Annotated in this window: 54 protein-coding genes, 1 tRNA gene and 1 other RNA gene (2 of these 56 only partly in view); 28 read left to right on the forward strand and 28 right to left on the reverse strand. The window is 43.5% G+C overall.

Translation table 11 applies throughout. The features are described 5' to 3' along the window. The 10 genes from MINF_RS04325 to MINF_RS04370 form a co-directional block, all read left to right on the forward strand. Positions 1 to 302: the 3' end of a carbon-nitrogen hydrolase gene (locus MINF_RS04325; RefSeq protein ID WP_012463300.1), read on the forward strand. The gene continues 568 nt to the left of window position 1, outside the view; only the last 302 of its 870 coding nucleotides appear in the window; the start codon falls outside the window, past its left edge; it ends in the stop codon at positions 300 to 302. A 4-nt stretch (positions 303 to 306) separates the two neighbouring features. Next, a complete protein-coding gene (locus MINF_RS04330) occupies positions 307 to 1383 on the forward strand; it encodes an agmatine deiminase family protein (RefSeq protein ID WP_012463301.1) in 1077 nt (358 codons plus the stop codon). A gap of 22 nt (positions 1384 to 1405) precedes the next feature. Beyond that, positions 1406 to 1957 (forward strand): hypothetical protein, encoded by a 552-nt coding sequence (locus MINF_RS04335; protein WP_012463302.1) that lies wholly within the window; start codon positions 1406 to 1408, stop codon positions 1955 to 1957. Between the two features lie 11 nt (positions 1958 to 1968). Continuing rightward, complete coding sequence (locus MINF_RS04340) at positions 1969 to 2934, forward strand: glycosyltransferase family 9 protein (RefSeq protein WP_012463303.1); 966 nt, start codon at positions 1969 to 1971, stop codon at positions 2932 to 2934. Next, entirely contained in the window at positions 2915 to 4063 is a 1149-nt protein-coding gene (locus MINF_RS04345) for a cysteine desulfurase family protein (protein ID WP_012463304.1), read from the forward strand. Before MINF_RS04340 ends, MINF_RS04345 begins: the two co-directional genes overlap by 20 nt. A gap of 182 nt (positions 4064 to 4245) precedes the next feature. Further along, positions 4246 to 5415 carry an aminotransferase class V-fold PLP-dependent enzyme gene (locus tag MINF_RS04350; protein WP_238523552.1) on the forward strand — a complete coding sequence of 390 codons (1170 nt, stop codon included), beginning with the start codon at positions 4246 to 4248 and terminating at the stop codon, positions 5413 to 5415. Between the two features lie 18 nt (positions 5416 to 5433). Beyond that, positions 5434 to 6225 (forward strand): histidinol-phosphatase HisJ family protein, encoded by a 792-nt coding sequence (locus MINF_RS04355; protein WP_012463307.1) that lies wholly within the window; start codon positions 5434 to 5436, stop codon positions 6223 to 6225. Between the two features lie 11 nt (positions 6226 to 6236). Continuing rightward, on the forward strand, positions 6237 to 6842 hold the full coding sequence (gene mobA / locus MINF_RS04360; RefSeq protein ID WP_238523553.1) for a molybdenum cofactor guanylyltransferase MobA: 606 nt from the start codon (positions 6237 to 6239) through the stop codon (positions 6840 to 6842). Continuing rightward, positions 6839 to 7357 (forward strand): molybdopterin-guanine dinucleotide biosynthesis protein B, encoded by a 519-nt coding sequence (mobB, locus tag MINF_RS04365; RefSeq protein ID WP_012463309.1) that lies wholly within the window; start codon positions 6839 to 6841, stop codon positions 7355 to 7357. Before mobA ends, mobB begins: the two co-directional genes overlap by 4 nt. Positions 7358 to 7370: 13 nt before the next feature. Continuing rightward, a complete protein-coding gene (locus tag MINF_RS04370; protein WP_148205135.1) occupies positions 7371 to 8594 on the forward strand; it encodes a molybdopterin molybdotransferase MoeA in 1224 nt (407 codons plus the stop codon). Between the two features lie 246 nt (positions 8595 to 8840). On the opposite strand, the gene MINF_RS04375 is transcribed toward MINF_RS04370, so the two are convergent. The 4 genes from MINF_RS04375 to MINF_RS04390 form a co-directional block, all read right to left on the reverse strand. Next, positions 8841 to 9749: an alpha/beta hydrolase gene (locus MINF_RS04375; RefSeq protein ID WP_238523554.1), complete on the reverse strand. Its 909-nt coding sequence runs from the start codon at positions 9747 to 9749 to the stop codon at positions 8841 to 8843. A 166-nt stretch (positions 9750 to 9915) separates the two neighbouring features. Beyond that, positions 9916 to 10560, reverse strand: a complete 645-nt coding sequence (locus MINF_RS04380) for a Tll0287-like domain-containing protein (protein WP_012463314.1) — start codon at positions 10558 to 10560, stop codon at positions 9916 to 9918. Continuing rightward, positions 10557 to 10985 (reverse strand): hypothetical protein, encoded by a 429-nt coding sequence (locus MINF_RS04385; RefSeq protein ID WP_238523555.1) that lies wholly within the window; start codon positions 10983 to 10985, stop codon positions 10557 to 10559. The genes MINF_RS04380 and MINF_RS04385 overlap by 4 nt, the downstream gene beginning before the upstream one ends. Positions 10986 to 11048: 63 nt before the next feature. Then, entirely contained in the window at positions 11049 to 11528 is a 480-nt protein-coding gene (locus tag MINF_RS04390; protein WP_012463316.1) for a peroxiredoxin, read from the reverse strand. Between the two features lie 117 nt (positions 11529 to 11645). Here MINF_RS04390 and MINF_RS04395 point away from each other — a divergent pair, with 117 nt between their 5' ends. Continuing rightward, entirely contained in the window at positions 11646 to 12050 is a 405-nt protein-coding gene (locus MINF_RS04395; RefSeq protein ID WP_012463318.1) for a hypothetical protein, read from the forward strand. A 22-nt stretch (positions 12051 to 12072) separates the two neighbouring features. Here the strand turns inward: MINF_RS04395 and MINF_RS11585 are convergent, their stop codons facing one another. After that, the gene (locus MINF_RS11585) at positions 12073 to 13623 is read right to left on the reverse strand and encodes a hypothetical protein (protein WP_148205136.1); all 1551 of its coding nucleotides are present in this window, start codon (positions 13621 to 13623) and stop codon (positions 12073 to 12075) included. A 346-nt stretch (positions 13624 to 13969) separates the two neighbouring features. Between MINF_RS11585 and MINF_RS04405 the strand changes: the two genes are divergently transcribed. The 3 genes from MINF_RS04405 (at position 13970) to MINF_RS11595 (ending at position 15813) form a co-directional block, all read left to right on the forward strand. Continuing rightward, entirely contained in the window at positions 13970 to 14602 is a 633-nt protein-coding gene (locus MINF_RS04405; protein ID WP_012463321.1) for an IS607 family transposase, read from the forward strand. Positions 14603 to 14606: 4 nt separating this feature from the next. Beyond that, positions 14607 to 14978, forward strand: a complete 372-nt coding sequence (locus MINF_RS11590; RefSeq protein WP_079200418.1) for a helix-turn-helix domain-containing protein — start codon at positions 14607 to 14609, stop codon at positions 14976 to 14978. A 154-nt stretch (positions 14979 to 15132) separates the two neighbouring features. After that, the gene (locus tag MINF_RS11595; RefSeq protein ID WP_238523575.1) at positions 15133 to 15813 is read left to right on the forward strand and encodes an RNA-guided endonuclease InsQ/TnpB family protein; all 681 of its coding nucleotides are present in this window, start codon (positions 15133 to 15135) and stop codon (positions 15811 to 15813) included. Positions 15814 to 15823: 10 nt separating this feature from the next. Here the strand turns inward: MINF_RS11595 and fdhD are convergent, their stop codons facing one another. Then, positions 15824 to 16669, reverse strand: a complete 846-nt coding sequence (gene fdhD, locus MINF_RS04415; protein ID WP_012463323.1) for a formate dehydrogenase accessory sulfurtransferase FdhD — start codon at positions 16667 to 16669, stop codon at positions 15824 to 15826. Between the two features lie 219 nt (positions 16670 to 16888). Here fdhD and modA point away from each other — a divergent pair, with 219 nt between their 5' ends. The 3 genes from modA to MINF_RS04430 are packed head-to-tail and all read left to right on the forward strand — an operon-like array spanning position 16889 to position 19498. Further along, a complete protein-coding gene (modA, locus tag MINF_RS04420) occupies positions 16889 to 17680 on the forward strand; it encodes a molybdate ABC transporter substrate-binding protein (protein WP_048810149.1) in 792 nt (263 codons plus the stop codon). Next, on the forward strand, positions 17664 to 18380 hold the full coding sequence (modB, locus tag MINF_RS04425; protein WP_012463325.1) for a molybdate ABC transporter permease subunit: 717 nt from the start codon (positions 17664 to 17666) through the stop codon (positions 18378 to 18380). The genes modA and modB overlap by 17 nt, the downstream gene beginning before the upstream one ends. Further along, the gene (locus MINF_RS04430; RefSeq protein WP_012463326.1) at positions 18347 to 19498 is read left to right on the forward strand and encodes an ATP-binding cassette domain-containing protein; all 1152 of its coding nucleotides are present in this window, start codon (positions 18347 to 18349) and stop codon (positions 19496 to 19498) included. Before modB ends, MINF_RS04430 begins: the two co-directional genes overlap by 34 nt. Positions 19499 to 19529: 31 nt before the next feature. Here MINF_RS04430 and rnpB read toward each other — a convergent pair. From rnpB to MINF_RS04445, 3 genes are all read right to left on the reverse strand, one after another. Next, positions 19530 to 19936, reverse strand: an RNA gene (gene rnpB / locus MINF_RS10865) — RNase P RNA component class A. Positions 19937 to 20084: 148 nt separating this feature from the next. Next, positions 20085 to 20702, reverse strand: a complete 618-nt coding sequence (locus tag MINF_RS04440) for an HAD-IA family hydrolase (protein ID WP_048810465.1) — start codon at positions 20700 to 20702, stop codon at positions 20085 to 20087. A gap of 81 nt (positions 20703 to 20783) precedes the next feature. Beyond that, positions 20784 to 21977: an MFS transporter gene (locus tag MINF_RS04445; RefSeq protein ID WP_012463328.1), complete on the reverse strand. Its 1194-nt coding sequence runs from the start codon at positions 21975 to 21977 to the stop codon at positions 20784 to 20786. A 182-nt stretch (positions 21978 to 22159) separates the two neighbouring features. Here MINF_RS04445 and MINF_RS04450 point away from each other — a divergent pair, with 182 nt between their 5' ends. The 4 genes from MINF_RS04450 to MINF_RS04470 all read left to right on the forward strand — a co-directional run bounded on the left by MINF_RS04450 (position 22160) and on the right by MINF_RS04470 (position 26556). Continuing rightward, entirely contained in the window at positions 22160 to 23995 is a 1836-nt protein-coding gene (locus MINF_RS04450) for a methanol/ethanol family PQQ-dependent dehydrogenase (RefSeq protein ID WP_012463329.1), read from the forward strand. A 266-nt stretch (positions 23996 to 24261) separates the two neighbouring features. Continuing rightward, positions 24262 to 25128 carry a substrate-binding domain-containing protein gene (locus tag MINF_RS04460; protein WP_238523556.1) on the forward strand — a complete coding sequence of 289 codons (867 nt, stop codon included), beginning with the start codon at positions 24262 to 24264 and terminating at the stop codon, positions 25126 to 25128. Positions 25129 to 25190: 62 nt separating this feature from the next. Next, on the forward strand, positions 25191 to 26069 hold the full coding sequence (locus tag MINF_RS04465; RefSeq protein ID WP_012463333.1) for a c-type cytochrome: 879 nt from the start codon (positions 25191 to 25193) through the stop codon (positions 26067 to 26069). A 115-nt stretch (positions 26070 to 26184) separates the two neighbouring features. Further along, positions 26185 to 26556 (forward strand): 4a-hydroxytetrahydrobiopterin dehydratase, encoded by a 372-nt coding sequence (locus tag MINF_RS04470; RefSeq protein ID WP_048810152.1) that lies wholly within the window; start codon positions 26185 to 26187, stop codon positions 26554 to 26556. A gap of 89 nt (positions 26557 to 26645) precedes the next feature. Here MINF_RS04470 and MINF_RS04475 read toward each other — a convergent pair whose 3' ends face one another. The 3 genes from MINF_RS04475 to MINF_RS04490 form a co-directional block, all read right to left on the reverse strand. Beyond that, complete coding sequence (locus tag MINF_RS04475) at positions 26646 to 27542, reverse strand: NAD(P)-dependent oxidoreductase (protein WP_048810153.1); 897 nt, start codon at positions 27540 to 27542, stop codon at positions 26646 to 26648. 364 nt (positions 27543 to 27906) lie between these two features. Beyond that, the gene (gene lpdA / locus MINF_RS04485; protein WP_012463339.1) at positions 27907 to 29292 is read right to left on the reverse strand and encodes a dihydrolipoyl dehydrogenase; all 1386 of its coding nucleotides are present in this window, start codon (positions 29290 to 29292) and stop codon (positions 27907 to 27909) included. An 11-nt stretch (positions 29293 to 29303) separates the two neighbouring features. After that, complete coding sequence (locus tag MINF_RS04490) at positions 29304 to 30545, reverse strand: pyruvate dehydrogenase complex dihydrolipoamide acetyltransferase (protein WP_012463340.1); 1242 nt, start codon at positions 30543 to 30545, stop codon at positions 29304 to 29306. A gap of 282 nt (positions 30546 to 30827) precedes the next feature. Here MINF_RS04490 and MINF_RS04495 point away from each other — a divergent pair, with 282 nt between their 5' ends. Then, positions 30828 to 32555 (forward strand): tetratricopeptide repeat protein, encoded by a 1728-nt coding sequence (locus MINF_RS04495; protein ID WP_148205137.1) that lies wholly within the window; start codon positions 30828 to 30830, stop codon positions 32553 to 32555. Between the two features lie 29 nt (positions 32556 to 32584). Here MINF_RS04495 and MINF_RS04500 read toward each other — a convergent pair whose 3' ends face one another. Further along, positions 32585 to 33562 carry an alpha-ketoacid dehydrogenase subunit beta gene (locus MINF_RS04500; protein ID WP_012463342.1) on the reverse strand — a complete coding sequence of 326 codons (978 nt, stop codon included), beginning with the start codon at positions 33560 to 33562 and terminating at the stop codon, positions 32585 to 32587. A 71-nt stretch (positions 33563 to 33633) separates the two neighbouring features. Further along, complete coding sequence (gene pdhA / locus MINF_RS04505; RefSeq protein WP_012463343.1) at positions 33634 to 34710, reverse strand: pyruvate dehydrogenase (acetyl-transferring) E1 component subunit alpha; 1077 nt, start codon at positions 34708 to 34710, stop codon at positions 33634 to 33636. Positions 34711 to 34829: 119 nt separating this feature from the next. Here pdhA and MINF_RS04510 point away from each other — a divergent pair, with 119 nt between their 5' ends. Continuing rightward, a complete protein-coding gene (locus tag MINF_RS04510) occupies positions 34830 to 36185 on the forward strand; it encodes an aspartate aminotransferase family protein (protein WP_012463344.1) in 1356 nt (451 codons plus the stop codon). On the opposite strand, the gene MINF_RS04515 is transcribed toward MINF_RS04510, so the two are convergent. Next, the gene (locus tag MINF_RS04515; protein WP_012463345.1) at positions 36182 to 36493 is read right to left on the reverse strand and encodes a Dabb family protein; all 312 of its coding nucleotides are present in this window, start codon (positions 36491 to 36493) and stop codon (positions 36182 to 36184) included. The genes MINF_RS04510 and MINF_RS04515 overlap by 4 nt on opposite strands. 236 nt (positions 36494 to 36729) lie before the next feature. On the opposite strand from MINF_RS04515, the gene MINF_RS04520 reads away from it, so the two are divergent. The 4 genes from MINF_RS04520 to MINF_RS11160 all read left to right on the forward strand — a co-directional run bounded on the left by MINF_RS04520 (position 36730) and on the right by MINF_RS11160 (position 38151). Beyond that, positions 36730 to 37173 (forward strand): bactofilin family protein, encoded by a 444-nt coding sequence (locus tag MINF_RS04520; protein ID WP_238523557.1) that lies wholly within the window; start codon positions 36730 to 36732, stop codon positions 37171 to 37173. A 193-nt stretch (positions 37174 to 37366) separates the two neighbouring features. After that, positions 37367 to 37564 (forward strand): hypothetical protein, encoded by a 198-nt coding sequence (locus tag MINF_RS11155; RefSeq protein WP_148205138.1) that lies wholly within the window; start codon positions 37367 to 37369, stop codon positions 37562 to 37564. 76 nt (positions 37565 to 37640) lie between these two features. Further along, a complete protein-coding gene (locus tag MINF_RS11405) occupies positions 37641 to 37787 on the forward strand; it encodes a hypothetical protein (RefSeq protein ID WP_187146974.1) in 147 nt (48 codons plus the stop codon). A gap of 160 nt (positions 37788 to 37947) precedes the next feature. Further along, the gene (locus tag MINF_RS11160; RefSeq protein ID WP_148205139.1) at positions 37948 to 38151 is read left to right on the forward strand and encodes a hypothetical protein; all 204 of its coding nucleotides are present in this window, start codon (positions 37948 to 37950) and stop codon (positions 38149 to 38151) included. A 142-nt stretch (positions 38152 to 38293) separates the two neighbouring features. Here MINF_RS11160 and MINF_RS04530 read toward each other — a convergent pair whose 3' ends face one another. The 6 genes from MINF_RS04530 to pgi all read right to left on the reverse strand — a co-directional run bounded on the left by MINF_RS04530 (position 38294) and on the right by pgi (position 42440). After that, a complete protein-coding gene (locus tag MINF_RS04530; protein ID WP_048810154.1) occupies positions 38294 to 39202 on the reverse strand; it encodes a Kdo hydroxylase family protein in 909 nt (302 codons plus the stop codon). Between the two features lie 21 nt (positions 39203 to 39223). Beyond that, the gene (locus MINF_RS04535; RefSeq protein ID WP_012463350.1) at positions 39224 to 39427 is read right to left on the reverse strand and encodes a hypothetical protein; all 204 of its coding nucleotides are present in this window, start codon (positions 39425 to 39427) and stop codon (positions 39224 to 39226) included. A 28-nt stretch (positions 39428 to 39455) separates the two neighbouring features. Then, a complete protein-coding gene (gene rpmB, locus MINF_RS04540; protein WP_012463351.1) occupies positions 39456 to 39719 on the reverse strand; it encodes a 50S ribosomal protein L28 in 264 nt (87 codons plus the stop codon). A 10-nt stretch (positions 39720 to 39729) separates the two neighbouring features. Then, positions 39730 to 39981: a 30S ribosomal protein S18 gene (gene rpsR / locus MINF_RS04545; RefSeq protein WP_012463352.1), complete on the reverse strand. Its 252-nt coding sequence runs from the start codon at positions 39979 to 39981 to the stop codon at positions 39730 to 39732. Between the two features lie 23 nt (positions 39982 to 40004). After that, a complete protein-coding gene (locus MINF_RS04550; protein ID WP_148205140.1) occupies positions 40005 to 40679 on the reverse strand; it encodes a TraR/DksA family transcriptional regulator in 675 nt (224 codons plus the stop codon). A 105-nt stretch (positions 40680 to 40784) separates the two neighbouring features. Further along, positions 40785 to 42440, reverse strand: a complete 1656-nt coding sequence (gene pgi, locus MINF_RS04555) for a glucose-6-phosphate isomerase (RefSeq protein ID WP_048810155.1) — start codon at positions 42438 to 42440, stop codon at positions 40785 to 40787. Between the two features lie 415 nt (positions 42441 to 42855). Here pgi and treY point away from each other — a divergent pair, with 415 nt between their 5' ends. Then, positions 42856 to 45660 carry a malto-oligosyltrehalose synthase gene (gene treY, locus MINF_RS04560; RefSeq protein WP_048810156.1) on the forward strand — a complete coding sequence of 935 codons (2805 nt, stop codon included), beginning with the start codon at positions 42856 to 42858 and terminating at the stop codon, positions 45658 to 45660. A 22-nt stretch (positions 45661 to 45682) separates the two neighbouring features. Here treY and treZ read toward each other — a convergent pair whose 3' ends face one another. The 7 genes from treZ to MINF_RS04595 form a co-directional block, all read right to left on the reverse strand. Then, positions 45683 to 47542 carry a malto-oligosyltrehalose trehalohydrolase gene (treZ, locus tag MINF_RS04565; protein ID WP_012463357.1) on the reverse strand — a complete coding sequence of 620 codons (1860 nt, stop codon included), beginning with the start codon at positions 47540 to 47542 and terminating at the stop codon, positions 45683 to 45685. Between the two features lie 136 nt (positions 47543 to 47678). Beyond that, a complete protein-coding gene (gene treS / locus MINF_RS04570; RefSeq protein WP_012463358.1) occupies positions 47679 to 51044 on the reverse strand; it encodes a maltose alpha-D-glucosyltransferase in 3366 nt (1121 codons plus the stop codon). Positions 51045 to 51120: 76 nt separating this feature from the next. Further along, positions 51121 to 51202 (reverse strand) — tRNA-Leu (locus tag MINF_RS04575). Positions 51203 to 51375: 173 nt separating this feature from the next. Then, positions 51376 to 52767, reverse strand: coding sequence for a sigma-54-dependent transcriptional regulator (locus MINF_RS04580; protein WP_012463359.1), 1392 nt, complete (start codon positions 52765 to 52767; stop codon positions 51376 to 51378). Between the two features lie 15 nt (positions 52768 to 52782). Beyond that, positions 52783 to 54231, reverse strand: a complete 1449-nt coding sequence (locus MINF_RS04585) for an ATP-binding protein (RefSeq protein ID WP_012463360.1) — start codon at positions 54229 to 54231, stop codon at positions 52783 to 52785. Further along, complete coding sequence (glgB, locus tag MINF_RS04590; RefSeq protein WP_012463361.1) at positions 54209 to 56236, reverse strand: 1,4-alpha-glucan branching protein GlgB; 2028 nt, start codon at positions 56234 to 56236, stop codon at positions 54209 to 54211. Before glgB ends, MINF_RS04585 begins: the two co-directional genes overlap by 23 nt. 11 nt (positions 56237 to 56247) lie before the next feature. Continuing rightward, on the reverse strand, positions 56248 to 56778 hold the final stretch of the coding sequence (locus MINF_RS04595) for an Nramp family divalent metal transporter (protein WP_012463362.1). 783 nt of this gene lie beyond the right edge of the window; the window shows 531 of its 1314 coding nt (coding positions 784-1314); its start codon lies beyond the right edge, outside the window — the gene reads right to left on this strand; its stop codon occupies positions 56248 to 56250.

Here is a 56778-nt window from a genome sequence, read left to right on the forward strand (position 1 = left end):
ATCAGTTGTCCGCTTGGCAGTCCATACAGCGCTCCCATGCTCTGGCTAATGGAATTTATGTAGCCTCTGTGAACCGTGTTGGTATCGAAGGAGACGAACGGAGCCGATGCATAGAATTCTGGGGGAGGAGTTTTTTTGCCGATCCTTTTGGAAGAATAATCAAAGAGGCGGGAGAAAAAGAAGAAATTCTCCTCGCGGAGATAGATTTTGCTCTTATAGAAAAAACAAGAATAAATTGGCCTTTTTTGCGTGACCGGCGCATTGATCTTTACCGGAAGATAACCGAAAGGTTCCTTTCTTAGTTCCATGAATAGAATACTGCCTGAGTGTAGAGTAAAAAACGGCTATTCCTACCCCAGCCCAGGATTTCGTCTACCTGCCGAATGGGAAAGGCATAGGGCAACCTGGCTTACATGGCCAAGAAAAGAAAGTATCAGTTTTCCTGGTATTTATGGAGAAATTGAAGAAACCTGGATAAAACTCGTTCGGACTATTTCAAGAGATGAACAGGTAAGGATAAACGTGTTTGACCAAAAACAATACGAAGAGGTTGAGCGGTTCATCAAAGAAAGAGGAGGGGAAATAAACCAGAAGATTTTTTTGTATGAAAACCCAGCTTATGAGCCTTGGTGCAGGGACCATGGACCTATTTTTATTAAAAATGAAAAAGAAATAGCGATAGTCGATTTTGGTTACAATGCATGGGGGGGAAAATATCCTCCCTATGAGCTTGACGACCGTGTCCCTCAACAAATAGGCAGGTATTTGGGGATGCGCGTTTTTTCTCCTGGAATTATAGTTGAAGGAGGGGCAATTGATTCTAACGGCCAGGGTATTCTTTTAGCTTCTTTAAAGAGCATAGCAAACCCCAATAGGAATCCGGGTATTTCTTTGAAAACAATAGAAGAAATATTCCATAAATTTCTCGGGACGGAAAAAGTGATCTGGCTTAAGGCGGAGGTTGCCGGAGATGACACCGACGGGCACGTGGACCAGTATAGCAGGTTTTTGAATACGAAAACCATTGCAGCCGCTTTCGAAAGCAACAGATCGGATAGTAATTACAACAGCCTTTGTGAAAATTTAAAGCAGTTGTCCAAAGCAAAAGATAACCAGGGGAAAGGCTTTGAAATTGTGGAAATTCCTATGCCTGCACCCTTAGTCCGGGAAGGCCTGAGATTGCCCGCTTCTTATCTTAATTTTTATTTCACGAACCGTTCCCTGTTGGTTCCTGTCTTTAACGATCCTATGGACGAAAAAGCCCTGGAGATATTGCAGAGTTTTTCTCCGCAAAGAAAAGTTTGTCCAGTCCCAGCTTGTGACCTGGTTTGGGGCCTAGGAGCCGTGCATTGTATAACGCAGCAGGAGCCGGAATGGGATTAGAACTTAGCCGTGTAACTCTATTATGATTTACCATCTTTCATTAAAAGCGGTTTCATTTGGAACGGGGTTGCTCCATTTATTAGTCGGGGCGGTTGGTTTTTTTTATCCCTCTTTTTTTGGAAAATTTCTTAAGGATTTTTCCCGAAATGACTGGCTGGGGAGGGTTATGATGGGCATTGCCGTTTTATGGACGGTCATTTTGTTGGCCACGATAGACCTGGGAGAATATACCCCCCAGCGGATATGGTTTGTCCTTTTTGCCTTTATTTTCGGCTCCTTGGTTATCCTGGCTATTGAAGATTTTATCGCTGTTAGAGCTTTAGCCCTCCTTCTTTTATTGGGTGCCGATGTGATTTTGGATGGTGCTTTTTTAAGCGACAGAAGTTGGCGTATCTTGCTTGTCCTCCTTGCTTATGGATGGATCGTTATGGGAATGTTTTTCGTAAGCATGCCCTACTTGGCTCGAGACAAGATAGCTTGGGTTTGTACTTCAGATAAGAAGATCAAAATGGCTGCTCTTTTTCCCATGATTCTTGGACTTGTCTTATTTACACTCGGGTTGGTCGATTCCTAAAAGACTCAAACATGAAGAGGATCGTGGTCATTAGGGGAGGAGGATTGGGAGATTTTATTCATACCCTACCGGCTTTATCGATCTTGAGGAATCATTGCCAATCCGCCAAAATAGATTTTCTTGGAACTCCTCGTTATGGGATACTGGGAGAAAAAAGATACTATTTTGACAAGGTTTATGATATAGGGAGTTCTCTTTTCACTCCTCTTTTTTCTGAAGAAAGAATTTTCCGACCAAAACTGGAAAATATTTTTTCCCCTGTTGATTTAGTGCTCTGTTACTCACCCGATAATCATGGTGTATTAAGAAACAATCTCAAATTTTATGGAGTGAGAAAAATCCTCTATTGTCCTCCTTTTCCTGGCCGGGGAAACGTTTTAGAATGGCTCGCTTTGCCGGTAGTTGAACTAGGAATGATCGATTCCACAGAGCACATTCCCCCTCCTTTCATATATCTCACTCCACAAGATGAGAAGAACGCATCGGCTTTATTAGATGGCCTGGAAAGCCGCCAACCAATCATCGCTGTTCATCCGGGAAGTGGTAGTCCAAAAAAGAATTGGCCTGCCGACAGTTGGATCTCCTTGTGTCAAAAATTGAAAGAAAAAGCTTGCCAAGTCGTTTTAATTCTAGGCCCTGCAGAAATGAACAGGATAGAGTTGAATGGACTAGCTGCTGATCTGAGGATAGTCGATCAAGAACTTCCCACTGTTGCCGCGATACTTAAAAGAAGTACTGTTTATTGCGGTCATGATAGTGGTATCACGCAGCTGGCCCTAGCGGTGGGATGCCCTTCAATTGCGTTGTTCGGTCCTACCGATCCCCATGTTTGGCTGTATAGAAAACTAGATAAAAGGAGGTGCTCGGTACTATGGAATGGAGAAGAAAAAGTTACCGTTCCAGTGGATAAAGTTTTATGTTGTATTTCAAAAATGTTAGAAGAATATAATTTTCATCATGCGGTTGATATACCTTGATAACAATGCGACTACTCCTGTCGATCCTTTGGTGCTTAAGGAAATGGTTCCTTTTTTTTCAGTTTATTATGGGAATCCCTCCAGTCCTTATCGGCTGGGACAAGAAGCCAAGCAACACCTAAAAAAAGCGAGGATTGCTATTTGTCGGTTTCTGAATTGCGAAGAGGACGAGATTGTTTTTACAAGTTGTGGCACCGAATCGAACAATGCGGCCATTCTTTCCGCCCTTCGGACCACGGGGAAAAAAAGAATTGTAACTACGGTTACCGAACATTCGGCTATCCAGGAATTGTGCTTGGACTTGGAAAAGCGAGGATTCGATGTAGATAGGATTCCTGTAGATTCTTTGGGATTAATCGATCTTGAGGAAGTAGAAAAGCGTATCAGCGAACAAACGGCCCTTGTTTCAGTGATGTGGGCGAATAACGAGACCGGAGTAATATTTCCCGTCGAACAGATAGCCGAAATTTGTAGAAAAAGAGGAGTTTATTTTCATACGGATGCGGTACAGGCGGCGGGGAAAATTCCCATCGACCTTTCTAAAGTACCCGTCGATTTTCTTTCGTTAACGGGCCATAAATTTTATGCTCCAAAAGGGATTGGAGTTCTGTTTGTCCGCAAGGGAAGACCCTTTGAGCCTTTCATTCGTGGTGGTTCTCAGGAGATGCGACGGAGAGCGGGGACCGAAAATGTGCCCGCCATCGTGGGTATGGGTAAGGCTATAGAAATTCTTTCGCATCGCATGGACGAAGAAAACAAAAAGATACGGGCTCTGAGGGATCTTTTGGAAACAAGGATATTAAGTGAAGTCCCCTTGACGAAGCTTAATGGGGATAAGCTCAACAGAATTCCCAATACAACAAATATCTGTTTTAAAGGGCTTGATGCAGAAACCCTGCTTTTTGACTTGGACCAGAAGGGGATATGCGCTTCAGGCGGATCAGCCTGTACAACAGGTTCATTAAAACCTTCCAAGGTCCTTACGGCAATGGGGTTAGATCCCTTGGAGGCGAAATCAAGTGTGCGGTTTTCCTTGGGAAGACATAATACTGAAGAAGAAATCCAGTTTGCAGCCGATGAAATTGTGAAATCTGTAGAAAAAATCAGGGGAAAAATACCCCGTCACTAACTTTGAGGCTATACAAAGGGAAGGGACTTGGCTTATTTTCACCCTTTCCGTAGTCGATATTGTTTTCAAGAAGTCAGCCTGGAGTTCAAGAGGAATAAAGCTCTAGGGAGCAATTTTTCAAAAAGGAGGAAAGCTCTTCTAGGTTGGGAAAAATGCTGTAAAATATATATAAGTCCATAGTGATGAACTGTTCGCTTGAAGATATCCTTTCCAGGGAAAATATAAGGAACACTCTTTTCCCGGTGACAAGAAATAGAGTGTTCATGGCGCATGCGGCGGTTTCTCCCTTGCCCGCCCCCTCAGCTGAAAAAATCTCCACTGCGGCTTTCGAAGCTTCGGATTGGAGTCAAGAAACAGAATCTTTTTTTCAAACTATTGCCCAGGCAAGAGAAACGGCCGCACAATTAATAGGAGCTCAACCTTCGGAAATCGCCCTTTTGGGTCCAACAGCCCTCGGTCTGAACTTGGTTGCCAATGGGTTACCCTGGAAACCCGGAGACGAAGTTATCTATTATCCCGACGACTATCCAACCAATGTTTATCCATGGAAAAACCTTGAAAAATTTGGTGTCAAAGCGGTTCCCTTGTATCCAGAGGAACCCGGAAAAATTACTTTACCCTTGGTCCTTAAGGCATTGAGTCCAAGAACCAGGCTCGTGGCTTTGGCTAGCTGTCATTATCTTTCTGGCTATCTTCTTGATTACGAGGAAATAGGAGAAGAACTCCACAGAAGAGGCGTATTATTTAGTTTAGATGGGATTCAATCCCTAGGGGCATCTTCAATGGATTCAAGATATTTTGATTTTCTTAGTGCAGATTCCCATAAATGGCTTTTAGGCCCTCTTGGTGCAGGAATATTTTATTGCAAGGAATCCCTGCAGGATTACTTGAGCCCAACTCTTCTAGGAGCATGGAATATAAAGTCTCCGGACTTTATAGCACAGGAAAAGCTGGAGGTTGAGAAAGGTGCTCGGAGGTATGAAAGTGGAGCTCTCTATGCTTTAGGCATAGTGGGGATGGAAACCTCGATGAAACTATTGCTCTCCGTTGGAATCAACAAGATCCGGGAAAGAATTCTTTATCTTCATCAATATCTTTGGGAGAAACTTTGCCGAATGGGATGGAGGTGTCTCTCAGATAGCTTTCCGCTTGAAAGGCGCTCTGGGATCATTTCTGCTTCAGTTTTGGGAGTCGATCCCCAAGGACTCCTAGCCAAGTTAAAATCCCAAGGAGTAGTCGTATCTTTTCGAATGGATAGGAATAAAAATTGGTATTTTCGATTTTCTCCCCATTTTTATAATACCGAAGAGGAGATCGATAAAGTCATTGAAATATTAGCCCATAAGGACTGATCTATCCCTTATTGATCTATGATTTTCGACTATCATCTTCATACTCCACTTTGTGGCCATGCTGTAGGTCAACCCCGGGAATATGTTATGAAAGCCATAGAAAGGGGTTTAATCGAAGTCGGGTTTTCAGATCATAATCCTACGGCTTTTTATTTCGATGACTGGAGAATGCGACTGGATCAGCTCGATGAATATTTAGAACTCATTGAAGAAACGCGAGCAGAATTCCCACATTTTCCTATCCGGCTTGGCTTGGAGTGCGACTTTCTGCTCGGTCATGAAGAACATATCAGATACTTAACGACTCTGGCACCTTGGGATTACCTTATTGGCGCTGTTCATTATATTTCCAAGGACTGGGATATAGACAATCCTGCAAAGCTGGATAGGTGGAAAGAAAGCGATGTAGAAGAAGTGTGGACTGAGTATTTTTCTTTGTATACAAAAATGGCTTGTTCAGGACTTTTCGATTTTCTCGCTCATCCCGATTTAGTAAAAAAATTTAACCACAAACCCCATCAAGATCTTTCTTCGTTTTATAAAGAATCCCTGACGGCCATGGCTGACCATAAGCTTGCTTTTGAAATCAACACGGCCGGGTTAAGGAAACCGGTAAAGGAGATCTACCCAGAGAAACGGTTCCTAGAAATGGCTTTCAAAAAACGCATCCCTATTTTAATTAGTTCAGATGCCCATAGCCCTTCTGAAGTGGGGTCTGATTTTGACATTGCCCTGGATCTTATCCGGGAGGTTGGATACAGAGAATTAACCCTTTTTAGGTCGAGAAAGAAGGTTGTTTTCCCTTTGTAAGTCAAATGGATATGGATATAGATGGGGTAGTTCTCTGTGGTGGAAAAGCAACGCGGATGGGAGGCATCGAAAAAGGACTTTTATTGTTTAAAGAAAAACCTCTTTTCCTTTATAGTGCAGAAAAACTTTCTCCAAGGGTAAAAACCTTGTGGATAAGCGCTAACCGTTTCTTAGAAAAATACCGCTGTTATGGTTGGCCAGTTGTTCCAGATAGTATTAAAGGCTGTGGTCCTTTGGGAGGGATATATACCATCCTTAAGCAGATGAGCTCTTCTTTATTGTTGTCTGTTCCCTGTGACTGTCCATTTTTCGAAGAAACGATCGATATTAGGCTTAAGGAAAAACTCCTTTCCACGTCTGCTCCGCTCGTTTATGTTTGGGATGGGAAAAGGGAGCAATATCTTTTTGCCCTTTTTAAAAAGACGATTCTAGCCGAGCTTGAAAAATACTTGATGGCGGGAGAAAGAAAAGTCGGCTCTTTTTATCGAATCGTACAAGCGGCAAGGGTCGATATGAGTGCATGTCCCGAAAGATTTTACAACATCAACACTGTAGCCGAATTAGAGGAAGCTGAAGGGAGTGCTCAGGTTTTTGGAAAAGAAAAAGAAGTTTTATGAACGCTTTTGGTTTTGTGGGCAAAAGTGGGTGCGGGAAAACCACTCTTATCTGTAAGCTTGTAAGGTATTTTTCAACCGAGGGCTTTAAAATAGGGACATTCAAGCATGCCCATAAAGGATTTCAACTCGATTACCCGGGAAAGGACAGCTATAGGTTCAAGGACTCGGGAGCTGCGGCTGTCTGTCTTATTTCCCCTACTCAATCGGCGATGATCATCGACAATCAGCTTTCAGAGGAAATGGTTTTTCAGAAGTTTTTTGAGTTCATGAAACCTTTGGGATATGATTTTATTTTCGTTGAGGGACTTAAGCAATGGGATCTTTTGCCTAAATTCTGTTTTGTGGAGAGACTGGAAGAAGCCGGTAAAATTTTAGAGGGACTGGTCAATTGTGTGGGAGTGATAACGAAAACCAAGGAGACAAAAGATTTTTGGGAATGCAGGCCTGTTTTTTTCAGAGATGATGTAGCTGCCTTAGGCTCTTTTATTAGGCATTGGGTCCGACAGTCCCATTAAGAAAAAAATGATTATGAGTTTATCCCCCCTTGTTTACGTTACCCTTGACCAAGCCCTGGATATTCTCAACCAAAACATAGAAGAAATTAATGGATCGGAGATAGTTCCTTTGGAACAATCTTTAGGCAAAATTCTTGCCGAGGATATTTATTCTTTTGCGGAGTTTCCTCCTTTTGATGTTTCTTTGATGGATGGATATGCCTTTTGTTCTGAAGCGATTGACTCTGAAGGGGAAAAGGAATTTGTGGTTGCCTCTGAAGTCTATGCGGGTGGGGCGGTTGATGAAACTTTTAATAAAAGCCAGTGTGTAAAAGTAGCTACGGGAGCGGCTGTTCCCAAGCCTTTTGACCTTGTCGTCGTTCAAGAAGAGGTGAGTGTCAAGGAAGGACGGGTTAAAATAAAGGGGAAATATAAAAAAGGGGAAAATATCAAGAAAGCTGGAGAAGAAATCCAAAGGGGACAGCTTTTATGCCGGAAAGGTCGAAAAGTAGATGCTCGATTGATAAATCTCTTGGCGACCCTGGGCATACATCAGCTTAAAGTTAAACAAACACCCCTCGTTTATTTGTTCAGTACAGGCCAGGAGCTCAAATCCCTGGGAAAAACCCTCAGCTTTGGACAGGTGTACGATAGTAACAGGGTCTTTTTGCAAAGTGCCTTGAAGCAGATGGATGTCCTTGTAGCCGGCGGCCACATCGTTGAGGATGATTTCAATGCCCTTGAAAAGGAAATGGAGGAGGCTAAAAGAAGCCAAGCCCATCTTATTCTTTCTACCGGAGGCCTATCCGTTGGAGAAAAAGACTACGTAGCCCGGTTTATCGAAAAGAGCTGTTCGGTATATTTTAAGAAAGTCGCCATTAAACCCGGCCGTCCTTTCTCATTTTCATCTTTTGAAGGGATACCTTTTCTCTCTTTACCCGGGAATCCTGCAGCCGTTCTTGTTTGTTTTTATGCTTTTGTTAGGAAAGCGTTGGCAAAACGCATGGGATGGTCCACCCATCCTTTCCTTGAATTCATGGCCCATGTGGCAATCGATATGATGAAGAAGTCGGGAAGGGTAGAATTTTATTTTGGAAAAGTAAAAGAGGAGCAATCTCGACTCCTCGTTGAGCCCATATCGTTGACCGATCCTGCGGGAGCTTTCTCTGCTTCAAGAGCCGATGCTCTTTTAAGGTTGCCTGCAGGCTCAACTTCTATTCCCAAAGACATGCTGGTAGACTGCATCTGGTTGTATTAACTTTCCCAACCCGCTGAAGCGAAGAAGCCCTGGGACAAGCCGTTAGGGTTGTAGGCTGTTGCCGAGGGGAGGAAATCCGGGATAGATTGGTTGGCAGCGGTGCTTGATTCTGCGATTTGGACAGCCGGCCAACAATGGGGAGTCGTTTACTCGAGGCTCCAGAAGAGGGGGGAGATTGATCATTTCGATGGGAAAAAGGAAATGAACGGGAAGGACTGTAGTGGGCTTGAGAATGAACGGTTAAAGTTATAGGTCGTACAAAAATTGGGCAATTGTTTTTTTGAAATGGGGATCGAAAGTTCTTAGTTCATGATTGGCATTAGGGATAATCCACCAAGATTTTGGACATTTTGCCGCATCGAAGACTTTTCTAACCATTGGAATGGGCATCCTTACATCCTTTTCAGCGGCGAGGATCAGCAGGGGACAATCGATATTTTCGGCTGCCCGAACGCAGTCTACTTTGAGAGGATCGATTCCAAAGCTTTTTTTAAGATGCCAGGCGACGATATGAACCATGGGAAAGGGACTGATTTTGAAAAAAACCTGGGCATGTGTAATTAAAGCATTGTAAAGATTATCGAAGGGGGCATCTGCTATAATAGCCTTCAGTTTTCCTTTTAGCCGCGATCCGGCAAGAAGCGCGGTCACGGCCCCGAGAGACGTCCCCCAGAGAACGGGATAAGAGTATCCATTGTTTATAAGCTCTTCAATCCATCTTTCAAGGTCCATGCTTTCCTTGAGTCCTAAAGTTACCAAAGAAGGACCGCTTTCCCCGTGCCCTCGTAGGTCTATGGCTAGAACAGGAAATCCTAATTCGTGTGCAAGTTGGATATAACTCATCATAAATTGCTTGTTTGCTCCCAGTCCGTGGATGACAATGAGTGGGGTTTTAACCTTTTCGGAACCTGGTTTCGAGTAAACAAGCCATCCGGCCAGTTCTATGTTATCGTAAGAAAGGATCTTTACGGTTTGGTAATCCAAGCCTATAAGACTAGGATTGAGATTAGGACTTGCCGAAGGAGGAACGCTTACGGCAAGATTAGACAGAACCTTGCCAAAAAAAAACAGCCCTAAGCCGAGAAGGGTACTCGGTAAAATAACGACTGCTAAGATAAAAAAGCAAAGCAAAAGCATAAAATTAATGAACCTCACCGTCTCGAGGATTTTTCATTGTCAAAAGAATGGTAATTGAACAATTCAATGATTTGCTTTGTTTTGAAAACTCTAAAGGGCTTTGCATGGACTTCCTTTTTTCATGACTACGGACCGTAGCTTTCCCTAGAGTTTAATGGAACAAAATCTTCTCATTTTTTTAAATTTATTCTTCCTTGGATAGGACTACTTCTACAGTGATCAGCCCTCTAAAATCACCCTGTTTGTAGCCAGTGGCTTCGTCAAGGGGATATCTTTTCTTCAAGGCTTCTTTAAGCTCTGGGCTCATTTGGCTGGGTGAACCGTGACAATTAAGACAGAGATTACCGGTAAAAATAGGTTTATAGTACCTGTATTTTACGGTCCAGTCTTGTTCCACTTTTTGAATATAATTTGCCGGTAAAGGCTCACGGCTGCGCTGGGCTTCCAAGAATATCTCCAAGGCCTCTTTTTCGGCATAATCGGGTTTGTTGAGTGGATTTCTTACTTTATCCGAAGTTCTTTTGAGAAGAGTTATCTTTTCGCCCTGTTTTTGCTTAATTTTTTCGGTTAGGGCTAATGCATTGAGGCTACAATATTCCAAGGCTCCAGTAGGTCCAAGCTCTTTAATTTTTGTTTCCAAGATATTTTTAAGCGATGCCTGTAGCTCTTGCGCAACGGGTTCAGCAATTTTTTCTATAGACTGACGTTTTTCCAAAGAGGCTATGCTTGTAACGGGTTCCTGCTGAGAACGCGCAGCAAAAAAGGGAATAAAGACCATGATCAAAAACAAGAAAGCACCTCCATGAATCGTGGCCTGGATCCTTTTCATATCATGAATCTTCCTTTCTGTTGAAAAAAAAGGGCTAAGAGACTACCCATGCCGCTCACAACCAGGTAAGAAGCAATAAGATAAGCAATGGAATCGGGGAAAACGAAGAGCAAAATGGCTATGATTACAGGGAAAATGCTAAAAAAGGAAGGGCCTATAGCCATTAGACTTAAGATTCCAAAGAAGATGAAATGGAAGGCGACGAGGTAGGGAATCAGGTTAGGAAATAAAAGGATTAAGAGGCCACTTAGGGCTGTCAGGAGGCAAAATATGAGGTTAAAATGAAAAAAAAATCCGAGAATAGAGAAAAAAAGAAGATAAGAGGCGATGAGGAAATAAAGAAGATGGGGCTTGATGAAAAGAATCAATCCAAAGAGCAATGAAAAAGCAGCCTGAATAATAATCCTTAGGTTGGCGTCAATCATGATCAAAATCTTCCTTTACATAAGGGTATGTTTCTCCGGTTCTTGGTCTGTTGGATAGGATAACTAGGGATTTTGAGGAGTATTCTCTTTGAGTTTTTTCAGTTCTTCTAACACTTCCTGGACATGATTATCAGGGTTGACTTTCAAATTGCGCCATACGATTTTGCCATCTTTGGCCAAGAAAGACTGTCTTGAAGCATGTCCATTTCTTTTGGTTACACCGAATTGATCAACGATTTTCCCTTCGGGATCGGCTAGGAGGGGAAAAGGAAGGTGGTATTTTTCTTTGAACCTTTTTTGAGCTTCTTGGTTATCCATGCTTATGCCGAATATTTTTATACCATGGTTGATTAACATCTGATAATGATCTCTAAAGTTACAGGCTTCCCTGGTACATCCGGGAGTATCTGCCTTGGGATAAAAATAAAATAAAACAATGCCTTTTTGGCCGATCTCTTTAAGTTGAACGCTCTGGCCATCTTGGTCTACCCCGGAGACATCTGGAATGGGAGCTCCTACTTCCAAAGGAGAGAGGGGTTTCATACCATTACCATATAAATGGATGGAGAAAAAAGAAAATGAAAAAAGGAAAATTCGTAAAAGTCTAAAAAACTCCATTTTTTATTTTATCCCTTTGCGACAAACTTTAATCTTTCATTCATGATGAAAATAAATTTATTTCCGTTCGCTTTGTTTTTTCTTGGAGCTTGTTTTGCTTTCCCCTTTGAATCATGGGCCGGTAAAGATAAACCGACCGATTCATTTACTCAAAAGAACACGGCTCAGAATAAAAATGGCTTAAAAGATCAAAAAGTTGCAGAATTAAAGAAAAAGCATAACAGGATTGTAAAAATCTTTGAGGATTGGCAGCAGGCTGTGGCTAAAGAAAACCAAAAAACCGCTGCGGCCCTTCATCAGGAATATCTCAAGGAGCAGCAGGAGTTCCAAAAAAAGTGGAAGAGTTGGGAAAAAGAAATGCAAGCCCACTTAAAAAAAGCTGAAAAGGCGATAGGGGACGAGGCGGGAAAAATCCAAGGAGAGATGAACAAAGCGGCTGAACAGTAACGATAAAGCACAAAATGGTTTGTTAGTGGTGGAACCCACCTCCGTGGAATCCTCCCATCATCCCTCCATGGAATCCTCCAAAGCCACCATGGAATCCTCCAAAGCCACCATGGAATCCTCCCATGCCCCCGTGAAAGCCTCTCATCCCTCCATAAAAACCTCCAGGATGACCTATGAAACCCTGGTGTCCAATAAAGCCTTGATGTCCGTAAAATCCTCCATGACCTAGGCCGGTTGCGCCATGAAAAATAAATCCGTGAGAAAATCCGCTACTGCCGTGAAAGACATTACCCGAAAAAGAATGCAAGGCAGGGTTTCCCATAATATGCCCTGAAAAGTGAGAAGCTGAATTTCCTCCGCTGAAATGAGAGGCAAGATGACCGGTGGCGGGAGAACTGAGGGAGCGCCCGGCGATGTCGTGAATGCCATGAAAAGTGAGATGCTGGGGATGAACAGGAGAAAGAGAACCTGCGGTGTGGGCCTGAGCTAGGTTGGCTTGATGCAGAGAAGCAAGATTTTGATGGTCCTGGTGGAGAAGGTTGTGAAAGTCGTTATGGAGAGATCCTTGGGCTAGGGAGTGCGTAGCATGGGATGGGGACATGGTATGGGCAAGGGAATGTTGAGTTGCGTGGAAAGACCCGGGGTGATTAAAAGGATGTCCAGCAGCAAGACCATGGGGATTCATGCCTCCGCCTCCATGGTGGGCTATCCCCTGTTGATGAGTGGGAGTGGTTTTCGTAATAAAGACGTTTTTTTCAATGACGAAGGGGAAAAATCCAAAAGGACCCCATAGAAACGGCCACCACAAACCCCATCCAAAGCCAAAACCAAAACCCCACCCCCACCACCACCATGGCCATCCCCATCCCCAACCATAGCCGTAGCCTCCCCAAGGGTTGCCCGAGTAAGTCAGTTGAGTATTGTTTTCTTCGCTGCCTACGAAAGTTTGGGCAGAAGGAGCAATAACGTTGGATAGGGTGGAGGCAGTTGTTGTCGAGTAGGCTGCGGCCTTGGAAGCGGCTAAATCCTCTTGTCTTTTTTCCTCCTCTTTCTTTTGGGTTTCCGCCGCAAGGAGTTCATTGCGTCTTTGGTAAGCAAGCTGGAGATCTGTTTGAAGCAAACGAAGGGAGGAAGAAAAATTATCCGCTTGCGTATTTAAATTTACCCACCTGTTTAATAGGGTGGCATCCAAAAGATCGGATTGCGAAGAAAGGCCCCATTGGGCAACACGAGAAGCAATATCGGATTGGATCTTGGAAATTTTTGTTGTGAGCTCGTCAAGAAGGGATTGGTAATTAAAAAGGGAAGATTCCATCAAGGAAACAGGGACTTGATAGGGGAAGGAGCTCATCAAGGCTTTTTGGTAAAGACTCTCAAATTGTTTTTTTTCTTGGTCAAGCCTATCAATGATCGGGGTTAAGCTCTCCATCTGTCGGGCTAACTCGGAACGAAACTGGGTTAGTCCATCCTTGGGAGGATGCGATCCTCCAAGCCACTGGCTCATTCCCCAGAAAAGGGAAAGAGAAAGCAAAGTTAAAAGAAGAATTAAAATTGTTTTCTTAAAAGCAAACATTTTCTGTTTTAAATATATCCAGGATTTTGGTCGCAACAATGCTTGGCTGTAAAGCTCGCTGTATTTTTCCTCCCTATTTTTATGAATTTCTCATTTTTTTTCCCCATCCAACGAAACCAGGTCCAACGAAAAAATAAACGGTGAGCAATGCCCAAGGTTTTGAGACGATCAAAAAAATCTGAATTTATTAAAAAAATGTTCCTTTTTTGAGCCCAAGTTTCTTATTGGATTGCGATAGCTATTTAGCTTCGGGGGGTTATCGTTTGAGCAACGGGTAGCAATGAGGAGCCCGGAGGAGCTAAACTCTAGTATTGCAAATAGTGCGTAATGGTGTATTATGTAGGGCATGGAAAGCACCATGAGCACGGGCCGGGCGGCCAAGCTGCTGGGGGTCTCGGTCAAGACCATGCAGCGATGGGAGCGTGAAGGCCGACTAATTCCTGCGGTGCGGACCGACAGCAACCGAAGGCTTTACACCGAATCACAGCTTCGTGATTTTCTCGGCCTGCGCCATGCGGTGTCCGAGCCGACGCGGCTCATCGCGTACTGCCGCGTCTCCAGCGCCGCACAGAAGCCCGATCTTGTTAATCAGCGCAAGGTGCTGGAAGAGTTCGTGGTGGCAAAGGGACTGGCGAACGTCGAGTTCATCGAAGAGGTCGGTGGCGGACTGAACTTCAAGCGCAAGCGCTTTTTGGAACTCATGGACGCCATTGGACGGCGAGAGGTCAAAACCCTGATCCTTGCCCACCGCGACCGGCTCACCCGGTTTGGCTTCGAGTGGTTCGAGCATTTCGCCAGTAGGAATGGGTGCGAACTTCTCGTGCTCAACCAGGAGCGGCTGTCGCCCGAACAGGAAATGGTGCAGGACCTGATGACCATCGTGAATTGCTTCTCGTCCAGGCTCTACGGTTTGCGCAACTACCGAAAAAAGCTCAACGAAGCGCTGAAGCTGGACGCGACCAACGCGACACAGGTGTGAAGCCGTGCAACTGACCCACAAAATCGCCCTTCGTCCGACGCCCGAGCAGGCAGACTACTTTGCCCGCGCCTGCGTCACCGCGCGGCGCGTCTGGAACTGGGCGCTGGACGAGTGGAAGCGCCAGTATGCCGCCGGGTGTAAACCCAACGCGATGGCGCTCAAAAAGCAGTTGGGCGCCATCAAGTACCGCGACCCGCAGTGGCTCGACGAGGACGGGCAGCCGTGGCTCAAGACCATCCATCGGGACGCCCACGCGCAGCCCTTTGCGTACCTGGGAAAAGCCTGGAAGCGCTACTTTGCCGACCGCAAAGCGGGCAAACCGGCGTTTGAACCGCAATTCAAGAAGAAAGGCCGCTGCCGCGACAGCTTCGCCTGAGCCAACGACAAGTTTCGGGTCAGCGGTAAGACGATTTGCCTGCCCAAAGTGGGCGAAGTCGCCATGGCCGAGGCGCTGCGCTTTGAGGGCAAGATTCTCGGCACCACCGTCTCTCGCACGGCGGATCGCTGGTTTGTGGCGAGCCGTCGTCGAAGTGCCAGACCGCATATTCCATCGCCGCCGCTTAAGCCGCAAGATCGAAGCCGCCAAGGTTGCCGCCGGATTTGCTCCTCAAGCTCGTCTGCCCAAAGGCACCAAACTTCCCGTCTCCAACAACCGCAGGAAGTCTGCTGCGACATTGGCAAGGCTGCACGCCCGCGTTGCCAATGTCAGAGCGGATTTCACCCACAAGCTCACGACCCGGCTCTGCCGTAAAAACCAAGCGGTGGTGATCGAGGATTTGCGCGTCAAAGGCATGTTGGCAAACGACCGACTGGCCCGTGCCATCAACGACGTGGGCTTGGGGATGTTTCGCGCGCAGATCGAGTACAAGGCGAGGCGCTACGGCACGCGGCTCATCATCGCCGATCGCTGGTATCCGAGCAGTCGCCTGTGTTCGGTTTGCGGGAGGAAGAACGAGGCGCTGACGCTCAAGGATCGGAGCTGGACGTGTCCCGAGTGCGGCACGCGCCACGACCGCGACTTCAACGCGGCGCTCAACCTCAAACGGCTGGCAACCGCAACTGCCCTACCCGTGGCGAGTCCGTCTGGTAACAGCGGCGCTGCGGCAGAGATGGTCTCTGCCGTAGTCGGGAAAGTTACGCCTGTCAGAGACGATTCCGTTGAGGAATCGGGGCAGGAAGAGAACAGTGCGCACCTTTGCGCACGTTTTTGATAGCAGAATCTTAGGCGATTCTCTCGATGCCGTGGTAAACATTAAATCTTTTTTGGCGTAGGAAACCAACGAGGGTAATAGAAAATTTTTGAGCCACAAGAAGGGCAAGACTACTTGGGGCGGACACCGAGCAAAAAAATCTCAGGCCGGCCATATAGGCTTTTTGGAGAAGTTCATAGCTTGCTCTGCCACTGACCATGACGATATGCTGATCTAAGGGAAGAAGACCTTCCCGTAAAGCATAACCTACGATTTTATCCATGGCGTTGTGCCTGCCCACATCTTCCTTGATCTCGATAAGGTTTCCCTTGAGATCAAAAATGGCTGCAGCATGTAACCCCCCGGTAATTTTAAACAACCTTTGTTTGGCTTGGAATTCCTCGGGGAGCTTATAAAGTATGTCCAAGGGAATTTTCCAATTAAAGGGAAAACTTCTGTTTTCCTTTTTCTTTGCTACCCATAGGTCGACGGCGACTCGGCCGCACACCCCGCAAGCGCTGGATGTCATAAAATGCCTTTCAAACATTCCGATTTCAGGCAATTGAGATTGGTTGAGGATGACTAGAAGACTATTGTAGCGTTGTTCTTCTCCTAGGTCTTTGCGAATGCAATAAGAAATGGAGCGCACGGTACTGAGGTCTGAAATTATACCTTCGCAAAAGAGAAAGCCCAGGGTCAAATCAAAGTCAGCACCAGGAGTTCTCATCGTCAGGGCCAGGATTTTTTCTTCGTTTCCAGCCCTAAGACGGATCTCCAAGGGCTCTTCGGCAACTACATAGTCGGTTTGGTTTTTCTTATCCCTGCCACTAAATTCCCACACGGGTAGGGCAACTTTAGATTTAGCTCTGTGCTCCATTTTTAATTCTTGAATTTCTCTAAGACATTTTTAGCAACAGACAAATGAGTAAAGAATAAGAAAATTCAAAAAACCATCTTTTTAACTCATTCCCTAAGAAAAGCATGTCTTAAATATAGAGGAAAGGAAACTAAAGATTTTAAGAGTTGTGCAAAAGAGTGCATCAAAAGGAGCTGTAAAGGGAATTGACAAAGACTTTTGAGTTACTTAAAAGTAGCTATGCGTTTATTATATTTTACATTTCTTTCTTTTTTGCTCTTAGCTCCGTCCTCTTTTGTCCGGGGCAAGGATGAACGGTCCAATAAACAAACAACTACTCTAACCGTAGCGGCGGCAGCGGACTTGAGATTTGTAATGCCCGAACTCGTTAAGATCTTCCAAAAGAAAAATCTCGGTATTAAAATAGGTGTCATTTATGGCGCTTCGGGTAAATTTTATGAGCAGGTTATCCGAGGAGCTCCTTTTGATCTTTTTCTTTCCGCGGATAAAGAATATCCTTCGTTGCTTTTTTCAAAAGGTTATTCCCTGGGTGAACCATTCAAGTATGCCGAGGGCAAATTGGTGCTTTGGATGCGTAAGGGATTGTTTACAGAAGAAAAGCGAGCCCAGTGGAAAGAGTTATTGTTAGAGGATAAGGTTTTGAAAATAGCCTTAGCCAATCCTGAAAGGGCTCCTTATGGGAAAGCGGCTAAGAGTGCCTTGGTTAAAGCGCTTTTATGGGACAGGTTAAAAGAAAAGTTCGTCTTTGGCGAAAATGTCATTCAAGCCTTTCAATTTGCCGAAGAAAAAAATGCCGAAGTCGCTTTTATACCGATGTCATTGGCCCTGTCTGCCAAGGCTAAAAATGAAGGAGACTTTGTAGAAGTTCCTCAATCGTTCTATTCAAAAATCGAGCAATACGGAATCATTTTGAAGAAAACGCTCAATCCCGTCATAGCACAGAAATTTAAAGATTTTCTTGTATCCGAAGAAAGCAGGGTTGAGTTGAAAAAATATGGGCTTTATCCATAAGAGGATATTGAACTTGGATTGGACAGCATTTTTCCTCAGTTTTAAACTATCGTTTTGGACAACGCTATTTTTGTATTTTATTTCCTTTCCCCTTGCTTATTGGCTTTCCTTTGGGAAAAAAAGCCGCATACATGCGATTATTGATTCTCTTGTCAGTCTTCCATTGGTGTTACCCCCCACCGTCTTAGGTTTCTATCTGCTTATCGTTCTTGGTAATTCTGGCCCTCTTGGAGCCATTTATACAAAAGTTTTTGGAAAATCCCTCGTATTTTCTTTCGAGGGGTTGCTTATCGCTTCCATCCTTTATAGCTTGCCTTTTATGGTCCAGAACATGGCCGCCTCTTTTAGTCTTGTTGACAGCAAGCTTATTGAAGCTTCGTTATGTTGTGGAGAAAACAGGTTGACTACTTTTTTTAAGATTATAGTGCCCCTTTCCCTCCAGGGGATTTTGCGGGGAACGGTTTTGAGTTTTACTCATACTTTAGGAGAATTTGGCATCGTGCTCATGGTAGGAGGAGATTTGCCTGGAAAAACAAGAACGCTTTCCATAGCCTTGTATGATCAAGTTGAGGGGCTTGATTATGAAGCCGCAAATCAAACTGCGCTTGTGCTTCTTCTGTTTTCTTTTTTTGTTCTTTTTATCGTATATTCGACAGCCGATAGCCGATGGACCAGGAAAGGAAATTTTATCTCAAAATAGAAAAAAAAATTTCAGAGGAGCTCCAAATCCAAGCTGAATTTTCTATTCCGCTTTTTCCCTCTTCTTTAACGGCATTTTATGGTCCTTCAGGCAGTGGAAAAACAACACTCCTTCGTTGCATTTCAGGGTTAGATTTCCCGGATAGCGGGATGATCTCCATGGGGGAAGAAATATGGGTGGACACCCAAAGAAAACTCAACCTTCCTCCCTACCGGCGAAATATTGGCTACGTTGTTCAAGAAGATGCGCTTTTCCCCCATCTTAGAGTAGAGGAAAACGTGGCGTATGCTCTGAAAAAAAAATTAGGGATAAGTCGAAGAGAGATAAAGACGAGGATTAGCCATGTTCTTCAAAAAACGGGCATAGAAAAGCTGGCTTCAAGGTGGCCGGAAACACTTTCAGGGGGGGAAAAAAGAAGGGTGGCTTTGGCTAGGGCCATAGCAAGGCAACCTCGGTTGCTTTTGCTGGATGAACCTTTAAATGGTTTAGACTTTAAGGCGAAAGAGGAAATAAGGCAACTCATAGAAGAGATCGCTTATGAAGGCAGCTGTTTAACGATCATGATTAGCCATGAGAAGGCTGAAGTCATCCAGATGGCCCGATATGTAGGGATCATCAGTTGCGGCAAACTTCTCCAGTTCGGTGAAACCAGCCACGTTCTTTCTGCGCCGGAAACACTCGAGGTAGCCCAGATTATCGGCTTGGAAAACATTATCCCTGGAGAAATTCTTTGCATAGAAGGAGGGAAAGTCTTGGTCCAAACGCCCTTGGGGGTAATGGAAACGGTGCTGAAAGACAACAAGAATGAATTTTCCCAAGGAAAAAAGATATTTTGTCTTTTTCGAGCAGAAGATATCGCTATCTCTAGGGATGGAAACCTTTTAGACAATAATGAGGGGGCAAAAAAGGGTATCCTCAGCATAAGAAATCGCTACGGGGGCATTGTAAGAAAAGTAAAAGGTAGCGGAGGGGTCGCCCAACTTTCCATCGACTGTGGAGTCATTCTTAACGCTCTCATTAGTCAAAGCTCTCTTGCCGAAATGAACATTAGGGAAGGGGATTTCCTCTATTTAATGATCAAAGCGGGAGCTATTCATATGATGGAAAGAGACTTTTGAGGGTATTTCATTCCTGGGGGCCTTTAAAAAAAGGCACCGAGGGGAATAAGCCGGATTCTGTGATCCAACATAGGACCTGCCGCCATCTGTCTATCTCTTTATATTCAGAGATCCGCTTAGGCAAGCGGTGCGGCCTACCTGGGACTTCTCAAGGCTATTTGAGATGGGTAAGGCGACCCTTGTCCCCGCTTGGCCTTGCTCTGCGATGGGTTTTTCCTGCCATGAATGTTACCATTCATGCGGTGGGCTTTTACCCCGCCTTTTCACCCTTACTCAACAAAGATTGTTGAGCGGTATATTTTCTGTGACACTCTCCGTCTTGAAAGGCTTGCGCCTATTCAAGCCCACTGTTTCCAGTGGATCGCTGCCTTAAAGAGTCCGGACTTTCCTCTCGACTTCGATAAGAATAGGGAGTCGAGCGGCGGCATACCCCTCGGTGCGTATTTAAAAATACTTGATTTTAGTTTCTTGTAAACGAAAGCCGATATTTTTTCATAGATCTGAATAGTCATTCTTTTCTTTTGCTCAACGGGACAAAAATGGAAATGGAGTGCTCAGGACCGGCAGCCGGCTTTGCGGATAGGGGTTAGGGGACCAGCCCGTAAGAAATCAAGGCTGCCTTTGTTTTTTCGTAACATTCATGCCTTATAGCTTCAATGCCAAGACTTCGAGCTATGTCCACGAACATGGGCCTGTCCTCGATGTAGAGAACTGAATTGGGTGGAGATTGGGCTACATCAAGGGCTAATTGAAAAATGTCTACATCGGGTTTTCTTAAGTGGACAAATGAAGAAACGATAAAGTAGTCAATGAAGCTGTGAAGATTGAAAGATTGAATCCTATGAATCTGCAGTTCTCTGCCTTCGTTACTGAGAACAGCAATTCTTAAGTTGTATTTTTTTTTCAACGTTTTGATCAGTTCAATCATTTCAGGAATGGGACGGGAAAGGCTAAACATAAATTGTCTGAAATCATCCATGCTAAAAGCTCGATTTTGGTAAAAGACCGTCCTTTTTAAATATTCATGAAGGGTAAGTTTTCCTTGCTCATACGTGTCGAAGGTCAAGTGATGCCTATCTTCAAATTCTCTAGGATCCAAACCAAAAACCTCGGCGGCTTTTTTCCTTCCTTCCGTATCCCACCCGTTGGTTAAAAGGACTCCTCCAACATCAAGGAACAAGGTATTTATTTGAAGAGTGGACATAACAAAATGAAAGTCGCTAAAAGTAAAAAGTAAAGTGAACTGAAAAGGTTGTGGTCTTGTTTTGGAAGGCAAAGAGCGATTTTAGGGTTTAGGTTGGGTGCTTAAAAAAATAAAGGCCATCGCACAACTGATCACCCCTATCACCAGGCTCAATCTTACACCTACAAATTGAGCCAATGTTCCCATAAAGAGATTTCCCAATGCAAAAAAACCTTGGAAAAAAAAAGTACTCAGGCCAAAAGCCATTCCTCTTGACTCCCCGGGGATTCTTTCCTGGAGAATCATCGTTGTAGCCGACACAAAAAGACTAAGGCCAAAGCCTAACAAGGCGATCAAAAAGAGGGCGATCAAAAAGGGGGGAAAAAAAGAAAAAAGAAAGAGAGAGGAGCAGAAAATAATCAAGGAGAGTTGCCTTAATGTTAAAGAGCTAAACATATTGGGGAAAAAACTGATAATCAGGGTAGATACAACGGCTCCGAGTCCGCTTGCGCTGTAAAACATGGATAGCCCTTGCGATCCTTTGTTATAAACATGAGAAGAGATATAAGGAAGGAGGATGGCATACGACCAGCCACAAAGGGTAACAACACCAAGCAGGAGGGCAGGATAAGAGATGCAGGGATTAGAAATAAGGGAAAGAAAGCTTTTTTTTAAAGATGTTTTTGAAGAGGAGGGCTCAATCTTCCGATTTTTTGAACAAGCCATAATGAAAGAGAGGATAGAAACGAGGTAAGAAAGGCTGTTGATAAAAAAGCATGAGGATAAGCCGTAAAGAGGTATAAGCATAGCGGCGGCCGCCGGACCGATCATTTTTGCCAAATTAAATTGCAATCCGTTTATCGCGATGGCCCTTTTGATTTCGGTATTGGGGAGAAAGGAAAGAAAGAGAGCCTGTCTTGAAGGAAGTTCTATATTGCTGAAAATACCCATTGCCATGGAAAGAATAAGCAGTTCATAGAGATTGACCATTTTTAGAGAGCTGAGCAATCCCAGCAATAAAGAGAGGAGGCAATTTGCAAATTGGCTTGCGACGACGATCTTAAGCCTTGGAAATTTATCCGCGGTTAGCCCTGAGAAAAAAGAAAAGAATAAAGAGGGAAGAGTGGATGAAAAACCGACCAAACCCAGGCCAAAGGGAGAACGGGTAATCTGGAAAGCAAGCCAACTCAGTCCCACCAGGTAAATCCAACTGCCGATAAAAGAAACGGATTGGCCCCAAAAGGCGATTTTAAAGGAAGGATAATTAAATAAGCCTGTTCGAAAAAAAAGCTTCATTTTAAGACAAAAATTATATAAGTGATAATGCTAACAAAAACACTCAAGTGAATAAGAGCAATGGAAACGGCTAGACAATCTTTTTTTTGTTGTCTGTCAATGAAAATCTTACATTTGTTATTGACTTAGATCACAAGAGTGGTAAATGGAAGGCACCATAGAATAATTAACAGGAGGAAGCGATGACAATGAAATTAAAAAAGCCTAAAAAATATACGGTAGCCAAGAAAGCTACCGTGTTGGCGGCATTCGGTTTAATGGGTTCCTTACCCCTTGCAAAAGCGAATGATGAATTAATTAAACTCGAAAAAGATCCTGCCCAATGGGTCATGCAAAACAAAAATTACGCCAATACGCGTTTTAGTGAGCTGACCCAGATTAATACCAAGAATGTATCTCGGCTGCGTCTTGCTTGGAGCTTTTCAACGGGGGCCTTGCGTGGGCATGAAGGAGGACCCCTGGTTGTGGGTTCGACGATGTATGTTCATTCGGCTTATCCCAACCATGTTTATGCCCTGGATTTAACCCAGAAACCTTATGCGATTAAATGGCAATATACACCTGTTCAGAACAGCCAGGCGGTAGCGGTAGCCTGTTGCGACGTGGTGAACAGGGGACTTGCCTATGCCAACGGAAAGCTGTTTTTAGCTACCTTGGATGGACAGATTATCGCTCTTGATGCGAATACGGGCAAGGAGCTTTGGAAAGCCAAGCATGCGGATGTGACTAAAGGAGAGACCATTACAGGGGCTCCTTTGGTAGTAAAAGACAAGGTGCTCGTTGGGGTATCTGGAGGGGAATTCGGGGTCAGGGGAAGAGTGGGAGCCTACGATATCAATACGGGCAACAGGGTGTGGTTGGCTTACAGCCAAGGGCCGGATGAAGAAGTATTGTTGGATTCCGATTTCAACAAGGAATTTCCCCAGCATGGGGGACCCGGGGATGGAACGAAGACTTGGCCCGGAGAACAGTGGAAACTTGGAGGAGGAACCACTTGGGGATGGTATAGCTATGATCCTGCCCTTGATCTTTTCTATTATGGTACGGGAAACCCGGGTACGTGGAATGCGGAGCAGAGAAAAGGAGGGGATAACAAGTGGTCCTGTTCTATTATTGCAAGAAGACCTGACACGGGGAAAGCGCGCTGGGCCTACCAGATGACTCCATGGGATGCTTGGGACTATGATGGAATCAACGAGATGATCCTGCCCGATTTGACGGTCAAGGGAAAGAAGACTCCCTGCCTTGTCCATTTCGATCGTAATGGCTTTGGCTACGTGTTGGATAGAAGAACGGGACAGTTAATAGAAGCCCATCCCTTTGTCTATGAGAATTGGGCAAAGGAGATTAGCAAGGAAAATGACAGGCCTGTTGAAATTCCTGAAAAAAGGACCAAGCAGGGGGTGGATACCAAGGGCATTTGTCCCAATTCCATGGGGGGTAAAGACCAACAGCCTGCAGCTTATAATCCTCAGACCGGGTTGTTTTATGTTCCCACCAATAATATGTGCATGAATTATGAAGGGGTAGAAGCCACCTATACTGCTGGAGCTCCCTATGTCGGTGCCAACGTGCTGATGTATTCGGGTCATGAAGGCAAAGACGATTATTACGGAGCATTCATTTGCTACGATGCCCTTAAAGGGAAAAGAGTATGGGAAATCCATGAGCATTTCCCTGTTTGGAGTGGTCCAGTGGTAACGGCTGGAGGACTTGCTTTTTACGGGACAATGGACGGATGGTTTAAGGCTGTGGATATCAAAACAGGAAAAGTGCTGTGGCAACAAAAGTTAGGATCGGGAATTATCGGCAATCCTATAACCTTTTTAGGTCCGGATAAAAAACAGTATGTTGCCGTCTATTCGGGCGTGGGTGGATGGTTTGGTATCGCCGTGGCTCAAAACCTGCCTCCTGACGATCCCTATGCAGGTCTTGGGGCTGTGGGTGTTGCTTATCAAGCCGGTCTTCCTAAAGCCACGACCATTGGCGGTGAACTTTACGTGTTTTCCTTGGAATAAGTTTGCCCTCTTATTGAAAACTCTAGCCGCTACCCCGCCCGAATTCAGTTGGGTAGCGGCTAACGAGCTTATAGGCGTTCTAGAAAGAAATTAGCGGAGTGGTGATGGATATGATGAAATAAAATAAGGAAGATGTGGTGAAAGGCAAACCGGCTTCTTCTCCCAAAGAGAATGTTAGGCTCTTGGGTATGGTTTTTGTTATTCACCGAATAATCCTCCTCATGGGTTGGCGGGTATAAAATTTTCTTAGAAGGGAAAACAACATCATGCATGGCTCGATACTTGGACTCCTTGGGGGTTTACCCAAGAAAAGATGGAAAATCCTTTTGTCTGGACTTTTTTTTCTTTCTTTCATGGGAATGCAGTCCAGGGCCGAAGATATCTGTTCTTGTGCGGATCCGGGAAACCTCCCGTTTTCAAACCAGAAATTAGAGGGGTTTGAAAATAAAATTGCACAGCTTGTTGCCGATACTCTTCATCTGCCCCTGTCTTACTATTGGTTTGCCCATCAAAGGGGACTGGTAAGAAACACCTTAAAAATGGATAAATGCAACGTGATCATAGGAGTTCCCTCAAATTGGGGGCAGGTCCTTACGACCAAACCCTATTATAGGACTTCTTATGTCATGGTTTACAAGAAGGATAAAGCCTTGTCTATTCAATCGCTCGATGATCCCCTTTTAAAAACCCTCAAAATCGGGGTGTTGATCAATAGTCCTCCCCATCAACTGCTTGCAGGGAGGGGAATTATTGAGAATGTAGTGGGTTATTCACCGTTTTTTGATCCTGTTTTTCATCCTGAAGAATCTCCGGGAAGAGTCGTGGAAGATGTTTTGAGTGGAAAAATTGATGTTGCCCTGGTATGGGGCCCGGTGGCCGGGTATTACATTAAAAAGAAAAACTCTCCCTTGGTCATGATCCCCCTAACAAGCGATAATCCAAGAATTCCCGTCGTTTTTGATATTTCCATGGGGGTAAAGAAAGGAAATCAAGAACTCAAAAGCAAGCTTGATCAAGTCATCGATATGAAACATGGAGAAATCCTCCAGATCCTTGAAGAGTATGGTGTTCCCCTACTGAAAACCACGGTTGGCCAAGGAAAAGAGCTCCATACTGTCCAGGAAGATCGTTAGTCTCCATGGATAAACAATAACAAATAATAAACCACTAACATTGGACTTTACTTCAACAAAAAATGAAAAAAATCACCGTTCTTACTTTAGCATTGTCTATAATGTCATGGGGTAGTGTTTTTGCCCAACAAAATAATCCCTATTCTCCCTCGGACAAACAGGTTGTTTCCCAAGGTAAAGAGCTTTATTTCAAGATGGGTTGCAACGGTTGTCATGGAGCCGGAGGAGGAGGGGGAATGTGTCCTTCTTTTATTGATGATGTCTGGGTATTTGGAAGTGATGATCAGACCCTTTTTAAACTCATAAAAGGGCAAATACCCCAGCAGACCATGCCTCGGATGTTTGGAGGGGTGCTGACCGACGACGAAATATGGAAATTGATCACTTTTGTGAGATATTGTAAAGTTGCAGCCGCCGGGCAAGGAGGGACGGCTGCAGGGCAAATCAGTATTGACAAAAAAAGCTGTGCAATCGTTGAAGCCGACCCGCATTGGTTAAAAGCTGTTTTACCCCGGCTGAGCGGTTATCAAGCCCAGTATGTTTTGGTTTTCGACGGGTCTGCAAAAAATTTCTCCTCTGCTGAAGACGCCAAGCTTTCGGGGTTAACCATTGCCGTGTTGGACAACAGTGCCGGCAAGGAAATTGCCCTTTCCGTGCATGCCAAACCCAAAGTCTATCCTGATCATGAAAGGGAATTGGGAAAGCCCCTGGAAGATCTTTTAGCCGGTAAAGTAGAAGCGGCGATTTTATGGAGTCCTCTTGCCGCTTTTTATGCCATGGAGTTGGATTCATCCCGAAAGCTAAAAATGCTTCCTTTTACCAAGTCTTATTCCGTTCCTAAGGGATTTGAAGGCCAAGAGCAGAGTTCCATGGTCTACGTGACGAAATGTGCAGATGCTTTGCTCAATGTGCTTAAAGTCTATAATGTAGCTCCTAAATAAGTCTATGTGGAATTGTTGTTAGGATGAGCTCCGTTCTTTGCCTCTCTCTAAAGGGTATCCTTTCGGAATCATTCAATAAAGTTGCGCCCTCTTCGCCATTGGATATTTTTTGGATATGACAGAAAATAGTCTTGTAGAAGAGAAGTGTGTAGCTTGCCGAGGAGATGCCCCCAGGGTCAGCCCCCAAGAAAAGGAAGAACTCATCAAGCAGATCCCCCAGTGGCGAATTGTCGAAAAAGAGGGAGTGGAGATGCTCGAAAGAAAGTACGATTTTCCTGATTTTGCTTCGGCTTTGATCTTTACCGATAAAGTGGGAAGGCTGGCGGAACAGGAAAAACATCATCCTTCCCTTTTAGTGGAATGGGGTAAAGTAACGGTTTGGTGGTGGACGCATAAAATTAAGGGACTTCATCGTAATGATTTTATAATGGCAGCAAAAACAGACAGTTTATATACCCCCATTTTAAAAGATTACGTTGAGTCTTAAGATCCTTGGATCTTGAAACTCGGTACTATCCCATAAAAAAAGGGAAGGAAATTTTTTCCTTCCCTTTTTTTTTAGAAAGGAACGGTTATTTAGTCTTTATCCAACCCGTGACGGTCGGGGAAAGTTAATTCGGAAATTGCGGACTTATCTAGCTGACCAAACCCTTTTTTGACGAGTCTTTGGTATTGATTGTAGGTCGCTTGAGCAAGAGGAAGATTGAGTCCCGTTGCTTTTGCCAAATTCAGAGCTATGCCGCTATCTTTTAGGGCATGTTCAGCAGAGAAAAAGCAACTATGTTCTCTGTTTTGCATATCTTCTCCATCGGTATGGAGTACCCTTGAATCGGCTCCTGTCTGGGAAAAAACCTCCCTTATCATGTTTAAGTCCAAGTTCAAAGCTTTTGCAAGTCCAAGTCCCTCGGCTAGGGCCGCGGTGTTGATATTCATCACCATATTGACTAGAGCTTTTACCTTTGCCGCCGAACCCAGTTCCCCGCAATATCTTCTGGATGAGGACATGTCTTTGAGAATGGGTTCAACTTCATCAACGACCTGTTTTTTGCCTCCAAGCATAAAATAAAGGGTGCCGTTTCTGGCCTGGGGAATACTGGAGGCCATGCAAGCTTCTATGGCTTCGGCTCCGACTTCTTCACAGAGTTTGCCCACTTCAATATGGGTTTGAGGTGAAATCGTGGCGGTATTGATAAATATTTTACCCTTCGCATTGATCAAAAGGCTGTCCCCATTTTTTGCAAATATTTTATGCATGGCAGCATCATCGGAAACCACGGTGAAAATCACATCGGAGAGCTCGGTTACCCTTGCCAGTTTATTCGTGGCTTCAGCTCCTATTTCTTTGGCTAACTCCTGAGCTGCTTTTTCATTAATGTCATAGACAACGGTCACCGGATATTTTAAATCATGAAGACGGCGCGCCATGTTTGCACCCATTCTTCCTACGCCTACAAATCCGATTCTTTTGCTCATATCTTTGCTCCTTTTTTTATTCCTATTTAAAGATAATTATTATCTATTCTTACCAAGAATCTCTCTTTTTCTTAGTAAAAAGAATTTTTTAGTTTGAAGTCAAGAGGATTTCTCAAGGGTATCTTTGAGCGTAAAGCTCTTGCTTTGCTGTTTTAAGTTGCCGGAACTTGGTATTAAACGGGTTGAAAAAACAACAAAAGGGCGACTTTAGCTTTGGGCCCTTGTTCCAGGCAGCTGGTTTTAAACCGTTTGAGCCCCCCTTAAGCCGCGTGGAGAACAGGGGGAAGAAAGAAAAGCACTGTTGTTCCTTTTATCTTAGTGAGCAGGGAGGCAAGACGATTACCCAATAGAGAAACGGTAAAGATTATAAATGAAGTCCGATTCCTTCAACTTGGAGGGCTACTTCACCGATCATTTCAGACAGAGTGGGATGAGGATGAATAGCAAGGTGCAATTCTAGGGCGGTGCTCTCCAAGGTTTTTGCCAGAGAAAACTCTCCGATCAGTTCGCTTGCATCCTGCCCAATAATGTGCGCTCCGAGGATTTCTCCATCAAGGCTACTGACGATCAACTTTACGAAACCGTCAATCTCTCCTGACGCCACGGCTTTCCCATTGGCATTGTAAGGGTATTTGGCGCTCTTATAAGGAATGTTTTCTTTTTTAGCTTCTTCTTCTGTTATTCCCACCATAGCGACTTGAGGTTGGCAATAAACACAGCTGGGTACAAAATGGGGTCTTGTGGATTTTTTCCCCAGGAACATGCATTCAACCGCTTCCCATCCTTCCCTAAAAGCAGCATGAGCAAGTAGGGGTGGACCAATGACGTCTCCTGCTGCGTAGACTCCTTCTATAGAGGTTTGGTATCGATTATCTACAGCAATGAAACCATTTATAGTTTTAAGATCTAATCCGGCCTCCAGTATTTCATTGGGTTGTGCTGCCACGCCAATGGCTATAAGCATGGCATCGGATTCTATCGAGTCGTTTACAGCTCCCTTGAGTCGGACATGGAGTTTATCCTTGATAACCCAGCATTTTTCCACCGAGGTGGAGTTCAACAGGGTAATTCCTTTCTTGGTTAAGCTTTTATGCAAGGCCATGGAAATTTCGCTATCCGTTCCGGGAAGAATGGTGGGAGTCATTTCGACCACAACGACATCCGATCCCATGCATTTATAGAAGTAAGCAAATTCAATGCCTATAGCTCCCCCACCAACGATAATAATTTTTTTGGGTAACCTTGTAGATTCCAGGGCCTCCCTGCTGGTCAATATCATCTTGCCATCAACCTTGATTGAAGGGATGGTTTTAGGTCTACAACCCGTGCAGATAAGGATATAAGGGGATCCTAATTCCTCTGTTTTTTCGTCCGGGTAAAAGACCTTTATTTGTTTGTTCTTGCCGATCTTGGCCCTGGCCTTAATCCACCTCACTCCCCTGGATTTCAAGAGATATTCTACTCCCGCCGACATTCGATTTGCCGACTGCCGACTTCGAGCAATCACTTTAGCATAATCGAATTTTAACCCTGAAATTTCTATTCCAAAAAAGTCCGCTTTTCGGCATGTTTCTAGAAGCTCCGCTGTCTTCAGCAGGGCTTTAGTCGGAATACATCCCCAGTTAGAACATACGCCTCCTAGTTTGTTTTCCTCGATGAGAGCTACTTTTTTCCCCAATTGGGCGGCCCGTAAAGCGGCGACATACCCGGCGGGGCCTCCGCCGATAACAATGAGATCCAAATCATTCATAAGGTTGGTTTTTATACGAGCATGGAAAGGGGATTCTCCATGATCTGTTTAAATTCTTTTAAAAACTTCGCCCCTGTTGCACCGTCAATCACTCTATGGTCACAAGAAGCGTTGACTTTCATCACTTCTCCGATGACGATGTTGTTTTGACCATCGACGAGGGGTTTTTTCATGATGGATCCTATAGCCAGTATCATGTCTTGGGGGGGATCAATAATGGCATAAAAACTTTCTATCCCAAACATTCCTAAATTGGAAACGGTAATTGTTCCTCCGGAATACTCTTCAGGGGATAACTTTCTTTCCTGAGCCTTTTGGATAAGCTCCTTGGCTTCCTTCGATAAAACCATCAAGGATTTATTTTGAGCATCTTTTATGACGGGAGTAATAAGGCCATCTTCAATAGCGACCGCAAAAGCAAGGTGAATAGCATCGTGATGTAATATGGAGTCTCCATTCCATGAAGCATTCACCGCGGGGACTCTTTTTATAGCCTCTATCGTTGCTTTTAAAATGAAATCATTATAGGTAAATTTCCACGGTTGTTCGTGTTGAGAATAGTATTGGTTGAGTTCGTTTCTGAGCTGAGAGAGTGCAGTAACGACTATTTCGGTTTCAAGATAAAAATGGGGAATGGTGGTTTTGCTTTCTAAGAGCCGCTTGGCAATTTTTTCCCGCATTAAAGACAAGGGGATTTTTGTCACTCCTGGAGAAGGACGGGGAGAAATGACACCAGGCTCTTGAACCGGGAGCATTTTTTTCTTTTGTTCTACTTTTTCCAAGACATCCCTTTTCACAATGCGTCCTCCCGGACCTGTTCCTTGGACAGCGGAAAGGTCAATTCCTTCTTCGCCGGCAATTTTTCTAGCCAGTGGAGAAGACTTGATTCTTTGCGGCTTTTCTTCAACCGGGCCTTGTTTAAGCTGTACCGAAGGCTTAGGTAGAGACGGTGTCTCGGACTTTTCCTTGGCTTCCATTACAGGTTCATGGGCAGTTGAAAGCTGCCCTGTTTCCTCGGATTCGGTTTCAATTAAGGCGATGGGAGTATTTACAGGGGCCCTGCTTCCTTCGGGAAGTAGAATCTGCTTTAAAATACCCGATTCGAAAGCCTCGAGATCCATTACCGCCTTATCCGTTTCTACTTCAGCGATCACTTCTCCTTCTTGAATAGGTTCTCCTTCTTTTTTCAACCACCTGACAATCTGTCCTTCCGTCATTGATGGACTTAACAAAGGCATTGTAATCTGTTTCATTGAAAGTTGGGTCAGTTTATAAGATTCTTTTCAAAATAGCATCATTTATTTTTATTAAAAGATTAAAATAATAATTTAATCTCATAAAAAAGCAACCTATCGATAATAAGTCATTGAATGTTGTATACCCGAATGAAACCAAGTCAACCGTAAGTTGTTCCATTTTGTTGCAAAGGAAGAGAATTGCGGGAGAAACTTTCGGTTTTAAGAAGAAATGAGCTTGAGGCTTTTTCTTTTTCTAAAGATATTTTATTACCGACTCGGGTTTGGGTTATAACAAAAATGCCAGATCATAATAAAAAGCTTAAAGCCTTGTGGCTTAAGATCGAATTTTTTTTTCATCTTGTTGCTATTCTTTGGGTTGGGATTTTTCTCTTTTTTCCCTTTTGCATAGATAAGGGTCAATGCAGGACAAAAAGCATCCATTCCGGACAACAAAAAAGGGCAGAGGGAGTATCAACCCCCCAGGACTGGTTTTTAGAAGCTTACGTGTTGACTAGAGAAGGGGATGGTTTTTTTGTTTCAAAAAATTACCCGGAAGCCGAGAAAAAGTATAAAATTGCTTACAGTCTTCTCGGGAGCATAAAAAGTAATTATCCTGACTGGGAATCGGCCATAGTTCGTTACCGGACTAAATATGTCAAGGAAAAGCTGGATCATCTCATGCGTTTAAGTGCTCAGAATAACGGTGTAAAAAAAAAGTATCCAGAGGAGGATTCCCTAGAGAACGACACCTTGGCTCCCCTCATAAGTCCCCAACAATCGGTGGATCTTCAAGAATTGCAAGCTCTCAAAAACAAAATAGCGGAATTGTCCGTTCAACTAGAGGCGCTAAGAAAAGAAAAAGAGGCTCTATTGCAAACTCTCCCGTACAATCAGCCCAGGTCGAAAATGGAAGCATCAAAAATGGGACCGGCCGAAAACCATCCCTTCCGAGGGATGACCACCAAGGAAATCTCCCAACTGCCCGAAGTCAAGGATCAAAACAAAAATAAGCAGAATCTGACTCATCAATTGGAAAAGGCGCTTACCGAAGCAAAGAAAACAGCACAACTCCTCAGAGAAGAAAATGATCGCCTGAAGAAAGAACTTCAAGAAATTCAAAGTACATTTCAAAATCCCAGGGAACGCACGCCAAAGGCTGAATACGGACAGCTGGCCATACTGGCTAGGGAAAATGAAGTGCTAAAAAAGACGGTTTCTGAGCTCCTTGACAAACAAAAACGGATTTTACAAGAAAAGGAGGCTTTGAGTCAACAATTGACAAAAGCCAACGACTTGTTGGCTTTTGTTGGAGAGAAAGAACAGCCAGGGCTTGATAATACGGCTCAAAAGGCTTCTCCTTTAACCCAACATAGAGAGCACCATTCGTTTTCTTTTCAGCATGAGAAATCTTCCCCAAGCCAGCTCACAACGGCCGTGCGAAAAGGATCTATTCTTGATGAAATGCACGAACTCTTTGATCGGGGAGCCAGACTTTACAGCGAAAGAAGGTACGACGAGGCTTACGAGATTTACAAGAAGGTCTTGGAGCTTGATCCATCGAATGGAATAGGTTGGCTTAATTTAGGTCTTGTAGCGATGGCAAAAGAAAGAAATTCTGAAGCTTCTATTTATTTAAAAAAAGCTGTTGAATATCTTCCCAGGGATCCCATGCCTTATGCTCTTTTAGGTCAGCTCTATTTTCAGAGCGGGGCCTATACAGCGGCAACGGATGTTGTAGAAAAAGCCGTTAAATTAGATCCTCAAAATGCCAAGTTAAGAAAGGAATTGGGAGAAATATATAAGGCAAGAGGATTAGAGATACTTGCTGCAAGAGAGTTAAAAAAAGCTATAGAATTAAATCCTTATGATGGAATGGCTCATTTTGATCTAGCCCTGGTTTACATTTCTTGTAAACCTCCCCTGTTAGCCCAGGCTAAACAGCATTATAAAAATGCCCTTTCTTTAGGTATTCCTAAAGATGAACGCCTCGAGCAAAAAATGGGTTATTCCTCTTCTCAAAGATGATTTTGAATTGCTTGCTAATTCCTTCCCTTTTAGCGCAAGACTTCTTTTACGGCTTTAACAACCCGGGTGGGATTCGGAAGAACCTCTTGTTCAAGTTTCCCATTATAGGGATTGGGAAGATCTAAATTCGATACTCTATAAATCGGGGCATCAAGCTCGTCAAAGAGCAGCCTTTGGACGTCATAAGCTATTTGAGCCCCCCATCCGGCAAATGGTTTTCCCTCTTCAACGATGACAAGCCTGTTCGTCTTTTTTAATGAAGAAGCCAAAAGATCGAAATCATAGGGTTTTATTGTCCGTAGATCAACGAGTTCCACAGAAATGTTCTCCTTGGAAAGTTCTTCAATGGCTTTGAGCGCAACATGGGTTGAAAATCCACTTGTAACAATGGTAACATCGTTACCCTCCGTGACTAACCGAGCTTTCCCAATGGGGAGAAGAAAATCTTTTTCTTCGGGGACTTCCCCTTGGATTCCATAGAGTCTTTCCCCTTCAAAGAAACAAACCGGGTTATTGGATCGGATTGCGCTCTTTAACAATCCTTTTGCATCCGCCGGGAAGGCGGGGTTGATAACCGTAAAAGTGGGAACATGAGCGAGCCAGCTTTCCAAAGAATGAGAGTGGGTGGCTCCAATTTGAGTTCCACCACCCGAAGGCCCTCGAAATACAATGGGCAAAGAAAATTGTCCGCCGGACATGAACCTAATGGAACCTGCATTGTTTACAATTTGATCAAAAGCAACCAATGCGAAGCTCCAATTCATGAATTCAACAATAGGCCTCAGGCCATACATTGCCGCTCCTACGGCGAGTCCTACAAATCCCGCCTCTGATATGGGGGTATCAATTACCCGCTCGGCTCCGAATTTTTTTAAAAGCCCCTGGGAAACTTTAAAGGCTCCTTCGTATTCTCCTACTTCTTCTCCAATGAGAAATACCGAGTTATCCCTTTCAAGTTCCTCAGCCAATGCTTCGTTAAGAGCTTGTCTATAAGTAAGGGTAGCCATTTTTCACCTTCGTTTTTCGAGTTTTGTCTTACAAGGAATCAAGCTTTAAACTGAATGAGACACCCCCTGGGCTAATTATAAAACCCATAAAAAGGTCTTTCTATAGGTTCAATCTGATCTTCTTTTGCAAAACAAGCTTCCCTGGCAAGAGAAAGATCGGGTTCGGGACTAGACTCTGCAAATTGGACGGCTTCTTGAATGATTTTCTTTACTTCTTTATCTATGCGGGCTATGAGATCAGGATTCAGAATGCCGAGTTGCTGAAGCTTTTGGCTGTAAAGAAGTAGAGGATCTCTTCTTTTGGCTTCTGCAATTTCCTCTTTTGTCCGATAAGTATCAGGATCTGACATCGAATGCCCTCTGAATCGGTAAGTTCTCGCTTCAATTAAAACGGGACAATTTTCATTTCGGGCAAGGTTGACCGCTTCAAGGACCTTGCTTCTGACTTCTTCTAAATCCATTCCATCGGTAACCATTCCTGCCATATCATAAGCAGCGGATTTCTTTACCAGGGGCAGGCCCGCAGTTGACCTATGAATTTCCGTACCCATGGCATATTCATTATTTTCAATGACGTATACTACGGGAAGTTTCCATAGGGAAACAAGATTCAAAGATTCATGAAACACCCCTTGATTGACCGCTCCATCTCCAAGAAGACAAAGGGTTACATTTTTTTCTTTTCGATACTTTTGAGCGAAGGCTATGCCTGCGGCTAGAGGGCATTGGGCAGCAACGATCGCATGTCCACCGAAAAACCTTTTTTCTTTGTCAAAAAGATGCATGGAACCACCCAATCCCTTGGACGTTCCCGTAGCTTTTCCATAAAGTTCCGCCATGCATTTTTTGGGGGACAGCCCTCGCGCTAAGGCTATGCCGTGATCCCTATAGGCTGTAATCACCACGTCCTCAGGTTTTAACGAAGAACAGATCCCTACCGCTAAAGCTTCTTGACCAATATAAAGATGACAGAATCCTTTGATTTTCGCTTGCATAAAAGATTGGGCGGATTTCTCTTCAAAGCGCCTAATCAAGACCATTTTCTTATAAAGCTCCAGCCTTGTTTCAGAAGATAATTCAAGCTGTCCGCTTTCAGAGATTTCTTCATCAAGTAATGCCGTCGATAGGGATCTGTTTGCTTCTACCATAAAGATTCCTTTTTTTAAATTATTATACTATAAAAATTTTAAATAATAAATGTTTCTATTAGCTTGAAAGCAGTATCTATTCCACTCCATTTTTATCGATTTTTTATAAATTTTCATCAATGAGAAAAGAAAAACCGCGATCAAAAAAACAATCTCAAGTTCTTTCTCATGAACTCGCTCAATACGAATGTCATAACATTACTCCTCTTTCTGCACAGACCTCCATTTTCTTGAGTAAAGCAAAGGGGACATATTTATGGGATGTTGATGGCAATAAATATCTAGATTTAACAGCCGGGTTTGGAGTGGCCGCCTTGGGGCATAGGCCTTCCCGGGTGTATCGCTCCGTTTTAAAGCAACTCAAAGAACTTTGGCATGTTTTAGGGGATGTCTATCCTTCAAGGGAGAAAGTTGATCTTTGCCGACTTCTTTCAGAGATTACTTTTGAGAACTGGGAAAATCAAAGAGGAAAAGTGATCTTGGGTTGCACGGGAGCTGATGCTATAGAAGCAGCCTTAAAGACCGCTTTTTTTTATACTCGAAAGAAGAAATTTATCGCTTTTAGCGGGGCTTACCATGGCCTTTCCCTGGGAGCTATCGGAGTGAGCGGGCTCTCTTATTTCCAAACGCCTTATGAAGGATTGTATAGCCAGTTGGCGACATTTATTCCCTATCCTCATTGTTTCCGTTGTCCTTGGAAAAATAAAGGTGGAGCTCAAGGCTGTTCCCGTTGCAAGGCTCTTTTTTTAGAGTTGTTAAACAATGCAATTGGAAAGGATTGCGCGGCTATTCTCTTTGAACCCATTCAAGGCAGGGGAGGTATGATAGAACCTCCGGAGTGGTTTATTCCCCTTTTGAGAAAAGTAAGCCAAGAAAGAGGGGTTTTGCTCATAGCGGACGAGATCTTCACGGGGCTTTATCGAACAGCCAAAAGGTTTGGATGTGATTGGGCTCAAGTTGTTCCCGATATTGTCTGCTTGGGGAAGTCGATGGCGGGTGGATTCCCTATATCCGCCTGTATAGCAAAAGAAGAGGTCATGGATAGCTGGCCGGAGAATCGAGGAGAGGCTATCCATACATCCACTTTTTTAGGTAATCCCATAGGCTGTTGTATGGCCCTCGAACAAATTAAAGAATTGGAGGAAACAAACGAGCAATTATGCATTGGGCAAAAAGGGGAATTTTTGTTATCCCTACTTCAGAAGTTGGCTGATCGATGGGGTTGCCTCAGGAACCCTCGCGGCAAAGGGTTGTTTTTGGGAATTGAAGTGGTAGATGAATTAGGCCAACCTGCCCCTGCACTGGCTTCAAGAATAATGGCTTTGATGCTTGAAAAAGGAATTATTATTCTTACAGAAGGCCCAGAGAGAAATGTTTTATGTTTTACTCCCCCTTTAACCATTACTTTTAAACAGATAGCCTGGGTTGGTCAAACCCTGGAACAGGTAATGGAAAAAGCATTGAAGAAAAACTAATCGGTCTCTTTCTTGGGTTCCATTTCAAAATCATATTCTGTCTTGAGAGCAGAAAGAGAAGAGAGGACTTGCTTTTCAAATTGATAGTAGTAAGCGGTTTGTTTAACCAATTCCAATTTTTCTAAAGAATCGACATCAAATGAAAAAAAGAAAAAATAGGAGTTATTCGAATTGACGCTTTTCCCAACCCTTAAATTCATCACTTCGGGTATCTTTAAAAGCCTGAGCCGAGTTTCAATCATAAGGTTATCGATTTGTTCGGGTGAAGCCGCTTTCGGAGAAGACAAAAGACAGATGTGATGGATCATAAAGGGTGCATTTTATTTATCTTGGTGTATATAATAAAGTCAAAAAACTCTCTTTTAAAAAGAGAAAAAAGTTGGCAAAGGCTTTTAAGTTCTTTATTTTCTTTAGAAGCAAAGGAAAGTTGTCTATGATCGGAAATTTTCTCAGGAAAAGCGATTCCAATAAACCCCAGCAAACTAAAATTATCCCTCCTGAGCCTTTGGGAACTCCTCCTCCTCCTCCTCCTCCAACTCCATCGATGGAAAAAGCTCTTTTTGAAAAAGAAGAAGATAAACAAAAAGAGAAGCCTATTTTAACTCAAAAAACAGCTTTATTGAACGAACAAAAAAAAGATTCTCAAGCTGAACAGCCAGCGGATAAACAGGGGAATATTCTGGCGTATGAAACCCGACTTTCCGGCCTGTTAGCGTTTCAAAAGCAATTAGTTCTAAACGGTGTTTTCGAAGGGGAAATCTATTCAAAAGAGGGTACGCTTATTATTGGACAAAAAGCCGTGGTTCGCGCCAAAGTCGAGGTAGACAATATTCTTATTTATGGGCAGTTTTCCGGTAATATTTGTGTTTCGAATTTGACTGAACTGAAAGTCGGTTCGGAAGTCGTAGGAGATGTTAAAACAAAAAAGCTAAGGGTGGAGGAGGGCGCTACCCTTGTAGGCAAATGTGAATGTATCGCTCGACCCTAATTATTGATTTAACATTATTTCTCTACTCCCCGCTGTTCTTCAATAAGATCCCTTGGCCATTCGAGGGAGTTTTTCATTATCGCCTATTTCAAAGGATAAATCGTTGGCTTGGATTGGAATGAGACTTTCCTGATCTGGGATAGAAGGGTGAACCAGCTCAATAACCCGTTTTTCTCTGTTAGCGGAAAAATTTTTGCAAGCAATAGCCAATCGCCATCCATGGGGATGGACAAGACTGTTTGTGGAAGCTTGGCCCTGGCATTGCAAAACAGGCGCATTGATGTATTATTGCCTGATTGAAAGCACCGTGAGCACAGCCAATGCGGCTGAGCCGCTTATCGGGCAAGAGCAGGCTATAGCGTTGGGAGTGCCGAAAACCGGCCGTTGCTGATCGCCGGTAACCAAGCAGCCTTCCTGAGCCCGTTCCGTGGTCGTGAAAACGACTCTCTCCCTCTCAAGGATTGGCGGTGTCTGAGCCCGGCATGGGGGGATACAGCAGGACCTTGATCCGGCTGCGGCGAAGATTTTCAAACGGCTGGCAACCCCAACTGCTCTATCCGTGGCAAGTACGGCCAGTAGCGGCGGCACTGCGGCAGGGAGAGTCTCTGCCCTAGCCGGGAAAGTCACACCTGCCTGGGATGATTGTATCAAGCAATCGGGACAGCAAAGAAAAAGCACCTACCTAATGCCACTGTTCTGATGGCGGAAAGATAGGTTTCAGATCGGGATCAAACGAGGCGGATGGGAGCTACCGTGGAGCACCTCCTGGGGTAAATGAAGGAATGTCCGCAAAAGAATGTCCGCTGTCAACCTCTCAAATTTACGACGGTTAACCGGAAGGAGAAGGAGATGGGATTGACCGCACCCTGGTGCCTTCTTGGTGTAAGAGCTGGCAGAAAAGAGAATGCTCCATTAGCCTATAGCCGTTTTAAGCAGGTGCTTAGCAAGAGACTGGATGAACAACCCCACCTGTTATAAAGCGAAACGAAGGTTGCGGAAGTGAATTGCAGGGGCTCAAGGCCAAAACCAAGCTTGTGGTGTCGCAAGAAATAGGAAGGAAGAGAGTCTTTTAGGCCTTTTATAAAAAAACAGAAGAATCCGCAACGGTTTTAGATTTCAATTAGAAGGATTCAGAACTAACGAGTTTTTTGTTCAGAGCGGTCTCAAGAAGCTTTAGTGGCGATTTCTCCGGGTGCTTCAAGGCATTTACTTTAAGGTGAAAAGTTTGTTCCAGGAGGAATTGTCCTTTATCCACAGCATGAAGGACCTGGTCTGTGAAAACAATCCATGTACTTCCTGCCGGGAAATCAAAAGCAACCTGAGGAGAATTCTTCTGGTATTCCAGGTCAAGCTTGCCTTTATCGTGCAACTCAAGCATGTAATGATCGTATAGGCTTCTGTAGCCTTTTGTAATTCCAAAAAGATAGAGCAAAAAACGCTTTCCCGGTGCAGGAGGAGACAACTGGGGAAGGAGATGGTTGAGATAGTTTTGGAAAGGTTCCCCTATTCTCCAGCTTCTTGGTTTACCTTGGGGGTTTATGTTAGAAAAAACCCTTAAAATTCTTTCTCCACCCGTAGGGCTTGAAGGGAAAGCATCGACATGGAGTCTTGTATCATCTTTTCGAGCTGATGTCGCACGACCTGATATTTCCACGGGCCGGAAGCTCGTTCGGGCTATCTTTAAAGAAGAACCGTAAAAAGGAAAGAGCAGATGGAGAAAAGCAGCCGTTTTCTCGGCGTAACGTTTCAACAGGCCGCTGAGCAACCTGAGATCTTCAGACTTTCCTTCTACACCTTTAAGGGTGGCGCTCCTTGGATCATAGCTGATGTTCTTTGCTCCACTTACCCAGGTGGGATCAAGAAACTTCAATTCCTCAGTAAGCAGGGGAAAATTCAGTTTTGGGAAAAAGAGAACGGAACCGCTTTCGAGCCCTTCAATCGCTTTATCCTGGATTTCCTGGGTAAACTCAGCCTCCCAACTTTCTGCGTCAAATTGAATGATAGGTTGCTCGTTGGTTTTAGTATCCATAGGAAACAAGAGATAAAATCTTTACCTTTTTTTCTTTAGAATGGGAAGGCCCGTACGTTCGCTTTCGGTAACCACGTAACCATTGGGTAAAGCATCAAGAGCCCCATCTCCAATTTGAGTAGAAAAATAGTATAATGTTACCTTATGCCCATTTCTCAGGACCTGTTCCCTGGAATGGAGATAATAGGTTTTACCCGACTTTTTACTGACAACTTGATAGGCCATAAATGCACCTTCTCTTTAAATGGTTGGGTTAAATCAGACCTTTTTCTTTTAGAATAGTATAAGTCCCTTTTTTCATCAAGGTTTTTAAAGCCCTTGCAGAAATCCTTAAACTGACCTTTTTAGCTAATTCGGGAACATACACTTTTTTGTTTCTCAAGTTAGGCAGAAAGAGCCGAGGAGTGTTTCCCGTTGTATGTAAGCCGATGCCCCCCTTTTTCTTGGCCTTACCTTTTCTAATTATTTTTCTGCCTCGAGTAGGACGCTTATCGAGAATGGGACAGATTCTAGGCATAAGCCCTCCTTTATTTCATCAGTAAAACATTTCTTGCTTTTTTAATTTCTTTACTCAAAAGCCGGTGGAGTTTTGCAGGCAGCCCCGTTATCCTTCTCGGAAGAATTCTTCCATTTTCCGTAACGTATCTTTTTAAAAGTTCAACATTCCGAAAATCGATGGCTTCTGCATCTATATCCACTCTTTTCTTAACGGTTTTTGGAGGAGACAAAAATCTTTTTTTCCTTTTTTTTTCCTTAAGATTACTCTTATTTCTTCCCATATACTAACCTTTTGTCGTTGAGTTTATTCGCTTTTTTCTTTTTTTTCCTCTTCCTCTTCTCCATGTTCTTCTTCGAGGAGTTCCTCGCTGTCTGCGAATTGAGGAATTGACTCCCATCTTTTCCGTAGCTGATACATCTTTTCTTTCTCCAACTGCCTTTGGCAATCTACGGTGAAACGGGCATAGGGAATAGCTTGAAGACGGATAATCGGGATAGGTTTACCACACATTTGACAAATGCCATAGGTATTATCCTCGATTCTTTTTAGGCTGTCGTCGATTTCTATCAGGGAGTCGTTTTCCTGGGAAAGCAAGCTAAGAGCAAAGTCTCGATCATAAACATCGGTTCCCGCATCGGCCTGATGAACACCGAAGCCGGTAGATTCACCCCCTTCGGGCCGAGATTTTAATACGTCGGAAGAAACTCCTTCCATCTGTTCTATGATCTGCTCACGTAGGTCTAACAGTCTTTCTTTTTGAACCCTTAAAAACTCTTTTCTCTCTTCTTCGGGAAGATCCATAATTGTAAGGTTAGGATTAGACATGTCAATCTTTTCGCTAACCTTATTGTTAGCCTTATCCTTCTCTATGGGCTCGCTTGAATGAGTCATGGGAGCTGAATTTAAAACAGGTTCCTTTTTTTCCTCTGTTTTTTTCCCTTCAACCGGTCCTTTTGTTTTTTTCTTTTTAATGCTCATCTTCTTTTTTTGGTTATTCCACGATAGACGCAGATTTTTTAGATTAAAGATTATTTTCTTTTTTTTCTTAGGCAACTGATAAAAATTTGGATGTGATTAATTTTTTTAAAAATTTTGTCGGGCTTCTTTCATGTAATATTCGATTAAACCTTTTGTTGAACAGTCATGCTCGAAAAGCAAGGATCCCTGAGAAAGCTCTTTTTCTACCTTGACAGCCAGCTGCTTGCCCAGCTCAACTCCCCATTGATCAAACGAATTGATATTCCACAGTAACCCTTGGACAAAGATGCTGTGTTCGTAAAAAGCGATCAATGAACCCAGGGTCCTGGGGGTAATTTTTTTAATGAGAAAGGAGTTGGATGGTCTATTGCCTGGAAATGTTTTGTGGGGTAAGAGCCTTGCGATCGTTTCGGGAGTCAAATTTTCTTTTTGCATTTCTTCCATTGCTTCTTGCTCTGTTTTCCCTTTCATCAAGGCTTCTGTTTGAGCAAAAAAGTTGGCAAGAAGGATAAGATGATGATTTCCTATAGGGTTGTGCGTCTCAATGGGGGCGATAAAATCGGCGGGAACAAGGTGCGTGCCCTGGTGGAGAAGCTGGAAAAAGGAATGTTGTCCATTTGTTCCGGGATTTCCCCATAAAATGGGACCGGTTTGGTAATTTACTGCTTTGCCTTCTTTATTTATCCTTTTCCCATTGCTTTCCATGTAGAGTTGTTGCAGGTAGTTGGGTAAAAGTTCCAGGTATTGATCGTAGGGAAAGATCCCGTAGGTTTCTGCTCCGAAATAGTTTCCGTACCAGAATCCCAGCAAAGCCATGATCACGGGGATATTTTTTTCATAAGGGGTGTTCCGGAAATGGGAATCGGCAAGATAGGCTCCGTATAAAAGCTCTTCAAAATTATCCATTCCAATGTAAAGAACGATAGACAGGCCAATTGCCGACCAAAGGGAAAATCTGCCCCCAACCCAATCCCAAAATTCGAACATGTTCTTCGGATCGATGCCGAAATCCTTAACCGCTTTTTCATTTGTGGAAACAGCAACGAAATGTTTTTCGACGGCTTTGGTCTCTCCGCCAAAATAGTCAACCAATTTTTTTCTAGCGGTTTGGGCATTCGTCAGGGTTTCTTTGGTTGTAAATGTTTTGGAGGAAACGATAAATAGAGTCGAGTCTAGTTCTACCGCTTTTAATACTTCTTCTATGTCGGTGCCGTCAATATTCGAAACAAAATGCACTTTGATTTCTTTATTGCCGTAGGGTGTAAGGGCTCGGGTGACCATTCGCGGCCCAAGATCTGAACCTCCTATCCCGATGTTTACGATGTGCTTTATGGGTTTACCGCTGTGTCCTCTCCACCTTTGGGATCTTATGTCCTCCGAAAAGGCTTTCATTTTTTCAAGAACTTTTTTGACATCCTCCATCACGTTGTGGCCATCTACATAAATTGGCTGCTCTGGTCTGTTCCTTAAGGCTATGTGAAGCACGGGCCTGTTTTCGGTGAAATTGATTCTCTGCCCCATGAACATCTTTTCAATGTTTTCGGAAAGATTGACTTCCGTGGTTAGTTGCAAGAGCAACGAAATTGTTTCTTCGGTGATTCTGTTTTTCGAATAGTCAAAGAGAAACTCATTCCAACAAATTGAAAATTTTTCAAACCTATGGGGATCGGACTGAAAAAGAGTTCGTAAATGAACCGGGGAAAGGCTCTTGTAGTGTTCTTCCAAGGCGTTCGCTAAACGGGGACTTAAGGGGATATTCATAACAAATCCTTTTTTTTAAAGTTTCCTTTTTTAAAGCTAACAAGCTTTTTGTTTTTATTCGAAGAGAAGGCATGAGCCAGGTTGTTGATTGTTAGTTCCCATTCCCTTAAAACCCTTGGTAATGCTATCCTGGCCGACATGGTCTCTTTTGTTATTTAAAACTCCCCCTCAAGCGAGAAGTTTCTCATGGAAGGAGGACAAGAACGATCCGTCCGTGGATAAAGCCACCTGTTAAATTTTTTTTTTAAGACCTTGGGTGCAAAAGGAAAAAAAGCAACTCGATCAACCTTTAATACCTTTAGAATAATATCTTAAGTCCCCTTCATGAATCTCCGTTGTTTTTCCTCTTTTTAAAATGGAAGATAAACTATAATGTTTCTCTTTAAAATCATAGTTGAAAGGAAGAAAATCAACAATGAGAATTCCCCTTTCTACCTATAGAATTCAATTGAACAGTGAATTTAACTTTCAAAAACTGCAGGCTATTATCGAGTATATCGCTCTTTTAGGAATCACCGATATTTATGCCTCTCCCATTACCAAGGCCAAGCCTGGCAGTACCCATGGTTATGATGTCGTTGACCATACCGTGATTAATCCCGATTTAGGGGGTTTCACAGCATTTGAAAGTCTTATCTCTGCGGTAAAAGAGAAGGCTATGGGGTGGATTCAAGACTTCGTCCCTAACCACATGGCCTACAGCAAGGAAAACAACCTGCTCATAGATATATTCGAACATGGCCCCCATTCTCGTTATTACGAATTTTTTGATATTGAATGGAATCATCCTTATGAATCTTTAAAAGGGAGAGTCCTGGCTCCCTTTCTTGGCCCTCATTATGGAGAAGCTTTGCTCAAGGGTGAAATAAACCTGGTATTTGAATCGGGTTCTTTTTACGTCCGCTACTATGATATTCAATTTCCGCTCAAAATAGAAAGTTATGCCACCATTCTTACTTCTGTCCTTGATGCGATCCGCAAGAGGGTAGAAACTAAAGATCCTGATTATCTCAAGCTTCTGGGTGTCGTCTATACCATTAAAAATATCGGCTCCTCTGAATCGACGGAAGAACGCTTAGAACAGGTTTCTTTCATTAAGTACGTGTTGAACGAACTCTATACCAAGAATTCCCTTATTAGGGTTTGCATGGATCGGACGATCGAGCTTTACAATTCTAAAGATAAAACAGAGCCCGAGCACTTTCTTCTCATGGACAAGCTGTTGAGCGAACAATACTTTCGCTTTTCTCACTGGAGGGTGGCTTCCGAAGAAATAAATTATAGAAGGTTTTTTACTATCAACGATCTTATTTCTCTGCGCATGGAGAAGGAGGAGGTTTTTGAAGAAGCGCACAGTCTTATATGCCGATTAATTGAAGGCGGTGAAATCACCGGATTGCGCATCGATCACATTGATGGATTGCTCGATCCTGAAAAATATTTAAGCAGGCTGCGCCGTAGAGTTCCTGGAACCTACACGGTTGTTGAAAAGATCCTTCGTCCCTTAAAAGAAACTCTTCCTATTGGATGGCAAGCAGAAGGAACAACCGGATATGATTTTTTAGCTCTCCTGACCCAACTTTTTTGTAACCAGGAAAACGGCCCTGTTTTAGATAGGATATATTGTCAATTTACGGGAATTGACCAGGATTACGAGGCCCTCCTGCGAGAAAAGAAAAGATTTGTTATCGGCAGAAGACTTGCCGGTGATCTTGATCGTATAGCGCTTATACTCCATTCCCTTTGCTCTCGACTCTGGTTTGGTCCCGATGTAACCATTTATGGAATCCGTAGAGCCCTTGTAGAAGTTCTTTCCTGTTTCCCGGTGTATCGGACGTATATTTCGAACGGACAGATGAGCAAACAGGACAAGATGTTTTTAGAGGAAGCGGTCGGCATTGCCAAACAAACATTACCTGAACTCTCTGTAGAATTGGATTTTATCCTTAAGTTTTTTTTGCGGGAGATCGAGCATTCTTTTTCTGAAAGCGAAGAGAGGGATAGGGAAAATTTCATTAAGCGTTTTCAACAACTCAGCTGTCCTCTCATGGCTAAAGGGCTTGAAGATTGCCTTTTTTACGTTTACAATAGACTGCTTTCCCTTAACGAGGTAGGAAACGATCCCTCGATATTTGGCGTATCCTCCGAAACCTTTCATACTTTTTTGAATGAAAGGGCGACTTGGTGGCCGTTTACCTTTAATGCGACCGCTACCCATGATACAAAAAGGGGAGAGGATGCCCGGGCCAGGATAAACGTTCTTTCAGAAATTCCCCTGGAATGGGAAAGGGTCTTGTATCAATGGAGAACAATTAATAAGCAAGAAAAGTCCAGGCTGGGCAACATCCTTGTTCCCGATGCCAATGCCGAATACTTCATCTACCAATGTTTGATCGGGCATTTGCCTTTTGATTTGAGTCAAATCGATCAATTTTTGTCCCGATTTAAGGAGTATTTTATCAAAGCGAGCAGGGAAGCCACGAGCTTTTCTGGATGGCAAAATCCGAATACGGTCTATGAGGAAAAGTGTTGTCGGTTTATTGAATCTTTATTGAACCTTAATAATACTCCGTTTTGGGATTCCTTTCTTCCTTTCCAGAAGAAAGTTGCTCATTTTGGAATAATAAACTCCCTTTCCCAGCTTATTCTAAAGATTGCCTCTCCGGGAATTCCCGATTTTTATCAAGGATGTGAACTCTGGGACTTTTCTTTTGTTGATCCTGACAATCGCCGGCCTGTAGATTTCGATCTCAGGAAGAAAGTCCTTGAACGCTTTTTAACCGTTAAAGATGAGCCTTTATTTGTTCAAGAATTGCTTCAAAATAGTGCTGATGGCCGAATTAAATTCTGGATTACTTACAAGGGTTTGCAGGCGAGGAAAAAATTTCCTGAGGTTTTCTGGTCCAAGTCTTATATTCCTTTAATTTTTCAAGGCATAAGATCGAGAAATGGATTTGCTTTTATCAGGCGGTTTGAAAACCGCTGGATCATGGCTATTGTGCCGAAATTTAGTACAGAACTTTGTAAAGAAGGAGAGTTTCCCTTGGGAACCGAGCCTTGGCAAGACACTTTTATCCTTTTACCCCAAGATGCTCCCCTGTATTGGGTTTCTTTGATTGGCGAGGAAGGGCAAAGAAAATGGGAAAGAAAGGTGAGCGTAGCAGAAGCCTTAAGCAGGTTGCCCGTAGGCTTATGGTACGGGGAAGGAAAAAAAATTTAAAGCTCGGCTTTAGGCTTAGCCTTTAGTTGGGATTGCGGTAAAGCACGAAATTCTTGGGATTGATCGCAAAAGACAAGCTTTCCTCAGCCAGTCGAATAGGTGAAAGAGAGCCAGGGCCATGCCATCTTTCTTCGGCAAGATCGAGGATTTTTTCCAGTGGACCTGTCCCTTTTTCTAAGAAAAAAGTCCTCTGCTCGGAGTCGAAATTGGTTATACCGACAACCTTTTCCATGGAGTTTTCGAAGAGGAAGGAGAACAGTTTAGTTTTTTCATCGAAATAAACCTTTGGAGAACTATTTGACGAGGGTTTGAGGGATTGAAGCTGTTTGCGCAAGCCAAGGCATTCTTTGTAGAGTTTCCAGAGTACTCCATGTTTTCCCGTATTACGGAGATCCCATTGCAATATGCATTTTTGCCATGCTTCCTCTGTGGTGGGATCGTATCCTTCTCTACCACCATGAAAGGCTTGGAACTCCCTTTTTCTCCCTTCGCGGACCGCTTCGAGCAGGGCAGGATCCCCATGGTCCACAAAATAGTAGAAAGGATTTTTTTCCCCATACTCTTCACCCATGAAAAGAAGGACCACGAAGCCCGAGAGAAGGGTCAAGGCGGCGATGATCTTCAGTTCTTCAAAACCGACAAGAGTAGAAAGCCTTTCTCCCATGAACCTGTTCCCAACCTGGTCGTGATTTTGAGAAAAAACAATCAGTTGGGTTCTGTTAGCTTGCAAGGGTTTTCGCCCGTGCTTGCGCTTCCGAAAAGAGGAATAGCAGCCGTCGATGACGTAGCCTTGTTGCAATGCCTTTGCGAGTTGTTCAAGAGAACCGAAATCAGCGTAATAACCCTTGTTTTCCCCTGTAACATAAGCATGAAGGGCATGGTGAAAGTCGTCGCACCATTGGGCATGAAGGGCATACCCTCCGACCGATTTAGGATAAATGAACCGAGGATCGTTTCTATCGCTTTCAATAATCAAAAAATGGGTTTTTTGGAATTTATTGCAGTATTCCGTTGTTTTGTCTGCCAATTCCTCGAGGAAGGGATAAGCGCTTTCATCGTATATGGCATGAACGGCATCTAGCCTCAAAGCATCTATGTCGTACTCGGAAAACCAGAAAAGAGCATTGTATATGAAGTAATTCCTGACTGCATCGCAAAAAGCATCATCGAAATTAATCGCTTCCCCCCAGGGTGTTTTATACTTGGAGGTGAAATAGGGACCAAACTTCGATAGATAATTTCCTTCGGGCCCAAGATGGTTGTAAACAACATCAAGTATTACCGCCATGCCCAGTTGATGACAACTATCCACAAGTTTTCTCAATCCCCATGGACCTCCATAACTATTTTGGACAGCAAAAGGATAAACTCCATCATAGCCCCAGTTTCTTTTTCCCGGAAACTGGGCTACGGGCATGATTTCTATACAGTTTATTCCTAGTTGTTTTAATTCAGGTAATCTTGGGATTATCGCCTCGAATGTCCCCTGCGGAGTAAATGTCCCTACATGGAGCTCATAAATAACATAATCTGCGAGTATAGGTCTTGGCTCAAGGGTACCCTGGATTGACCGTTCATCGAAGTGGACGACCGCGGAACGGCCGTGGACTCCGAAAGGTTGGTATCTGGAAGCGGGATCAGGATATTCTTCCTTCTCATTAATCAAGTACTTGTACGTTACTACCTTGCTTTTATTACTCCCTTTAAAAAAAGCGCGCCAATAGCCCGCCTTGTCTTTTTCCATGGGGATAACTAAATCTTCAGGCTCATAAACATGAACCTTGCAATCCTCAAGGAAGGGTCCCCATGCGGTGAAAAGAACGCTGTCGGAAGTGGGAATCGCTCCAACAGGAATGACTGATTGAAGGAGAGAAGCATACATAAGAAAAAAAGCATAAAATTAAGGATTAGCCATGAAAGAATCGCTTCAAAAAGGTAGTTTTAATGAGTCCTGTTTCCATCCACTTTTCGGAGACATTGTCTTTTCTACGGATCATTTTTCGTTAGGCTTTCCCCTTTTATCCCATAAGGTTGAAGGGATAATTCATAAAGGAAAGAATGGCTTTGCACAAGGTCGCAACTTCTTTGCTCAAAGATCTTTTCAGGGAATATTCTATCTCGTAAAGAACTCTTTCCAGCAGGCAAAAATAAAGCAAGCGTTGTTTGCCTTCCATTTCAAGGGGTAATAGATGAGGATCTATCACTTCTAGGTAACGGTTTATAAAAACCAAGGAAGCGTACCGATGCCAGCAAAGAGCGACTTCTTCAAGCCACAGCCTATCTTGAGAAACCAGCATGGAGTTGTCGAGAGCAATAAAAGCGGCAAGATAAAGAGAAAATATCATGCTGGCGACATCCTTAAACGGTGTTTTCTTGAGTTTTCTTTGGCTTGAGGGAAGTTCGGTTTCTCCCTCAAAGTCGATAATAATGAAATCCTTTCCTGTATAAAGGAGTTGTTGCAAATGAAAGTCTCCATGAATACGGATTTTTAAACCGTAATTTCCGGGAATGAGGACCTGGTACAGTTGGGATTCGATCTGGCTTAATTTTTCGAAAAGCTGAGTTACTTCCCCGTTATTCATTTCCTTATCGGTTTTTGACAACCGTCTTTGGATCCGCAGGAGGTATTCCATCGCTGATTGAAAGAGACTCCGTTGGTACCAAAGAGTAATGGGTTCGGGGCAGAAGTCGGGATTATCGGTTTGAGTTGAAAGACAATTATGCATTAAGGCCGTTTTTTCAGCTATAAGTCTGAGTTTCTCAAAGTATGTTCCTTCCAAGATTTCCTTGCATTCGGCCGGCCAACGCAAGGGACTTTGTTTAAGCAACTCCCTTGGAGAGAAAAACATAGCTTTAGCTTCCACTACTCTTTCAAAAAAACGGATTAGAGAATCGATCGAAAGTTGCCATCCATCTCCTTGGTTCGGCACGTATTCCTGGACAAGGCAAAAAGAGTAGGTCGTTTTATCCTTGGAAAGAAATTCCGCCCTTCCTAGGTATCGGGGAAAGAAAGAAGTCGAACTTGTTTTCTCCAGGTATTCTAGGACTTCAATTTCCGGGTTTATCCCTTCATTCAAGGGTCTGTAAAATTTACAGATTATTTTATTTTCAAAGTTAATCAAAAAATTCCTTTGTATTTCGGGAAAGACCAGGGATTGGATAGGCAATTCTCCTTTTCTAGAGATTTCCTCGAGCCTGGGAGAGGGTTTGGCTATGAGTTTTCCGTCGGTTAAATTGATCTCTCTGGCCGATGCTATCCAGTCAAGGATCCAGGACCTAAAAGTGGATTCATGCATCGCATCGATAAGGATTCCCTCCCGATCATGTTCCTTGAACTTACAAAAGATCCATTCGGGTTTTTTCTTTTCTAAAGCTTCGGCTTCCCCTTCATGAACTAATTTCAAGAAGAGGATAAAAGGTTCGGGGTTGCCCGTGTCATAATAAAAACTAAAGAGCACACATTGAATATCTTCGCCTAAAAACCGGAGAGTCTTGAGTTCGATTGTGTCCTTGATTTCAACCCTAAGAAGCGTTTTGCCGAGGTAATTGAACCACTTAAAGAAAGAGAGATAAAAAGGGATGATTTGGGATGCAACCTTTTCGCCTTCAGCACTTAACCAGAACGAGGCAGAAGGAATATTCTCCAACGATAGAGTCGAGAGCCGTTGAAGCCGGTTTTGAGAAGATTCATGGGAAGGATCGAGGGAAAACCAGAAATAAGCATAGGGAGAGAGTACAAACAAAAGAGGATTTTCTGATATTTTAGGCAGAGTGGCCTTACCGAATATTTCCGTGGGAATATATCCAAGATAGCCTCCAAGTGTAATTTCTGTTACCTGGGTAAAACGGGAAAGGTTGATAACCACAAGGATGATCTCCTGCCTGTATTTTCGGATAAAAGCGAGCACCTTCGGATTATTTTGATTAAGGATCTCAATGGTTCCTCGACTAAAGGCCAGGTATTTTTTACGCATGGCGATTACACGCCTGATCCACCAAAGAAATGAAGAGAGGTTGTTTTGCTGTAACTCCACGTTGACAGCAGCGTAGTGGTATTCTGGATCGATGACGAGCGGAAGATAAAGCTGTTGAGGGTTCGCCTTTGAAAACCCCCCGTTTTTTTCCTCCGACCATTGCATGGGAGTCCTTACCCCATTACGGTCTCCAAGGTAAATGTTGTCTCCCATGCCTATCTCATCCCCGTAATAAATGATTGGAGAACCCATCAGGGAGAAGAGAATCATAAAAATGAGCTCCCTTTTTTTTCTGTTATTGTCGAGAAGGGGAGCAAGCCTTCTGCGAATCCCCAGGTTAAGGCGCGCTCGGGACTCTTTCGCATAGACCCTATACATGTAATCTCTTTCCTCGTCGGTGACCATTTCCAGGGTCAACTCATCATGGTTGCGTAAAAAGGTCGCCCATTGGCAATTATCGGGTATGGGGGGAGTAAGGTCGAGGATATCCACAATGGGATAATTATCTTCCATTCTCATCGCCATGAATATTCTTGGCATCAAGGGGAAGTGGAAAGCCATGTGGCATTCATCTCCATTGCCAAAATAAGCAACAGCATCTTCAGGCCATTGGTTGGCTTCGGCAAGAAGCATTCGATTTTCATAATGCCTATCGATGTAAGCGCGTAGTTCTTTGAGAAAGTTGTGGGTTTCAGGAAGGTTTTCACAACTTGTCCCCTCTCTTTCGAAAAGATAGGGAACGGCATCTAATCTTAATCCATCAACACCCATTCCGAGCCAAAAATCGATAATTTTAAAAATCTCTTTCTTTACTTCCGGGTTGTCGAAGTTTAAGTCAGGTTGATGAGAATAAAACCGGTGCCAAAAGTAAGCCTTAGCTACAGGGTCCCAAGTCCAGTTTGAAGACTCGAAATCTTTGAAGATGATCCGAGCTTCCTTGTATTTTTGAGGAGTGTCGCTCCATACGTAATAGTTTCTGTATAGGCTGCCAGGGGGGGACACCCTTGCTCTTTGGAACCAGGGATGTTGATCAGAAGTATGGTTGATCACCAGTTCGGTGATCACCCTTAAACCCCGTTTATGGGCCTCCTTTAAAAAGGTCTTAAAATCTTGAAGATCTCCATAGTCCGGATGAATAGAACAATAGTCGGCGATATCATATCCATCATCCTTTAGGGGGGAGGGATAAAAAGGCAATAACCAGATTGCATTGACTCCAAGGGCCTTGATGTAATCCAGTTTTTGAGTAATTCCTACAAAGTCCCCTATACCGTCATTATTTCCATCAAAAAAAGATTTTACGTGTACTTCATAAATGATCGCTTCTTTCCACCATAGTGGGGGTGGGGCGTATTTTGTTTTTTCCTGAAGCTGGGTTTTCTTTTTTTCTTCCACCGGTTGATTATCCATGGGGATTTATGAGAAGAAGAGAACCCTGGAAAAGGGAAAAAGGAAGCCCAATAGAATGAAAGGGAGAAATAAAAAGTGCACTCGGGGAGACTCGAACTCCCACGGGTAAACCCACAAGCACCTCAAGCTTGCGCGTCTGCCTATTCCGCCACGAGTGCATACATGAATCTTCTTTCTTTTGAAAATGTTTTCTCTGAAAAATTTCTTCTTTAAATAAAAATAGACTTTTCTTTAAAGATTAAAAGGCTAACAAGGTCTAAATTTGCATTTTTTAGCAGATCCTAATTATTGTAAAAAATGGAGGGTAAAAGCAAGTCAAAAAAGGACTTTTTTAAACATCGTGCCTATTCTTTTCCATCCTATATCTCAACCAATCCCGCGTCACCCCCAAGAGTTTTGCAGCCTGGGAAAGATTGCCCCTGGTCTTTTCAAGAGTTTTTTGTATGAGTTCAGCTTCAAGTTCTTTTAAAGAAATTGAGGATTGGAGCAGTTGTTCTACAAGCACTCCTTTATCCAAGGCCAGTTGCCTTTCGAGGGTGTTTTCTTTAAAGTCGTTTTTTATACCTGAGCGAATATGTTTGAGGTCGATTGTATCGCCCTCGCACCATAAAACAGCCTGCTCGATTTCGTGAGCGAGCTCACGGATGTTCCCAGGCCAACTGTAACGAAGAAAAATAGCGATCACCTCTTCTTTAATTCCTTGAATGGTTCTTCCGTAATGCAGGGAAAATTTTTTGGTAAAGTGATGGCAAAGATCGGGTATATCCTCTTTTCTTTCGCGGAGAGGAGGAAGATAAATGGAAAAGACGTTGAGCCGATAAAGAAGATCTTGACGGAAGCTCCCCTGGTTTACTTTTTCGAAAAGATTTCTATTTGTTGCCGCAATGATCCAAGGGTCCGTTTTGCGATCTTTGATACTTCCAAGCCGACGAATTTTTTTGGTTTCTATAGCTGTTAATAATTTACCTTGCAAATTATAGGGAAGATCTCCTATCTCATCGAGAAATAGAGTACCTCCATCCGCTGCCTCCATTAAGCCGGGTTTGGCGGTTTTTGCTCCTGTAAAAGCGCCTTGATCATGTCCAAAAAGCTCATCTTCAACGAGATTTTCAGGCAATGAAATACAATTGATGTGGATAAAAGGCTTGTTGCAGCGTGAACTATTCCGGTGGAGCAAGCGGGCAACCACGTCTTTGCCGGTGCCTGTTTCTCCCATGATCAAAACCGTGGGTGGGGTTTTATCGATAGACACAGAAACCAGTTTTTGGATCGACTCTCTGACTTGAACAATGGCCGGCGAGGAGCCTATAAGGACGGTTTGTTCTCTGTTCCTATAGTAATCAATTTCTCTTTTTAGCCTTATGTTTTCTTCGATTTTCGAGATGAGTTGCCCTAGTCTCTGCAGATCGATCGGTTTTTGGATGTAATCAAAAGAACCCAATTTCATTACTTCTACGGCATCTTCAATGGATCCAAAAGCGGTGAAAACAATAGAATAAAGATCGGGATTATGGGCTTTGGCTTTTTTTAGCAGTTCAACGCCTCCTATTCCAGGAAGGCGACAATCCACGAGAAGGACCTCTGGATTTGTTGATAAACATTGATCGAGGCCTTGGTATCCATCAAAGCAGACATAGGCTTCGTGACCTTTGCTTTCCAAAAAACGCTTCAAGGAAAGAGCAAGATTTTTTTCGTCTTCAACAAGAAGTATGGAAAGACCCATAAGCTTTGCTTTCTGTTAGCTTCCGGCTACTCTAAATTCAATTCTTGCCGTTGTGCCTTTACCCTCCTGGCTTTCTAACGTTAACGTTCCCCCATTTTGCTCCGTATACCTTTTGGCTATCGCCAGTCCCAGCCCTGTACCTTGAACCGAGGTGGTAAAAAAAGGTTGAAAGAGCTTGCCAAAGGCATAAGAAGGAATGCCCCTGCCTTGATCGGTGATTTCCAGGACGACCTTTTCAGAAGGAGAAGGAAAGTACCGGGTGGATACTTCTATGGGTCCACCCTGTTCCGAAGCCTGAATCGCATTGGAAATGAGCTCTAGGACCACCTGTTCAATTTGTGAAGGGTCAACAGAAATCATTGGGATGGAGGGATCTAGACAGGCTTTGAGGCGTATGATCTTTGGTAAAGTGCGAGCGATGCTAGGGAGAAGAGAATTTAAAAGCTCGTTAAGATTTGTAGGAGAGCTATAGGGTACAGAAGGCTTGGTATAAGAAAGAAGATGATTTATCCTTTTATTGAGAATATCGGTCTCTATAAGGATTTCTTTAAAGGTCGCCCTTGTGGATTGCTCGAGGTTTTCTTCAAGCAGGGAAACTTCTGCAAGAGCCCTGATGCTTGAAAGAGGGTTTTTTATGCCGTGGGCAACCGCGGCGGCTGTTGCTTCAATGGAAGCCGTTTTTTCAGATTCTATAAGCTTTGCTTGAAAGGAGTCAATTTTTTCAAAAAGATGGGAAAAAGCTTCCGAGAGTTTTCCGATTTCACCAGGAAAAGAGGGCAGAAGAATTTTTTTGGGATCTGTCTTTGCTTGCTCTATGCTTTTGATCAGTTTTTGTAAAGGCAGAGAAATGCCCTGGTTTTGCCACTTGTACACAAGCCATAGTGCAGCAGCGCTGAAAAAAAAACTCAGGGGAATCAATATCCGCGTAAATTGGACTAACTGTCCCTCTTTAGTTTCTATGGTTTCTATGGCCTTGAGATAGACCTTGTTTTGAAAATCTCCAATGGTTTTGTCGAAATTGAAGTAAGCTACTTTTTCTAGCTCTTCCTTTTTAGCTTTTAAGCTTTCTCTATTTTTTTCTTCATCAAAGGATTGCAACAAGACCAAGCTGGATTCTTCTAATTTTGCCCATTGGTTTTTAACCGCAAGAAATGAATCCTTTTCCTCTTTGTCAGAAAATAAAGGCGATGTAGAGTAAAGTTTGTTTTCAACCTGGTGGTGAATTTGAAAAAAATCCGCCTTGTCATAAGGATTCTGCCCATCGATATAATCGGCAATTTCCTTGAGCAGCTTATAGCCGAGAAGCTTGACTTCGTTGAGGCGGTGAATTTTTTCCCAATGCATCTGTATTTGCCGGATGTTGTTTAAAGAAAAGGTGGCTATCCAGGCCATTTCAAGCCCTAAAATGACCACTATGATAAATAGGAAAAAGGTGGCTATTTTAATTCTCAGGCTGATCTTCATGGATTTTCTTAAATGCCAAACAAGCTAAAGGAGGAAGAGTTAAAGAAAGAGAATAGGGTTGCCCTTGCCATGCAAGGCTAACCGCTTCTTTTCCTAAGCTATTTCCTATACCGCTACCGCCGTATTCGGGAGCATCGCTGTTGAAAATCATTTTCCAATACCCTTTAAAGGGAGCACCTACGATGTAGTTTTCCCTGGGAACAGGAGTAAAATTAAAAACGCAGAGGATGTGTTCCTTGCCATCGGCAGAGCGGCGCATAAAGCTGATGATGCTTTTCTCGTAGTCCGAAAAATCGATCCAGCAAAAGCCTTTAGGGGAAAAATTGTTTCCGTAAAGAGCTTTTTCCGATTTGTAGAGAAAGTTAAGGTATTTTACCATGGAACAAAGTTGACCGTGGAGCCCTTCTGAAGCCAAATGCCAGTCAAGACTCTTTTCGTGGTACCATTCATCCCATTGGCCGAATTCCCCCCCCATGAAAAGGAGCTTATGGCCGGGGAAAAAGAATTGATAGGAGAAAAGGGCTCTTAAGTTTGCAAATTTTTGCCAGTTGTCTCCCGGCATTTTCCTTAGCAGAGAACCTTTGCCGTAGACCACTTCATCATGAGAAAGAGACAAAATGAAGTTTTCCTGGAACGCGTACCAGGCACTAAAAGTAAGCCGGTTTTGGTGGTATTTCCTAAAAATGGGATCCAGAGAGAAGTAAAAAAGACTATCATGCATCCATCCCATGTTCCATTTGAATCCAAAGCCTAGTCCTCCAACATATGTAGGTCGGGTAACCATGGGGTAGGCCGTCGATTCTTCGGCAATAAGCTGTATTCCACGAAATTCTTTATACAGGGTTTCATTGAGCGTCCGCAAAAAGTCGATAGCTTCCAGGTTTTCATTACCCCCATATTTATTGGGTATCCATTCCCCGGGTTTTCTTGAATAATCGAGGTAAAGCATCGAAGCAACGGCGTCTATTCTCAATCCATCAACGTGATATTTTTCAAACCAGAATCGAGCGCTGCTGATCAGAAACTCTTTTACTTCATACCGACCGTAGTTGAAAATGTAACTCCCCCAATCGGGATGATAACCTTGCCTAGGATCAGCGTGTTCGTAAAGGTGTGTGCCGTCAAAAACCCCTAGTCCATGCCCATCGGTTGCAAAATGGGAGGGCACCCAATCGAGGATGACTCCAATACCATTACGGTGTAAATAATCGATTAAAAACATGAAATCTTGGGGAAAGCCGTAACGGCTTGTCGGAGCAAAATATCCTAGGGTTTGGTAACCCCATGAACCGTAATAGGGATGTTCCATAACGGGGAGAAACTCGACATGAGTATATCCCATCTCCTTTACGTAGCTGGCTAAGAGTAGTGCGATTTCCCTGTAATTAAGAAACCGGTTATTTTCTTCGAGCTTTCTTTTCCACGATCCCAGGTGTACTTCGTAGATGTTCCAAGGAGAATTTAAACCGTTGCGTTTTGTTTTGTTGTCCATCCATTCTTTGTCGAGCCAAGTGTATTCCAAGTTCCACACCATTGAAGCACTTTTGGGTGGTACTTCCCATAAAAAGGCAAAGGGATCGCCTTTAACATGAACACCGCCATCGGCTTTTGACACGATATGGTATTTGTAGAGATCTCCCTTCGCCACCCCGGGAATAAATGTTTCCCAGATGCCGCTCTGATCTTCCCTAAGCGACATGGGGTTTGTCTTGGGATTCCAGCCGTTAAAGCTTCCTATGACGGAAACAGATTGAGCATTAGGAGCCCATACGGCAAAATAGGCCCCCTTTTTGCCTTTCCACTTGAGAAGATGGCATCCTAACTTGTCATAAAGGTTGTAATGGGTTCCTTTTTTAAAAAGATAAATATCGTAATCGCTAAAAAGGCTAATGGGAGTTGCTTTATAAGGAGCCAAAAGGGGTGTTGTTAATTTTTTCATCATTGTTTTTTTTGAACCTTGGGCTTGAAGATTGACCGTGTTATCCTCGTTGGAGGCTAAATCCATAGATGGCTATTTTAGGAAATTTTCAAAACTGAATCTACTAAAAGAAATAAGTTAAGAAGAATGATGCTCAAGGCGATAGTCCAACCAAGAACAGAACTGAGAGGACCTATGGCAAAACCGCCCATGGCTTCCTTACTTTGGCTTAGGAGAAGGAGAGGGATTAAGGCAAATCCGATTCCAAAACTCAAAACTACTTGGGAAAATATCATCAGCTTTGTGCAATCTATGCCCAAGAGGATTGCAACGATAGCCGGCAACATTGTAAAAAGTCTACGAAACCATAAAGGAAAACTAAAATGGATAAATCCTTGCATAATGATCTGTCCGGCGAGCGTGCCCACGGCCGATGAAGAGATTCCAGAGGCTAACAAAGAAAGTCCAAAAACCGCTGAAGCAAACTGTCCCAGGATCGGGATCAGGGTACGGTAAGCCGTTTCTAACCCGTTGGGGCTGACGTTTCCTTGATGAAAGGTTGCTGCGGAGACGATCAGCATGGCCATGTTGATCATCCCTGCAATGCTCATGGCTAAAAAAACGTCAAT

It is taken from the genome of Methylacidiphilum infernorum V4 (genome assembly GCF_000019665.1).
Classification (GTDB): Bacteria; Verrucomicrobiota; Verrucomicrobiia; order Methylacidiphilales; family Methylacidiphilaceae; genus Methylacidiphilum; species Methylacidiphilum infernorum.

What these genes read in the sequence shown, in the direction of transcription:
- MINF_RS04530 (WP_048810154.1), bottom strand. Translation starts at nt 39,202, where the DNA reads ATGGATACTAAAACCAACGAGCAACCTATCATTCAATTTGACGCAGAA.
- MINF_RS04430 (WP_012463326.1), top strand. Translation starts at nt 18,347, where the DNA reads ATGGACCAGGAAAGGAAATTTTATCTCAAAATAGAAAAAAAAATTTCA.
- MINF_RS04330 (WP_012463301.1), top strand. Translation starts at nt 307, where the DNA reads ATGAATAGAATACTGCCTGAGTGTAGAGTAAAAAACGGCTATTCCTAC.
- modB (WP_012463325.1), top strand. Translation starts at nt 17,664, where the DNA reads ATGGGCTTTATCCATAAGAGGATATTGAACTTGGATTGGACAGCATTT.
- MINF_RS04465 (WP_012463333.1), top strand. Translation starts at nt 25,191, where the DNA reads ATGAAAAAAATCACCGTTCTTACTTTAGCATTGTCTATAATGTCATGG.
- treS (WP_012463358.1), bottom strand. Translation starts at nt 51,044, where the DNA reads ATGGATAATCAACCGGTGGAAGAAAAAAAGAAAACCCAGCTTCAGGAA.
- pgi (WP_048810155.1), bottom strand. Translation starts at nt 42,440, where the DNA reads ATGAATATCCCCTTAAGTCCCCGTTTAGCGAACGCCTTGGAAGAACAC.
- MINF_RS04380 (WP_012463314.1), bottom strand. Translation starts at nt 10,560, where the DNA reads ATGAAAAGGATCCAGGCCACGATTCATGGAGGTGCTTTCTTGTTTTTG.
- MINF_RS04490 (WP_012463340.1), bottom strand. Translation starts at nt 30,545, where the DNA reads ATGAAACAGATTACAATGCCTTTGTTAAGTCCATCAATGACGGAAGGA.
- glgB (WP_012463361.1), bottom strand. Translation starts at nt 56,236, where the DNA reads ATGGATTTAGCCTCCAACGAGGATAACACGGTCAATCTTCAAGCCCAA.
- MINF_RS04390 (WP_012463316.1), bottom strand. Translation starts at nt 11,528, where the DNA reads ATGAAACCCCTCTCTCCTTTGGAAGTAGGAGCTCCCATTCCAGATGTC.
- MINF_RS04350 (WP_238523552.1), top strand. Translation starts at nt 4,246, where the DNA reads ATGAACTGTTCGCTTGAAGATATCCTTTCCAGGGAAAATATAAGGAAC.
- modA (WP_048810149.1), top strand. Translation starts at nt 16,889, where the DNA reads ATGCGTTTATTATATTTTACATTTCTTTCTTTTTTGCTCTTAGCTCCG.
- MINF_RS04460 (WP_238523556.1), top strand. Translation starts at nt 24,262, where the DNA reads ATGCATGGCTCGATACTTGGACTCCTTGGGGGTTTACCCAAGAAAAGA.
- fdhD (WP_012463323.1), bottom strand. Translation starts at nt 16,669, where the DNA reads ATGGAGCACAGAGCTAAATCTAAAGTTGCCCTACCCGTGTGGGAATTT.
- rpmB (WP_012463351.1), bottom strand. Translation starts at nt 39,719, where the DNA reads ATGCCTAGAATCTGTCCCATTCTCGATAAGCGTCCTACTCGAGGCAGA.
- mobA (WP_238523553.1), top strand. Translation starts at nt 6,237, where the DNA reads ATGGATATAGATGGGGTAGTTCTCTGTGGTGGAAAAGCAACGCGGATG.
- MINF_RS04520 (WP_238523557.1), top strand. Translation starts at nt 36,730, where the DNA reads ATGGAAAAAGCTCTTTTTGAAAAAGAAGAAGATAAACAAAAAGAGAAG.
- MINF_RS04585 (WP_012463360.1), bottom strand. Translation starts at nt 54,231, where the DNA reads ATGAAGATCAGCCTGAGAATTAAAATAGCCACCTTTTTCCTATTTATC.
- MINF_RS04395 (WP_012463318.1), top strand. Translation starts at nt 11,646, where the DNA reads ATGATGAAAATAAATTTATTTCCGTTCGCTTTGTTTTTTCTTGGAGCT.
- MINF_RS04510 (WP_012463344.1), top strand. Translation starts at nt 34,830, where the DNA reads ATGAGAAAAGAAAAACCGCGATCAAAAAAACAATCTCAAGTTCTTTCT.
- MINF_RS11160 (WP_148205139.1), top strand. Translation starts at nt 37,948, where the DNA reads ATGAAGGAATGTCCGCAAAAGAATGTCCGCTGTCAACCTCTCAAATTT.
- MINF_RS04580 (WP_012463359.1), bottom strand. Translation starts at nt 52,767, where the DNA reads ATGGGTCTTTCCATACTTCTTGTTGAAGACGAAAAAAATCTTGCTCTT.
- MINF_RS04440 (WP_048810465.1), bottom strand. Translation starts at nt 20,702, where the DNA reads ATGTCCACTCTTCAAATAAATACCTTGTTCCTTGATGTTGGAGGAGTC.
- MINF_RS04385 (WP_238523555.1), bottom strand. Translation starts at nt 10,985, where the DNA reads ATGATTGACGCCAACCTAAGGATTATTATTCAGGCTGCTTTTTCATTG.
- MINF_RS04550 (WP_148205140.1), bottom strand. Translation starts at nt 40,679, where the DNA reads ATGAGCATTAAAAAGAAAAAAACAAAAGGACCGGTTGAAGGGAAAAAA.
- MINF_RS11585 (WP_148205136.1), bottom strand. Translation starts at nt 13,623, where the DNA reads ATGTTTGCTTTTAAGAAAACAATTTTAATTCTTCTTTTAACTTTGCTT.
- pdhA (WP_012463343.1), bottom strand. Translation starts at nt 34,710, where the DNA reads ATGGTAGAAGCAAACAGATCCCTATCGACGGCATTACTTGATGAAGAA.
- MINF_RS04475 (WP_048810153.1), bottom strand. Translation starts at nt 27,542, where the DNA reads ATGAGCAAAAGAATCGGATTTGTAGGCGTAGGAAGAATGGGTGCAAAC.
- MINF_RS04345 (WP_012463304.1), top strand. Translation starts at nt 2,915, where the DNA reads ATGCGGTTGATATACCTTGATAACAATGCGACTACTCCTGTCGATCCT.
- MINF_RS04515 (WP_012463345.1), bottom strand. Translation starts at nt 36,493, where the DNA reads ATGATCCATCACATCTGTCTTTTGTCTTCTCCGAAAGCGGCTTCACCC.
- lpdA (WP_012463339.1), bottom strand. Translation starts at nt 29,292, where the DNA reads ATGAATGATTTGGATCTCATTGTTATCGGCGGAGGCCCCGCCGGGTAT.
- MINF_RS04535 (WP_012463350.1), bottom strand. Translation starts at nt 39,427, where the DNA reads ATGGCCTATCAAGTTGTCAGTAAAAAGTCGGGTAAAACCTATTATCTC.
- MINF_RS04445 (WP_012463328.1), bottom strand. Translation starts at nt 21,977, where the DNA reads ATGAAGCTTTTTTTTCGAACAGGCTTATTTAATTATCCTTCCTTTAAA.
- MINF_RS04355 (WP_012463307.1), top strand. Translation starts at nt 5,434, where the DNA reads ATGATTTTCGACTATCATCTTCATACTCCACTTTGTGGCCATGCTGTA.
- treY (WP_048810156.1), top strand. Translation starts at nt 42,856, where the DNA reads ATGAGAATTCCCCTTTCTACCTATAGAATTCAATTGAACAGTGAATTT.
- MINF_RS04370 (WP_148205135.1), top strand. Translation starts at nt 7,371, where the DNA reads ATGAGTTTATCCCCCCTTGTTTACGTTACCCTTGACCAAGCCCTGGAT.
- MINF_RS04470 (WP_048810152.1), top strand. Translation starts at nt 26,185, where the DNA reads ATGACAGAAAATAGTCTTGTAGAAGAGAAGTGTGTAGCTTGCCGAGGA.
- mobB (WP_012463309.1), top strand. Translation starts at nt 6,839, where the DNA reads ATGAACGCTTTTGGTTTTGTGGGCAAAAGTGGGTGCGGGAAAACCACT.
- rpsR (WP_012463352.1), bottom strand. Translation starts at nt 39,981, where the DNA reads ATGGGAAGAAATAAGAGTAATCTTAAGGAAAAAAAAAGGAAAAAAAGA.
- MINF_RS04495 (WP_148205137.1), top strand. Translation starts at nt 30,828, where the DNA reads ATGCCAGATCATAATAAAAAGCTTAAAGCCTTGTGGCTTAAGATCGAA.
- MINF_RS04340 (WP_012463303.1), top strand. Translation starts at nt 1,969, where the DNA reads ATGAAGAGGATCGTGGTCATTAGGGGAGGAGGATTGGGAGATTTTATT.
- treZ (WP_012463357.1), bottom strand. Translation starts at nt 47,542, where the DNA reads ATGTATGCTTCTCTCCTTCAATCAGTCATTCCTGTTGGAGCGATTCCC.
- MINF_RS04405 (WP_012463321.1), top strand. Translation starts at nt 13,970, where the DNA reads ATGGAAAGCACCATGAGCACGGGCCGGGCGGCCAAGCTGCTGGGGGTC.
- MINF_RS04500 (WP_012463342.1), bottom strand. Translation starts at nt 33,562, where the DNA reads ATGGCTACCCTTACTTATAGACAAGCTCTTAACGAAGCATTGGCTGAG.
- MINF_RS04450 (WP_012463329.1), top strand. Translation starts at nt 22,160, where the DNA reads ATGACAATGAAATTAAAAAAGCCTAAAAAATATACGGTAGCCAAGAAA.
- MINF_RS04335 (WP_012463302.1), top strand. Translation starts at nt 1,406, where the DNA reads ATGATTTACCATCTTTCATTAAAAGCGGTTTCATTTGGAACGGGGTTG.